Source organism: Micromonospora sp. NPDC000089 (assembly GCF_042899365.1).
In the GTDB taxonomy this organism is placed as follows: domain Bacteria; phylum Actinomycetota; class Actinomycetes; order Mycobacteriales; family Micromonosporaceae; genus Micromonospora.
In genome coordinates, this window is the sequence record NZ_JBIAZT010000020.1 from 1 (window position 1) to 56,919 (window position 56,919).

49 protein-coding genes, 1 tRNA gene and 1 pseudogene (1 of these 51 only partly in view) are annotated in these 56,919 nt (G+C 73.7%); 25 read left to right on the top strand and 26 right to left on the bottom strand.

What is annotated here, in order from left to right:
- Positions 1-123 precede the first annotated feature (123 nt).
- Positions 124-1,959 (bottom strand): hypothetical protein, encoded by a 1,836-nt coding sequence (locus ACFY3U_RS25600; protein WP_387206174.1) that lies wholly within the window; start codon positions 1,957-1,959, stop codon positions 124-126.
- Between the two features lie 103 nt (positions 1,960-2,062).
- Here ACFY3U_RS25600 and ACFY3U_RS25605 point away from each other — a divergent pair.
- The 3 genes from ACFY3U_RS25605 (at position 2,063) to ACFY3U_RS25615 (ending at position 3,512) form a co-directional block, all read left to right on the top strand.
- Positions 2,063-2,143, top strand: a tRNA-Leu gene (locus ACFY3U_RS25605).
- 107 nt (positions 2,144-2,250) lie between these two features.
- The gene (locus tag ACFY3U_RS25610; protein WP_387206176.1) at positions 2,251-3,069 is read left to right on the top strand and encodes a Bax inhibitor-1/YccA family protein; all 819 of its coding nucleotides are present in this window, start codon (positions 2,251-2,253) and stop codon (positions 3,067-3,069) included.
- A gap of 119 nt (positions 3,070-3,188) precedes the next feature.
- Complete coding sequence (locus ACFY3U_RS25615; protein ID WP_387206178.1) at positions 3,189-3,512, top strand: hypothetical protein; 324 nt, start codon at positions 3,189-3,191, stop codon at positions 3,510-3,512.
- Between the two features lie 4 nt (positions 3,513-3,516).
- Here ACFY3U_RS25615 and ACFY3U_RS25620 read toward each other — a convergent pair whose 3' ends face one another.
- The 4 genes from ACFY3U_RS25620 to ACFY3U_RS25635 all read right to left on the bottom strand — a co-directional run bounded on the left by ACFY3U_RS25620 (position 3,517) and on the right by ACFY3U_RS25635 (position 8,365).
- Positions 3,517-5,019, bottom strand: coding sequence for a CHAD domain-containing protein (locus ACFY3U_RS25620; RefSeq protein WP_387206180.1), 1,503 nt, complete (start codon positions 5,017-5,019; stop codon positions 3,517-3,519).
- A 39-nt stretch (positions 5,020-5,058) separates the two neighbouring features.
- Positions 5,059-6,321: an acetyl-CoA C-acetyltransferase gene (locus ACFY3U_RS25625; protein ID WP_387206182.1), complete on the bottom strand. Its 1,263-nt coding sequence runs from the start codon at positions 6,319-6,321 to the stop codon at positions 5,059-5,061.
- 111 nt (positions 6,322-6,432) lie between these two features.
- Positions 6,433-7,236: an SGNH/GDSL hydrolase family protein gene (locus ACFY3U_RS25630; RefSeq protein ID WP_387206184.1), complete on the bottom strand. Its 804-nt coding sequence runs from the start codon at positions 7,234-7,236 to the stop codon at positions 6,433-6,435.
- A 76-nt stretch (positions 7,237-7,312) separates the two neighbouring features.
- Positions 7,313-8,365 carry an SGNH/GDSL hydrolase family protein gene (locus ACFY3U_RS25635; RefSeq protein ID WP_387206186.1) on the bottom strand — a complete coding sequence of 351 codons (1,053 nt, stop codon included), beginning with the start codon at positions 8,363-8,365 and terminating at the stop codon, positions 7,313-7,315.
- Between the two features lie 181 nt (positions 8,366-8,546).
- On the opposite strand from ACFY3U_RS25635, the gene ACFY3U_RS25640 reads away from it, so the two are divergent.
- Complete coding sequence (locus ACFY3U_RS25640; protein WP_387206187.1) at positions 8,547-8,903, top strand: YkvA family protein; 357 nt, start codon at positions 8,547-8,549, stop codon at positions 8,901-8,903.
- Positions 8,904-8,978: 75 nt separating this feature from the next.
- Positions 8,979-10,349 carry a cystathionine beta-synthase gene (locus ACFY3U_RS25645; RefSeq protein WP_387206189.1) on the top strand — a complete coding sequence of 457 codons (1,371 nt, stop codon included), beginning with the start codon at positions 8,979-8,981 and terminating at the stop codon, positions 10,347-10,349.
- A gap of 83 nt (positions 10,350-10,432) precedes the next feature.
- Here the strand turns inward: ACFY3U_RS25645 and ACFY3U_RS25650 are convergent, their stop codons facing one another.
- The 5 genes from ACFY3U_RS25650 to ACFY3U_RS25670 form a co-directional block, all read right to left on the bottom strand.
- Positions 10,433-10,987: a GNAT family N-acetyltransferase gene (locus ACFY3U_RS25650; protein ID WP_387206191.1), complete on the bottom strand. Its 555-nt coding sequence runs from the start codon at positions 10,985-10,987 to the stop codon at positions 10,433-10,435.
- The gene (locus ACFY3U_RS25655) at positions 10,984-11,913 is read right to left on the bottom strand and encodes a ribonuclease Z (protein ID WP_387206193.1); all 930 of its coding nucleotides are present in this window, start codon (positions 11,911-11,913) and stop codon (positions 10,984-10,986) included. Before ACFY3U_RS25655 ends, ACFY3U_RS25650 begins: the two co-directional genes overlap by 4 nt.
- A gap of 326 nt (positions 11,914-12,239) precedes the next feature.
- A complete protein-coding gene (locus ACFY3U_RS25660; protein ID WP_387206195.1) occupies positions 12,240-13,424 on the bottom strand; it encodes an osmoprotectant NAGGN system M42 family peptidase in 1,185 nt (394 codons plus the stop codon).
- Positions 13,421-15,250, bottom strand: a complete 1,830-nt coding sequence (gene ngg / locus ACFY3U_RS25665) for an N-acetylglutaminylglutamine synthetase (protein WP_387206197.1) — start codon at positions 15,248-15,250, stop codon at positions 13,421-13,423. The genes ACFY3U_RS25660 and ngg overlap by 4 nt, the downstream gene beginning before the upstream one ends.
- Before the next feature lie 2 nt (positions 15,251-15,252).
- Positions 15,253-17,043, bottom strand: coding sequence for an N-acetylglutaminylglutamine amidotransferase (locus tag ACFY3U_RS25670; protein ID WP_387206199.1), 1,791 nt, complete (start codon positions 17,041-17,043; stop codon positions 15,253-15,255).
- A gap of 251 nt (positions 17,044-17,294) precedes the next feature.
- Between ACFY3U_RS25670 and ACFY3U_RS25675 the strand changes: the two genes are divergently transcribed.
- Complete coding sequence (locus tag ACFY3U_RS25675; protein WP_387206201.1) at positions 17,295-17,756, top strand: SRPBCC family protein; 462 nt, start codon at positions 17,295-17,297, stop codon at positions 17,754-17,756.
- 196 nt (positions 17,757-17,952) lie between these two features.
- Here the strand turns inward: ACFY3U_RS25675 and ACFY3U_RS25680 are convergent, their stop codons facing one another.
- From ACFY3U_RS25680 to msrA, 3 genes and pseudogenes are all read right to left on the bottom strand, one after another.
- A complete protein-coding gene (locus tag ACFY3U_RS25680) occupies positions 17,953-18,240 on the bottom strand; it encodes a type II toxin-antitoxin system RelE/ParE family toxin (RefSeq protein ID WP_387206203.1) in 288 nt (95 codons plus the stop codon).
- A pseudogene (locus ACFY3U_RS25685) lies at positions 18,237-18,458 on the bottom strand (type II toxin-antitoxin system Phd/YefM family antitoxin); the annotation flags it as partial. The gene ACFY3U_RS25680 and the pseudogene ACFY3U_RS25685, both read right to left, overlap by 4 nt.
- A 54-nt stretch (positions 18,459-18,512) precedes the next feature.
- A complete protein-coding gene (msrA, locus tag ACFY3U_RS25690) occupies positions 18,513-19,172 on the bottom strand; it encodes a peptide-methionine (S)-S-oxide reductase MsrA (RefSeq protein WP_387206205.1) in 660 nt (219 codons plus the stop codon).
- A 190-nt stretch (positions 19,173-19,362) separates the two neighbouring features.
- Here msrA and ACFY3U_RS25695 point away from each other — a divergent pair, with 190 nt between their 5' ends.
- Positions 19,363-20,163, top strand: a complete 801-nt coding sequence (locus tag ACFY3U_RS25695) for a Scr1 family TA system antitoxin-like transcriptional regulator (protein WP_387206207.1) — start codon at positions 19,363-19,365, stop codon at positions 20,161-20,163.
- Entirely contained in the window at positions 20,154-20,342 is a 189-nt protein-coding gene (locus tag ACFY3U_RS25700) for a DUF397 domain-containing protein (RefSeq protein WP_387206209.1), read from the top strand. Before ACFY3U_RS25695 ends, ACFY3U_RS25700 begins: the two co-directional genes overlap by 10 nt.
- 31 nt (positions 20,343-20,373) lie before the next feature.
- On the opposite strand, the gene ACFY3U_RS25705 is transcribed toward ACFY3U_RS25700, so the two are convergent.
- The 3 genes from ACFY3U_RS25705 to ACFY3U_RS25715 are packed head-to-tail and all read right to left on the bottom strand — an operon-like array spanning position 20,374 to position 21,843.
- A complete protein-coding gene (locus ACFY3U_RS25705) occupies positions 20,374-20,784 on the bottom strand; it encodes an HIT family protein (RefSeq protein ID WP_387206210.1) in 411 nt (136 codons plus the stop codon).
- A gap of 37 nt (positions 20,785-20,821) precedes the next feature.
- Entirely contained in the window at positions 20,822-21,514 is a 693-nt protein-coding gene (locus ACFY3U_RS25710) for a nucleotidyl transferase AbiEii/AbiGii toxin family protein (protein ID WP_387206212.1), read from the bottom strand.
- Entirely contained in the window at positions 21,514-21,843 is a 330-nt protein-coding gene (locus ACFY3U_RS25715) for a hypothetical protein (RefSeq protein WP_387206214.1), read from the bottom strand. The genes ACFY3U_RS25710 and ACFY3U_RS25715 overlap by 1 nt, the downstream gene beginning before the upstream one ends.
- A gap of 96 nt (positions 21,844-21,939) precedes the next feature.
- On the opposite strand from ACFY3U_RS25715, the gene ACFY3U_RS25720 reads away from it, so the two are divergent.
- From ACFY3U_RS25720 to ilvA, 3 genes are all read left to right on the top strand, one after another.
- Positions 21,940-23,082 carry a cystathionine gamma-synthase gene (locus tag ACFY3U_RS25720; protein WP_387206216.1) on the top strand — a complete coding sequence of 381 codons (1,143 nt, stop codon included), beginning with the start codon at positions 21,940-21,942 and terminating at the stop codon, positions 23,080-23,082.
- A gap of 11 nt (positions 23,083-23,093) precedes the next feature.
- Positions 23,094-24,491: an amidase gene (locus ACFY3U_RS25725; protein ID WP_387206218.1), complete on the top strand. Its 1,398-nt coding sequence runs from the start codon at positions 23,094-23,096 to the stop codon at positions 24,489-24,491.
- Between the two features lie 171 nt (positions 24,492-24,662).
- The gene (ilvA, locus tag ACFY3U_RS25730; protein ID WP_387206220.1) at positions 24,663-25,883 is read left to right on the top strand and encodes a threonine ammonia-lyase; all 1,221 of its coding nucleotides are present in this window, start codon (positions 24,663-24,665) and stop codon (positions 25,881-25,883) included.
- 71 nt (positions 25,884-25,954) lie between these two features.
- Here ilvA and greA read toward each other — a convergent pair whose 3' ends face one another.
- Entirely contained in the window at positions 25,955-26,455 is a 501-nt protein-coding gene (gene greA / locus ACFY3U_RS25735) for a transcription elongation factor GreA (RefSeq protein ID WP_387206221.1), read from the bottom strand.
- 132 nt (positions 26,456-26,587) lie between these two features.
- Positions 26,588-27,022 (bottom strand): DUF4307 domain-containing protein, encoded by a 435-nt coding sequence (locus ACFY3U_RS25740; RefSeq protein ID WP_387206223.1) that lies wholly within the window; start codon positions 27,020-27,022, stop codon positions 26,588-26,590.
- Between the two features lie 131 nt (positions 27,023-27,153).
- Here ACFY3U_RS25740 and mca point away from each other — a divergent pair, with 131 nt between their 5' ends.
- From mca to ACFY3U_RS25760, 4 genes are all read left to right on the top strand, one after another.
- Positions 27,154-28,035: a mycothiol conjugate amidase Mca gene (gene mca / locus ACFY3U_RS25745; RefSeq protein WP_387206225.1), complete on the top strand. Its 882-nt coding sequence runs from the start codon at positions 27,154-27,156 to the stop codon at positions 28,033-28,035.
- A 48-nt stretch (positions 28,036-28,083) separates the two neighbouring features.
- Positions 28,084-28,377 (top strand): hypothetical protein, encoded by a 294-nt coding sequence (locus tag ACFY3U_RS25750; protein WP_387206227.1) that lies wholly within the window; start codon positions 28,084-28,086, stop codon positions 28,375-28,377.
- Positions 28,378-28,680: 303 nt separating this feature from the next.
- On the top strand, positions 28,681-31,086 hold the full coding sequence (locus ACFY3U_RS25755; RefSeq protein WP_387206306.1) for a putative bifunctional diguanylate cyclase/phosphodiesterase: 2,406 nt from the start codon (positions 28,681-28,683) through the stop codon (positions 31,084-31,086).
- 55 nt (positions 31,087-31,141) lie between these two features.
- On the top strand, positions 31,142-33,184 hold the full coding sequence (locus ACFY3U_RS25760; RefSeq protein ID WP_387206229.1) for a thioredoxin domain-containing protein: 2,043 nt from the start codon (positions 31,142-31,144) through the stop codon (positions 33,182-33,184).
- On the opposite strand, the gene ACFY3U_RS25765 is transcribed toward ACFY3U_RS25760, so the two are convergent.
- Positions 33,171-33,758: a PadR family transcriptional regulator gene (locus ACFY3U_RS25765; RefSeq protein ID WP_387206231.1), complete on the bottom strand. Its 588-nt coding sequence runs from the start codon at positions 33,756-33,758 to the stop codon at positions 33,171-33,173. The genes ACFY3U_RS25760 and ACFY3U_RS25765 overlap by 14 nt on opposite strands.
- Before the next feature lie 98 nt (positions 33,759-33,856).
- Between ACFY3U_RS25765 and ACFY3U_RS25770 the strand changes: the two genes are divergently transcribed.
- From ACFY3U_RS25770 to purE, 3 genes are read left to right on the top strand one after another with little or no spacing between them, the layout of a single operon-like run.
- Positions 33,857-34,333 carry a hypothetical protein gene (locus ACFY3U_RS25770; RefSeq protein WP_387206233.1) on the top strand — a complete coding sequence of 159 codons (477 nt, stop codon included), beginning with the start codon at positions 33,857-33,859 and terminating at the stop codon, positions 34,331-34,333.
- A 45-nt stretch (positions 34,334-34,378) separates the two neighbouring features.
- Positions 34,379-35,554 carry a 5-(carboxyamino)imidazole ribonucleotide synthase gene (locus ACFY3U_RS25775; RefSeq protein ID WP_387206235.1) on the top strand — a complete coding sequence of 392 codons (1,176 nt, stop codon included), beginning with the start codon at positions 34,379-34,381 and terminating at the stop codon, positions 35,552-35,554.
- A gap of 29 nt (positions 35,555-35,583) precedes the next feature.
- On the top strand, positions 35,584-36,075 hold the full coding sequence (purE, locus tag ACFY3U_RS25780) for a 5-(carboxyamino)imidazole ribonucleotide mutase (RefSeq protein ID WP_387206237.1): 492 nt from the start codon (positions 35,584-35,586) through the stop codon (positions 36,073-36,075).
- 487 nt (positions 36,076-36,562) lie between these two features.
- On the opposite strand, the gene ACFY3U_RS25785 is transcribed toward purE, so the two are convergent.
- Both ACFY3U_RS25785 and ACFY3U_RS25790 read right to left on the bottom strand, forming a co-directional pair.
- Positions 36,563-41,476: an SCO7613 C-terminal domain-containing membrane protein gene (locus ACFY3U_RS25785; protein WP_387206239.1), complete on the bottom strand. Its 4,914-nt coding sequence runs from the start codon at positions 41,474-41,476 to the stop codon at positions 36,563-36,565.
- Positions 41,477-41,658: 182 nt separating this feature from the next.
- Positions 41,659-43,086, bottom strand: a complete 1,428-nt coding sequence (locus tag ACFY3U_RS25790) for a UDP-glucose dehydrogenase family protein (protein WP_387206241.1) — start codon at positions 43,084-43,086, stop codon at positions 41,659-41,661.
- 248 nt (positions 43,087-43,334) lie between these two features.
- Between ACFY3U_RS25790 and ACFY3U_RS25795 the strand changes: the two genes are divergently transcribed.
- The gene (locus tag ACFY3U_RS25795) at positions 43,335-44,498 is read left to right on the top strand and encodes an acyl-CoA dehydrogenase family protein (protein ID WP_387206242.1); all 1,164 of its coding nucleotides are present in this window, start codon (positions 43,335-43,337) and stop codon (positions 44,496-44,498) included.
- A 234-nt stretch (positions 44,499-44,732) separates the two neighbouring features.
- Here ACFY3U_RS25795 and ACFY3U_RS25800 read toward each other — a convergent pair whose 3' ends face one another.
- Both ACFY3U_RS25800 and ACFY3U_RS25805 read right to left on the bottom strand, forming a co-directional pair.
- Positions 44,733-46,454 (bottom strand): ATP-binding protein, encoded by a 1,722-nt coding sequence (locus ACFY3U_RS25800; RefSeq protein WP_387206244.1) that lies wholly within the window; start codon positions 46,452-46,454, stop codon positions 44,733-44,735.
- 187 nt (positions 46,455-46,641) lie between these two features.
- Complete coding sequence (locus tag ACFY3U_RS25805; protein ID WP_387206246.1) at positions 46,642-47,298, bottom strand: hypothetical protein; 657 nt, start codon at positions 47,296-47,298, stop codon at positions 46,642-46,644.
- Positions 47,299-47,321: 23 nt separating this feature from the next.
- Here ACFY3U_RS25805 and ACFY3U_RS25810 point away from each other — a divergent pair, with 23 nt between their 5' ends.
- Positions 47,322-47,837 carry an acyl-CoA thioesterase gene (locus ACFY3U_RS25810; protein WP_387206248.1) on the top strand — a complete coding sequence of 172 codons (516 nt, stop codon included), beginning with the start codon at positions 47,322-47,324 and terminating at the stop codon, positions 47,835-47,837.
- 142 nt (positions 47,838-47,979) lie between these two features.
- Entirely contained in the window at positions 47,980-49,968 is a 1,989-nt protein-coding gene (locus ACFY3U_RS25815) for an acetoacetate--CoA ligase (RefSeq protein WP_387206250.1), read from the top strand.
- A gap of 50 nt (positions 49,969-50,018) precedes the next feature.
- On the opposite strand, the gene ACFY3U_RS25820 is transcribed toward ACFY3U_RS25815, so the two are convergent.
- Positions 50,019-50,708 carry a TIGR03089 family protein gene (locus ACFY3U_RS25820; protein WP_387206252.1) on the bottom strand — a complete coding sequence of 230 codons (690 nt, stop codon included), beginning with the start codon at positions 50,706-50,708 and terminating at the stop codon, positions 50,019-50,021.
- Between the two features lie 148 nt (positions 50,709-50,856).
- Between ACFY3U_RS25820 and ACFY3U_RS25825 the strand changes: the two genes are divergently transcribed.
- Entirely contained in the window at positions 50,857-52,002 is a 1,146-nt protein-coding gene (locus tag ACFY3U_RS25825) for a glycosyltransferase family 4 protein (protein ID WP_387206254.1), read from the top strand.
- 63 nt (positions 52,003-52,065) lie between these two features.
- Positions 52,066-53,157, top strand: coding sequence for a mannose-1-phosphate guanylyltransferase (locus ACFY3U_RS25830; protein WP_387206256.1), 1,092 nt, complete (start codon positions 52,066-52,068; stop codon positions 53,155-53,157).
- Between the two features lie 24 nt (positions 53,158-53,181).
- Here the strand turns inward: ACFY3U_RS25830 and ACFY3U_RS25835 are convergent, their stop codons facing one another.
- Complete coding sequence (locus tag ACFY3U_RS25835; protein ID WP_387206308.1) at positions 53,182-53,760, bottom strand: NUDIX hydrolase; 579 nt, start codon at positions 53,758-53,760, stop codon at positions 53,182-53,184.
- A gap of 84 nt (positions 53,761-53,844) precedes the next feature.
- Between ACFY3U_RS25835 and ACFY3U_RS25840 the strand changes: the two genes are divergently transcribed.
- Both ACFY3U_RS25840 and ACFY3U_RS25845 read left to right on the top strand, forming a co-directional pair.
- A complete protein-coding gene (locus tag ACFY3U_RS25840) occupies positions 53,845-54,882 on the top strand; it encodes a hypothetical protein (RefSeq protein WP_387206258.1) in 1,038 nt (345 codons plus the stop codon).
- Between the two features lie 277 nt (positions 54,883-55,159).
- Positions 55,160-56,155: an ArsR/SmtB family transcription factor gene (locus tag ACFY3U_RS25845; protein ID WP_387206260.1), complete on the top strand. Its 996-nt coding sequence runs from the start codon at positions 55,160-55,162 to the stop codon at positions 56,153-56,155.
- A 63-nt stretch (positions 56,156-56,218) separates the two neighbouring features.
- Here ACFY3U_RS25845 and ACFY3U_RS25850 read toward each other — a convergent pair whose 3' ends face one another.
- Positions 56,219-56,919, bottom strand: the 3' portion of a protein-coding gene (locus ACFY3U_RS25850; RefSeq protein ID WP_387206262.1) for a coenzyme F420-0:L-glutamate ligase. 388 nt of this gene lie beyond the right edge of the window; 701 of the gene's 1,089 nt are visible here — the last part of the coding sequence; its start codon lies beyond the right edge, outside the window; it ends in the stop codon at positions 56,219-56,221.

The following is a 56,919-nucleotide window of genomic DNA, read 5'->3' on the forward strand; positions in this document are numbered from 1 at the left end:
GCCTCGAAGAACCTCACCTTCAAGCCCTCAAAACCCACGATCCCCGCAACTCCCTGAAATACAGGGTGTTGCGGGGATCGCTAGAACCCGCGGTCCGGGAGGGGCCCTTCCGCGTGTGGTGTCTCAGACCCGCCAGGTCCAGGCGTCGGCGATCCGGGTTCCCGGGCCGTAGAGCCGCACCAGCGTGCGGCGCAGGCTCTCCGCGTGCGGCGCGTCGTCGGTCAGCGCGACGCAGTCCGCGCCCCAGAATTCGGCGTCCCGGGCCGCCTGTCGGCGCTGCTCGGGGCCGATCGGCGGCTCCTCGCCTCGCTTGGCGACGTCCGCCAGCAGGGCCGAGGTGGGCTCCTTGTAGGTGCCCATCACGGGGGCGCCGTCCCGACCGTACGGCCCGATGAAGAAGCCCTCCGGGATGCCGAACGCCGCGTCGGCGCCGGTTGCCCAGCGCATCGGCCAGGGCTGCCTCGGGGTGGCCGCGGGCACCGGTACCAGCACCCCACCGGGCGGCACGCACTGTCTCCAGTGGCCACCGGTGATGAACTCGGGCAGCGCCGGGCGGTCGGTCGTCGGCAGTGGCGCGGGGAAGATCACCAGCAGCGCCGCGCCCGCGACGGCCGGCACCAGCCGGCGGGCCCGCCCGGTGTCCCGCAGCGCCCGGTCCACCGCCAGGGTCAGCAGGGTGGCGGCCAGCGGCAGCACGGCCAGACCGAAGCGCATCGGCAGCGCGCCGTCCACCACCGGCAACCCGGCCAGCAGCGCGTACGGCCCGGGCAGCGTGCTGCGCTGGCCGTGCAGCACCAGCTGCGGGCCGAGCGACAGCGCACCCATGATCAGCGCGGCGGCGCCGCAGGCCACCACCAGCGGCCGGCGGCCGAGCCAGGCCACGGCGGCGACGGTGACCAGCAGCAGCGGCCAGCCGAGGAAGGTGTTGTACTCGGCCGGGCCGGTGGTCAGCCGGGCCGCGGAGTCGCTGCCCACCACCGACAGCGGGGAGACCGTCCACCAGCTGGCCAGGTCGGCCGAGAAGTAGTGCGGGCTGAACATCCCCTCGGTGATGCCCTGCGGCCCGGCGAACTGCAACCACAGCGGGTAGCCGAGGACGAGCAGCGCCAGCCCGGCGGCGAGCAGCATCCCACCGGCGAAGCCCGGCCACGCCCGACGCGCCAGCTCCCGGTCGGCCAGCCCGTACGCGACCGCCATCACCAGCAGGGTGAGCGCGCAGAGGAAGAGCACCTCCTCGCCGATGAAGACCTGCACGGTGACCGCGGTCGCCAGGCCCACCGCCGAGGTGAGCAGCCGCCGCCGGTCCGGCGCGCCCCGCCCGTCCCGGGCCGGATCGGCGGCCCGCAGCAGCCGGATCACCAGCCAGACGATCACCGGCACCAGCCACTGGGCGGTCATGTGCAGGTGACTGTTGCTCTGCGACAGCATGCCCGGGCCGAAGCCGCAGAGCCCGGCGCCCAGCGCCGCGGCCAGCGGGCGGGCCCGCAGCGCCCGGGTGAACAGCAGGTACCAGGCGGTCGCGGTGCCGGCCAGGTTCGCCCCGGCCAGCAGGGCGAAGGTGACCGGCGCGCCGAACAGCCACGTGACCGGGGCGAACAGCACACCCAGCGCGATGACCGTGGTGTTGGCCATCAGGTTCACCCCGTCCGGGGCGTTGAGCCGGTCGGTGATCAGCCGGAAGTCGCCCAGCAGGGCCCGCGAGTCGACCGCCAGGAACCACTCGTAGAGGGTCTGGTCCTCCGGGTTGAGCGCCAGCACCCGACCGGTCGGGTCGGGCCAGAGCCCGTGCGTGAGCCAGCCCGCGAGCAGCACGACGAGCAGTCCGACGCAGAGGTCGACCCGGTGCCGGGCGGCCCGGGCCCGCCAGCGGGCGGACCGGGGTACGGGTGTGGCCTGCTCGGCGGGGCCGACCGCGAGGGCGGGGTCGGCGTCGGACGCCGTACGGGCTGCGCTGGTCACGGCTCGACCCTAGTGCGGCGGGGGTGACGGGGTACGCCGGGTCGCCGCGCAACGGTTACCGTGACAGGGCAACCGGCGCGGTCCGACCCGACCGCCCAGCCCGGCCCGGGTGGTGGAACGGCAGACACGGCCGCCTTAAAAGCGGCTGCCGCAAGGCGTGCGGGTTCGACCCCCGCCCCGGGCACTCTCAGCTTTCCCACAGCTTCCCGCGACGCGCCGGGGAGCGCCGGCCGTCTACCCTTGAAGGGCACGCTTCTGTGTGCGACGACCCCCTGAGGGAGGCCTGAGAAAGTGAAGACCACGAACCCGGTGCTGACCCGGCTCGGCCAGGCGGCCGAGCGGGAGCGCTCCGCCGGGTACGCCCAGCCCGGCTACGGTTACGGACAGCCCGGTATTCCCCAGCAGTACCCGGGCCAGCCCGGATACCCGGCCGCCCCCACGGTGTCCGGGACCATGTCGATCGACGACGTGGTGGTCAAGACCGTCGCCCTCCTGGGCATCCTCGGCGTCTCCGCCGCGGCCGCCTGGGTGCTGGTGCCGGCCTCGCTGGTCAGCGTCGCCTGGATCGGCGCCGCCGTGGTCGGCCTGGTGCTCGGCCTGATCATCTCGTTCTCCCGGATCGCCAACCCGGCCCTGGTCATCGCGTACGCGGTGGTCGAGGGCGCGTTCGTCGGCCTGGTCAGCAAGGCGTACGAGTCGTTGTACTCGGGCATCGTGCTGCAGGCCGTGGTGGCCACCTTCGGCGTGTTCTTCGTGATGGCGATGCTCTACAAGGCGCGCGTCATCCGGGCCACGCCGCGCTTCGTCAAGGGCATGATCGCGGTGATGGCCGGCCTGTTCGCGGTCATGCTGATCAACCTGGTGCTCGCGCTCTTCGGAGTGAACACCGGCCTACGCGACGGCAGCCCGCTGGCCATCGGCTTCAGCCTGGTCTGCGTCGTGGTCGCCTCGCTGAGCTTCGTGCTCAGCTTCGCCGAGGTCGAGGACGGCGTCCGGATGGGCCTGCCGCAGCGCTACTCCTGGACGGCCGCGTTCGGCATCGTGGTCAGCCTGGTCTGGCTCTACCTGGAGCTGCTGCGCCTGATCAGCTACTTCCAGGGCGACGACTGATCCGTCCCCGCGGCCCCGACGCCCGCCACCGCGTTCCGCGGCGGCGGGCGTCGCCGTATCCGGCGTCAGCGTCGCGGCGGGCCCGGGTGCGCCGCCGGGCCGGCCGTAGACTCGGCCCGGTGAGCGCAGCGGAGGAGCTGGACCGGGCGGTGCGGCGGCTGGTCGGTCAGGTCGGGCACTGGGAGCAGCCGCGCTGGGCGGCCAAGGCCGACGCCGGCAACGTGTCCCGCGCCGACCTGGTGCACAAGCTGGTGCAGGAGATCGCCAACCTGGCCGCCGACGCGGAGGGTGCCCCGCCTCGGGCCGTACCCCGGTTGGCCAACGACCGGGCGCTGCCCGACCAGCTGCGGGTGGTGGTGGCCGACCTGGTGGCGGCCGGCCCGCCGGAGGCGGAGCTGGCCCGGGCCACCGCCGCGGTGACGGCGACCCGGTCCGCGCTCTGACCGGTCAGTCCGCCAGCCAGCGCCGGACCTTCGGCCGGCGGGACCGGTCCCGGGCCACCGCCGCGTCGCGCACGTCCCGCTCCGCCTCGGCCGCCTGGCGGGCGTGCAGCAGCCCGTAGGTGAAGGTGTTCTCCCCGTCCGCGTACGCCCGCAGCGCCTGGGTCCGCAGCACGTCCCGGGTGATCACCGAATCCTGGTGGGCGCCGAGCACGTCCTGCAGCTCCTTGAGCCGCTTCACCAGCTGGGCGGCGGGCCGGCCGACGACGGGCTCGCGCACCTCCACGGCGTACCGGGCGGCCTTGTACGACTTGCGCGCCTCGTGCAGCGCGACGTCCTCCTCCTCGCCCGGGTGGGCCGGACGCCGGCCGGTGAGGGCGCGGTCCAGGCGGTCATCGGCGCGGGTCACCGCCCGGCGCACCCGCCGGTTCACCCAGCGGGCGTCGGCGGTGCCGGCGGTCGGCCCCTCCAGCAGGGCGTCCAGCCGGGTCAGCAGGCCGGTGTACCGGTCGGAGTCCAGCGCCCGGCCCAGCTCGTCCAGGGCGGCCGCCACGTCCACGGCGAACCGCTCGCCGATCCGGGCGACCACCGGCCCGAGCACCAGTTCGGCCGGCTCGGCGTGCACCGCCTGGGTGAGCCGGGCCGCCATCACCTGGGCGTCCCGGACCGGCCCGAGCTCGGCGCCGAGCCAGCGCAGCTCGGCCCGGACGGCCTCGCTCTCCCGCCGGTCCCACAGCCCCCGGAAAGTACGCAGGGTGGCCCGCAGCCGGCGGATCGCGACCCGCATGTCGTGCACCGCGTCCTCGTCACCGTGCCGGGCCGCCGGGTGGTTGCCGATCAGCACGTCCCGCTGGGCGCGCGCGTAGTCGAGCACCGGGGCCACCGCCGGCTCGGTGCGTACCTCGTTCGCGGCGGCCAGCCGGGCGCCCAGGGCGCGGTGCGACTTGGACACCGGCACCGGCCGGGCGCCCGCCTCGCGCAGCCGCGCCTCGACCGCGTCGAGCACCGCCTCGTCGCCGTCGACCAGCTCGACCTCGATCTCCCGCCAGGCCTGCCGCTCGCCGCTGACCAGGTCCTCCGACTCGACGGTGTCCTCGACCACCTCGGCCAGCACCCGGCCGCGCTTGTCCCGCAGGCGGCGTTCCAGCCGGTGGTTGACCACCCGCGCCGCCGGCGCCACCGCCGTGCCCCGGGCCGCGCCCCGAAAGAGGCCGACCAGCTCGGCCGGCGGGTCGCCGTCGTCCGGGCCGGCGGGGAACTGGTACTCCGTGCGGGGGCCGCCGGCCGCGCCCACCTTCAGGTGCCAGCCGGCGTCGTGACCGCCGGTGCGCCGGCGCAGCGCGTACCCGCTGCGGGCCAGCCGCAGGTCGGGGGTGTCCAGGTAGACCGCGTCCAGCTCGAGGGCGGTGGCGTCGGACACCGTCGCGACGCCACCGCACCCCGTCAGGTCCGGCAGGCGGAAGCCGTCGTCGGCCGAGTACTTGCGTTCCCGTTCCACGATCGTCGCCATCCCGGAACGCTACCCGGCCCGCCGGTCATCGAACCACCGTCAGCTCAGCCGCTCCAGCACCATCGCCATACCCTGGCCACCGCCGACGCACATGGTCTCCAGGCCGATCGTCCTGTCGTGCCACTCCAGGGCGTTGAGCAGGGTGCCGGTGATCCGGGCGCCGGTCATGCCGAACGGGTGGCCGACCGCGATCGCGCCGCCCATCACGTTCAGCTTCTCCTCCGGAATGCCCAACTGCCGGTACGACGGGATCACCTGGGCGGCGAACGCCTCGTTGATCTCCACCAGGTCGACGTCGTCGATGGTCATCCCGGCCCGCTTCAGCGCCTGCTTCGAGGCCTCCACCGGGCCGAGTCCCATGATCTCGGGGGAGAGCGCGGTGACGCCGGTGGAGACGATCCGGGCCAGCGGGGTGACCCCCAGCTCCTGGGCCCGCTGGGCGCTCATGATCACCACGGCGGCGGCGCCGTCGTTGAGCGGGCAGCAGTTGCCGGCGGTGATCCGGCCGTCCGGGCGGAAGACCGGCTTCAGCCCGGCCACCGCCTCCAGGGTCACCCCGGCGCGCGGGCCGTCGTCGGCGCTCACCACGGTGCCGTCCGGCGTGGTCACCGGGGTGATCTCACGGGCCCAGAAGCCGTCGGCGATCGCCTTCTCGGCAAGGTTCTGGCTGCGTACGCCGAACGCGTCCATGTCCTCGCGGGTCACGTCGTGCACCTGGGCCAGGTTCTCGGCGGTCTGCCCCATGCTCAGGTAGATGTCGGGCAGCTGGCCGGCGTCGCGCGGGTCGGTCCAGACCTCGGCGCCGCCCTCGGCCCGGCGCTTCGAGCGCTCGTGGGCCTCGGCGAAGCGCGGGTTCTCCCAGCCGCCGCCGACCAGCGCCTGCGCCTCCGGCGGCAGGCCGTCGGAGTTGCCCCGGGCGTACCGGGAGACCATCTCGACGCCGGCGGAGACGAAGACGTCCCCCTCGCCGGCCCGGATCGCGTGCATCGCCATCCGGGTCGTCTGCAGCGAGGACGCGCAGTACCGGGTGAGGGTCGCGCCGGGCAGGCCGTCCAGGCCCATCAGGGTGGCGACCACCCGGGCCATGTTGAAGCCCTGCTCGCCGCCGGGCAGGCCACAGCCCAGGTAGAGGTCGTCGATCTCGGTCGGGTCGAGCTGGGGGACCTTGCCCAGGGCGGCCTGGACGATGGTGGCGGCCAGGTCGTCCGGGCGCACCTCGCGCAGCGAACCCTTGTGCGCGCGACCGATGGGGGACCGGGCGGTGGCGACGATGACGGCGTCGCGGGGGGACTCAATCGGCATGAACCAACGTTAACTCGCCGGTAACTTGGCGCGGAAGCTGCCCGTGCGCCGGGAAATGTCACCCGCCGGCCGCCTGACCGCCCGGCCCGTCGCCGCGCCGTTGCCCCGGCGTCAGTGCCGGGTGGCCACCGCCGCGGCGACGACCGCCGGAAGCAGGGCATGCGCCCAGACCCGGTAACCGTCGGCCGACGGGTGGAAGCCGTCGTGGCAGAGCGTGCCGGCGTCCGCCCGGAACACCGGGCCCGTCTCGGTGCCGAGGTCGACCACGGTCCCGCCGGCGTCCAGCACCGCGGCGGTCTGCGCCCGGGCGATCCGCCGACCGGACCAGCCGATCACCTGACGCAGCGGCGGCGCGACCGCGCGGACCGCGCCGAGGTCGGGGCAGGTGCCGACCACGACCTCCACCCGGGCCTCCCGCAGCCGGCGGACAGCCGAGGAGAGGTACGCGGCGGCCTCCACCGGCCGCCGCATCGCGGTGGCGTCGTTGGCGCCGATCAGGATCACCGCCACGTCCGGATGCTCGCCCAGCAGCGCCCGCGCCACCTGGGTGGCCAGGTCCGTCGAGCGGGAACCGGAGACGCCGACGCTGGACAGGTGCACCCGGCGGCCACCCGGCCCCTCGGCCAGCAGGTGCGCCAGCTGACCACCCACGGTCTCCTCGAAGCGCTCCACGCCGACACCCAGCGCCGACGAGTCGCCGAGCAGCACCAGCCGCAGCGGCGGGGCGCCCGCCCGACCCACCGTGGCCCGCAGCGCCAGGCCGAGCTCCGGCTGGGCGTACGCGCGGTTGCGGGCCGCCACCGCCTGACCGGCCAGCACCGCCGCCCCGCCGAGCGTGCCGGCGACGAGGGAGACGGCCGCCGCCCGCCCCAACCGGAGCGCGAGTTCCGTACCGATGCCGATCCGCTCGCTCATGGCCGCTCTCCGCTTCGCTCCGACCGGCCATGAGACTCCATGGCGCTGTGCCGACCGATTCGCTCGCTGCGCTCGCTCATGGCAGTCCCTCCAGGGTGGGTGAGTCGGCCACGGCGCCGGTGGGTGACCCCGGCCCGACGCCGAAGAACGCCCTCCGCCGCAGCTGCGCCCAGCGGCCCGCCGGCCCGCGGTCGCGGCCCCGGACCTGGACGCCGCTGACCTCCGTGCCGGCGTGCCGGGCCGCCTCCTGCGCGGCCTGCGGCAGCGACCGTACGCCCTCGCCGGGGATCGGAACACCCCTGCGTTCGGCGCCCGCCCCCAGCGCGGAGAGCACGGTGGGCAGCAGCGCCGCGGCGGCCATCGCGTAGCCCTCGGCCGACGGGTGGAACCGGTCCCAGGCGAACATCCGGGTCGGCTCGGCCCTGAACCGTGGGCCGAGCATGTCCCCCAGCGAGACCGTCCGACCGCCCGCCTCGACCACCGCGACCGTCTGCGCGGCGGCCAGCTGGCGGCTCCACCGCCGGGCCAGCCAGCGCAGCGGCGGCTGGATCGGCTGGATCGCGCCGAGGTCCGGGCAGGTGCCGACGACCACCTCGCAGCCGGCGGCGCGCAGCGCCCGGACGGCGTCGACCAGATAGCGGACGGCCAGGGCGGGCGGCGTGCGGTTGGTGACGTCGTTGCCGCCGATCAGGATCACCGCCACGTCGGGATCCCGCTCCAACGCCGCCTCGACCTGCGGCTTCAGCCCCGCCGACAGGGAACCAACCACGGCGAAGCGGTGCAGCCGGACGGGTCGCCGCAGCCGTCGGGTCAGCCCGGTGGCGAGTAGCGAGCCCAGGGTCTCTCGTCGCCGGTGCACCCCGTAGCTGGCCGCGGAGGAGTCACCCAGGACGACCATGGTGAGCGGGGGGCCCGGCTGCTTGCCGCCGTACAGGCCGTCGCAGCGTGGCGGCGGCGCCTCGGCCACCGGGATGACCCGGCGGGCCTGGCGGGCCTGCCCGATCAGCACCCCGCCGGTCGCCACCACGGCCGCCGCGGTGGCGCCCGTGCCGATGGCCGTCACCCAGGCGATCTGCCGGGCTCGCTGCCAGCGCGGACCAACCGGTACGACGGATCCAGCCACCCCCATACCCCGACATTATCGCGCCTCCGCGACACGCCGCTGTCGTCACGACGGCCGGTGGAAGGCTGGGGAACGACGGTTCTGGGTACCTGATCCGACAGCGGCGCGGGACGATCGGCACCCGGCCGCAGGTGGCGGCGGATTTGCGCGCGCCCGTCACCCTGGTCGGCGGAGAGGGGCTGGACTGATGGGCAGGACATTGAAGCGGACCGCGGCGTTCACCGCGCTCGCTCGGGCGTTGGCGGCCGGGGCGCGGGGTGGGCCCTCGCTGGGCACTCGGCTGGCGGCGTTGCCGCGGATGGTCCGGGCCACCGCCAAGGGCGAGTACGACGGCGGCCTGCGGCTGGCGCTGATGACGGCCGCGGCGGCGTACGTGGTCTCCCCGATCGACGTGGTGCCGGAGCTGTTCCTCACCCTCCTCGGCCTGGTGGACGACGCGGTGATGGTCACCTGGCTGGCCGGCAGCGTGCTGTCGGAGACCGAGCGATTCCTGGAGTGGGAGGCACGTCGCAGCTCCGTCATCCCCGGGCATGCCCCGGCCTGACGGCACGTACCCTGGCGGACAACGGACCGTCTGCCAGGCCGCCGTCCCCGGCGCCGCAACGAAGGGCACAACGAGGTGCAGTACTACGACAACGTCGTCGACATGATCGGCAACACCCCGCTGGTACGCCTGCGCAACGTCACCGAGGGCATCCAGGCGACCGTGCTGGCGAAGGTGGAGTACCTCAACCCCGGCGGTTCGGTGAAGGACCGGATCGCGCTGCGGATGGTGGAGGACGCCGAGGCCGCCGGGATCCTCAAGCCCGGCGGCACCATCGTCGAGCCGACCAGCGGCAACACCGGGGTCGGGCTGGCCCTGGTGGCCCAGCTCAAGGGCTACAGGTGCGTGTTCGTCTGCCCCGACAAGGTCAGCCAGGACAAGCAGGACGTGCTGCGGGCGTACGGCGCCGAGGTGGTGGTCTGCCCGACCGCGGTCGCGCCGGAGGACCCGCGCTCCTACTACAACGTCTCCGACCGGCTGGCCCGGGAGATCCCCGGCGCCTGGAAGCCCGACCAGTACAGCAACCCGGCCAACCCGCGCTCGCACTACGAGACCACCGGCCCGGAGCTGTGGAAGCAGACCGAGGGTGGGATCACCCACTTCGTGGCGGGCGTCGGCACCGGCGGCACCATCTCCGGCATCGGGCGTTACCTGAAGGAGGCCTCCGACGGCCGGGTGAAGGTCGTCGGGGCGGACCCGGAGGGATCGGTCTACTCCGGCGGCACCGGCCGGCCGTACCTGGTCGAGGGCGTCGGCGAGGACTTCTGGCCGACGACGTACGACCGGGACATCGCCGACGACATCATCGAGGTCTCCGACAAGGCGTCCTTCGAGATGACCCGGCGGTTGGCCCGCGAGGAGGGCCTGCTGGTCGGCGGCTCCTGCGGGATGGCCGTGGTGGCCGCCCTGGAGGTGGCCCGCAAGGCCGGCCCGGACGACGTGGTCGTGGTGCTGCTGCCGGACAGCGGCAAGGGCTACCTGTCGAAGATCTTCAACGACAGGTGGATGGCCCGGTACGGCTTCCTGGACCACGCCGGCAGCGAGCCGACCGTGGCCGACGCGCTGGCCAGCAAGCCGGGCGGCCTGCCCGAGCTGGTGCACGTGCACCCGACCGAGACGGTCCGCGACGCGATCGACTACATGCGCGAGTACGGCGTCTCCCAGCTCCCGGTGCTCAAGGCCGAGCCGCCGGTGGTGACCGGCGAGGTGGCCGGTTCGATCGCCGAGCGGGACCTGCTCGACGCGCTCTTCACCGGCCAGGCCCACCTGCACGACACCATCGAGCGGCACATGGCCGAGCCGCTGCCGATGATCGGCGGCGGCCAGCCGGTCAGCGAGGCGGTCGCCATGCTGGAGAAGTCCGACGCCGCCCTGGTGCTGGTCGACGGCAAGCCCAAGGGCGTCCTCACCCGCCAGGACCTCCTCGCCCACCTCGGCGCCCACTGACCCCACCCGCCCCGCCCTCTTCCCGCGCCCCATCCCTCGTCGATCTAGGGATAGTTGCTGTCAGTTGATCTCCAACCACAGCATCAATCCCTAGATCGGCGAGGTGCTCGGCCGCGCAGGGGGAGAGGGGAGAGGGGGCGGGCGTAGCGGAGCTGGGGGACGAGGGCGGGGCCGATGTGGTCGTCGCGGCGGAGGCCGGTGGGCGACCAGCCGCCGCGCTCGTAGAAGCGTCGCGCGTCGGCGTTGCGTTCCAGCACCCAGAGCACCGCGCCGGTCCAACCGCGCTCCCGCATGGCGGCCAGCGCGTCGACCATCAGCTCCCGGCCGGTGCCCCGGCCCCGCTCGGCCGGCGCCAGGTGGATGGCGTTGAGCAGGCCAGTGGCCGGGTCGCCCTCGTCGTCCGGGCCGAGGTAGCTGAAGCCGACCAGCCGGCCGTCCCGCTCGGCGACGGTCATCCGGTGGTCGTCCCGCTCCCAGGCCCACCGCTCCACCCAGTACCGCCCCATCGCCTCCGGGCCCGGCTCGGCCAGCGCCTCCGCCGCCAGGAACGACGAGTACGCGGCCACCCGGGAGCGCTGATGCAGGGCGCCCACGGCCATCAGGTCCGCGTCGGTGGCGGGGCGCAGGACGACGGTCACCCGGCCGAGGCTACCCGTCGGGGCGGCACCGGCACGGTCATCAGGTCCTCGGCGATCACCAGGTCGCCGGCGAAGTGCGCGCGGGCCTCGTCGAGGAAGCGGCGCGGGTCGGCGTACCGCTGGGAGAAGTGGGTGAGCACCAGCGTGCGTACCCCCGACTCGGTGGCCACGCGGGCGGCCTGGGCCGCGGTCAGGTGGCCGACCTCGGCGGCCAACGCGGCCTCCGAGTCGAGGAACGTCGACTCGATGACCAGCAGGTCGGCGTGCTCGGCGAGGGCGTACACCCCGTCGCAGAGGCCGGTGTCCATCACGAAGGCGAACCGCTGGCCGGGCCGGGTCACGCTCACCTCGTCCCGGGTGACGCGGCGCCCGTCGACGTCCAGGTGGCCGACGCGCTGCAGCTCACCGACCGCCGGACCGGCGATGCCGTACGCGGCCAGCTTCTCCGGCAGCATCCGGCAGCCGTCCGGCTCCACCAGCCGGTAGCCGTACGTCTCGATGGGGTGTCGCAGCCGGCGGGCCTCCAGCGTGCCGACGCCCAGGGTGATGCTCTGCCCGTCCGCCTCGATCGGCTCGACGGCCAGCTCGGCCGTCTCGTGGAAGGAGCTGGCGTGCCGCAGTCGGGCGAAGTACTCGGCGCCGCCGGCCGGGAAGTGCACCGCCACCGGGTGCGGCACCCGGTCCAGGGAGAGCCGCTGGATGGTGCCGGGCAGGCCGAGGCAGTGGTCGCCGTGGAAGTGGGTGACGCAGATCCGGGTCAGATCGGTGGCGGTGATCCCGGTATGCAGGAGTTGCCGTTGGCTGCCCTCGCCCGGGTCGAAGAGGATCACCTCGTCGTCCCAGCGCAGCACGTACCCGTTGTGGTTGCGCAGCCGGGTCGGGGCCTGACTGGCCGTCCCGAGCACCACCAGCTCGCGCATCGACACGTGATCACCCCCGGACATAAGGCGACCCCCGGGGCGCTCCGCGCTGACGCACGGGCCGACTGGACTGGGTCGGCGCCCCGGGGGTCGGGTGGCTGCCTGGTATTCGCCGCACCGCTGCCACACGGTCTCGACGATGGTGCATTGCCCGCCTCGCGGCGGACGGTCTGTCACTGTCGAGGACAGCGGCTAGCGGACAGCCACCTCACGAGTCCGATTGCTATACAAGTCTGGACCACCTCCTTTCGCGTGTACCGCCACGCTATCCACTTCCCGGCGGCACCGGCAACGGATTTCGATCACAGACTCCACGGGAATGTGACGGCGGCTCAGAACGAGTCGGCGATGCCGATCGGCCCCTCGCGGGGCCCGTCCTCGGAGGCCGGCTGCACCGACAGGGACGGGAAGTCGGCCAGGTCGCCCTCCGGCTCGGCATCCCACTCGGGGAAGACCAGGTCGCTCTGCAGGTAGAGGCAGAGCAGCTGGGTGAGGTGCCGCAGCCCGTCCAGGTGGGTGCGCTCGTGGCCGTGGGTGGCGTCCACCCCGAAGCCGAGCAGCGCGACCCGGGCGTGCGCGCCCGCCTCGACCGCCGCCGCCACGTCCGAGCGGTAGAAGTCGAAGACGTCCCGGACCAGCTCGACGCCGTGCTCCCCGGCGATCGAGGCGAGGTTGCGGGTCAGGTGGTAGTCGAACGGCCCGACGCTGTCGCCCATCGCCACCGTGGCCGCGTCCTCCCGGGACTGCTGGCCGGGGGCGACCACCGCCGCGTCCACCGAGACGATCTCGGCGACGTCCGGGTCGAGGCCGTGGCTGGCCCCGTGACCGATCTCCTCGGTGACGGTGACCAGCAGGTGCGCGGTGACCGCCGGGGTGACCCCGGCGTCGACCATCGCCTTGAACGCGGTCAGCACCGCGGCCACGCCGGCCTTGTCGTCCAGGTGCCGGGACTTCACGTACCCGTTCGTGGTGACCGTCGGGTTGGGCAGGAACGCGACGAAGTCCCCGGCGTCGATGCCGAGCGCGCGCAGGCCGGCGATGTCCTCGACCGGCTCGTCGACCCGGACCTCGACGTGCTCCCAGCCGACGCCCTGCAGGTCGACGTCGTCGTTGTAGCGGTGACCGCTGGCCTTCAGCGGCAGCACCTGCCCGGTGATCACCCGGTCCAGCTCGTCGGTGAAGACCCGCACCTGGGCGCCCTCGGCGAACCGGGCGCTGTGCGTGCCGATGGAGGTCAGCTCCAGTCGGCCGTTCTCCTTCAGCCGCTTGACCATCCCGCCGATGGTGTCGGTGTGCACCACGATCGCCCGGTCGGCCCCGGTGGAGCGGGGGCCGGGCAGGCACGCGCTCAGCGCCCCGCGCCGGGTCAGCGTGGACGGGATGCCCAGCGCGGACAGCCGCTCGCCCACGTACTGCTGCACGTGGTCGGTACGCCCCGACGGGCTCGGGATCTCCAGCAGCTCCACCAGCACCTGGCGGAGGTACTCCAGGTCGATCTCCAGCGGCTTCGGGCTCACGCCGCCCCTCCCGGACCTGCCGGGCTCCACAGCCGCTGCGGTGCCCGGGTGCCGGGGAAGAGTAGGTCCACGAAGCGCTCGGCGGTCGGCTGCGGCTCGTGGTTGGCCAGCCCCGGGCGCTCGTTGGCCTCAATGAAGACGTGCTCGGGCCGGTCGGGGGCGGGAACCAGCAGGTCCAGCCCGGTGACCGGGATGTCCAGGGCCCGGCTGGCGGCCACGCAGGCCTCCGCGATCGTGGGGTGCAGTTCGGCCGTCACGTCGTGGATTGTGCCACCGGTGTGCAGGTTGGCCGTCCGCCGGACCGGCAGCACCTCGCCCTCGGGCAGCACGTCGTGCATCCGGTGCCCGGCGTCGGCCACCACCTCGCGGGTCATCTCGTCGATCGGGATCCGGGACTCGCCACCGGTGGCGGCCGCCCGGCGCCGGCTCTGCCGCTCGATCAGCTCGGTGATGTCGTGCACGCCGTCGCCGGTGACCTGCGCCGGCCGGCGGACCGCGGCGGCCACCACCTCGTGGTCGATCACGATCACCCGCAGGTCCTCGCCGGCGCGCAGCTCCTCGATCAGCACCTCCGGGCAGAACCGCCGGGCCAGCTCCACCGCCGCGGTCAGCGCCTCGGCGGTGCGTACGCCCACGGTGATGCCGTTGCCCTGCTCGCCGCGGGCCGGCTTGACCACCACCGGGCCGAACTCCTGGAGGAACGCGAGGTCGTCCGGCTCACCGGTGGCGGTGCGACCGCGCGGCACCGACAGGCCGGCCTCGGTGAGGATGCGTCGGGTGACCCGCTTGTCGTCGCAGCGGCTCATCGCCACCGCCGAGGTCAGCTCGGACAGCGACTCGCGGGTGTGGATGGTCCGGCCGCCGTTGGTCAGCCGCAGCTCACCCCACTGCGGGTCGGTGACCTCCACCCGGATGCCGCGGCGCATCGCCTCGTCCGCGACGATCTTCGCGTACGGGTTGAGCTCGTCGTACCCGTCCGGGGTGGCGGGCAGGAAGAGCCGCTCGTTGATCGGGTTCTTCCGCTTGACGCAGAGCGTGCCGGTGCGGTGGAAGCCCAGCCGCTCGTAGAGCCGGATCGCGCCGGAGTTCTCCGCCAGCACCGACAGGTCGACGAAGGCCCGCCCGCGCTCGTCCAGCCGGTCGGCCAGCCCGGTGAGCAGGGCCTGCCCGGTGCCCGGCGGCGCGTGGTTGAAGTCGACGGTCAGGCACCAGAGGCTGGCGCCGCCCTCCGGGTCGTCGAAGACGGCCACGTGGTCGACGCCGGTGATGGTGCCGACGATCTCGCCGGTGGACGCCTCGGCGACCAGGTGCAGGAACTCGTCCGTGCCGGCGTTGTCGACCAGCACGTCGACCGGTGCGGTGACCATGCCGTTGCGGGCGTAGATCCGGTTCACCGCGTCCGCGTCCTCGGCGTCGCGCAGCGGGCGGATCACCAGGCCGGGGATCTCGTCCCCGCCGTCGGTGGCGGCCGGGCGGTGCTCGCCCAGCGGCAGCCGGTAGGTCAGCGACGGGTCGATGAACAGCTCGTCGTGCAGCCGGGAGACCAGCACGTGCGGGTCGCGCAGGTAGATGCAGATGTCCCGGGCGCCGGCGGCCTCGGAGCGCAGTACGTCGGCCACCGCCTCCGGGTCGGCGAAGGTCTGACCGAAGACCAGCCGACCCCAGCCGCAGTCCAGCACCACGCCGTCGGCGCCCTCCGACGCCGGGCGCGGTTCGGGCGTACCGGGGGCGACCGGGTCGCCGCCGGGGCCGATGTGTTCCCGGCGGCGGCCGAGCACCCGCTCCCGGTCGGTGCGGGCCGTGCCGGTGGCGAGGGTGTCGGTCACGGTCAGTCGATTCCGTGGCTCTGGAGCCACATTTCCAGGAGTCCCAGTTGCCACAGCTTGTTTCCGTTCAACGGGGTCAGTTCGGCGTTCGGGTCGGCGAGCAGCGCGTCGACGTAGTCGGCGCGGAACAGGTCGCGGCGCCGGGCGGCGGGCGCGGAGAGCGCGTCGCGTACCCGGTCCAGGAGCTTGCCCTCCAGGTGGGTGAGGCCCGGCACCGGGAAGTAACCCTTGGGGCGGTCGATCACCTCGTGCGGCAGCACCCGGCGGCCGATCTCCTTGAGCACGCCCTTGCCGCCCTGGGCCAGCTTCAGCTCCGGCGGGCAGCTCGCCGCCAGCTCGACGAACTCGTGGTCGAGGAACGGCACCCGGGCCTCCAACCCGTGCGCCATGGTCATGTTGTCCACCCGCTTGACCGGGTCGTCGGTCAGCATGACCTGGGTGTCGATCCGCAGGCCGGCGTCGACCGCGGTCTGCGCGCCGGGGCGGCCCAGGTGCGCGGCCACGAACTCCCGCGCCGGGTCGCCCCCGGCCAGCCAGTCCGGGTTGAGCACCCGGGCCAGTCCGGCCGCGTCCCGGTCGAAGAACGCCTTCGCGTACGTCTCGAGCGCCTGCTCCCGGTCCACCCCGGAAAGCGGTGGGTACCAGTGGTAGCCGCCGAGGATCTCGTCCGCGCCCTGCCCGGACTGGACCACCTTGACGTGCTTGGCCACCTCCTGGCTGAGCAGGTAGAACGCGACGCAGTCGTGGCTGACCATCGGCTCGCTCATCGCGGCGACGGCGGCCTCCAGCGGGGGCACCAGGTCCTGTGCGGCCACCCGGATCTGGTGGTGGTCGGTGCCGAAGGTCTTGGCCACCAGGTCGGAGTAGACGAACTCGTCGCCTTCCCGGCCGCCGACGGCGTCGAAGCCGATGGAGAAGGTGGACAGCCCGGAGCGGGTCTGCCCCTCCCCGGCCAGCAGTGCGACCACCAGGCTGGAGTCCAGCCCGCCGGAGAGCAGCACGCCGACCGGCACGTCCGCGACCATCCGGCGGCGCACCGCGGTGGTCAGCGACTCCAGCAGGGCGTCCTGCCAGTCCCGCTCGGACCAGCCGGCCCGCTCGGCGTTCCGGGTGAAGGACGGGTCCCAGTAGACCCGCTCGGAGGTGCGGCCGTCCGCCTCGTACACCCGGACGGTCGCCGGGGGCAGCTTGGTGACACCGCGCAGGATGGTCCGCGGCGGCGGCACGATGCTGTGGAAGCTGAGGTAGTGGGCCAGCGCCACCGGGTCGATCGAGGTGTCGATGCCGCCGCCGGCCAGCAGCGCCGGCAGGGTGCTGGCGAAGCGCACCACGCCGGGCGTCTCGGCCAGGTAGAGCGGCTTGATGCCGAGCCGGTCCCGGGCCAGCACCAGCCGGCCGGTGTCCCGCTCGCTGATCGCCACGGCGAACATGCCGATCAGGTGGTCGACGAAGTCGAGCCCCCACTCGGCGTACGCCTTGATGACCACCTCGCTGTCGCCGGAGGAGAAGAAGCGGTGCCCCTTGGCCTGCAGCTCCTCGCGCAGCTCGCGGTAGTTGTAGATGCAGCCGTTGAAGACCCCGCTCAGCCCGGCGCCCGGGTCGACCAGCGGCTGGCCGCTGGCGGCGGAGAGGTCGATGATCTTCAGGCGTCGGTGCCCGAGGGCCGTCGGCCCCTGGGACCAGACCCCGCTGTCGTCGGGCCCCCGGTCACTCATCGTGGCCGCCATGCGCTCCACCGCCGACACGTCGGCGCGCGAGCCGTCACGGCGGAACTCTCCCGCAAGTCCGCACATGGCAGGCAATGCTGCCAGAGGTTGGTGCACTTCGCCTGTTGAGTTGATGTCGACGGTGTTACGTACTTGCTAGTATGCGCACCACTCCGCGTAATGGTGTCCCACGGCCGCCGCTTCCTGCCGGGGGCCGCGCGGTGCCCGGTTCGACCGGGGCCGACGGTGTGACAAACACCGCAGGCCCGGCACGGCGGCGCGGCGGCCCCCGGCGTACGGGCGGGGGTGGGATGCCGTTTCGGCAGTAAAGTGCAGCGATGTCACGAACGGACACCGCAACCCGGATGATCGCCGCTCCGCCCGGACGGGTCTACCAGGCCCTGGTCGATCCGGATGCGCTCGCGGTGTGGTTGCCGCCGGACGGCATGAGCGGCAGGTTCGAGCGATTCGATCCGCGACCCGGTGGGACGTACCGGATGATCCTGACCTACGCGGACGCCTCGGCGGCGCCGGGCAAGGCGACCGCGGACTCCGACATCGTCGAGGCGCGGTTCGTCGAACTCGTCCCCGGCGTGCGGGTCGTGCAGGCGGTGGACTTCGTCTCCGACGATCCGTCGTACGCCGGCACGATGACCATGACCTGGGAGGTCGCCGCCGCTGGTCACGGGGCCGAGGTCACCTTCCGGGCCGACGACGTCCCCGCCGGCATCTCCGCCGAGGACCACGCGGCCGGCCTCGCGTCCTCGCTGGCGAATCTCGCCGCTCACCTGGAGTCGTAGCCGCAGCGGCGCGGAGGGGCCGGCGACCCCTGGACGCGGCCCGGCGCGGGTCCGGTGGACGCGCCGGAGCGACCGCGAGGGTAGGCCGTCCCGGCCACCCCGACCGGGCGGCTCAGCCCGTTCGGCCCGTGGTTGCCGTAGCCGTTCGGGCTCTTCGACCCTGGCGAACAGTGATGTACTGATTCGCCCCTTGGAATCAACGTGACCGGTATGCGTCGGCGCGGTGTTCGATTGCCGTCACGGTCACGACGCGGTCGTCGTCGATCTCGTAGAGGACGCGATACGTGCCCCGTCTGGCCGACCAGGTCCCCTCGAACGCCGGCAGAAGCAGTCGTTTGCCGACGCGATGGGGGTTGTCGAGGAGGACGGTGGTGACGAACTCGTAGACGGCTGCGGCGATCTTTTCTGGTAGCCGTCCGGCCAAGGCGCGTGCGGCCGGGCCGGCGACCTGAAGTCGGTAGCGGTCGAGGGCTGGGCCAGTCACCGTGCCTGCTTCGACCGCTTCGCCATCAACGCCGCGAGTTCGTCGGCGTCGAGGATGTCACCGGCCTCGACGGCTGCCTTGGACTCGGCAAGTTGCCGCCTGGCCACCGCGCTGGACAGAACCTCCAGCGTCTCTTCCAGCGCCGCGAGATCGTCGGCAGAGATGAGCACCGCGGCGGCGTGACCGTGTCTGGTGATCTCTATCCGCGAAGTCTGTACAGATTTTCGGAGCTGGCCCGCGGCTCACGCGTCCGCGGGCCAGCTAAGCGGGGGTCAGCCGGTCTTGGCCACGCCCACCGGGCACGTCAGCCCGTTCGGGCCGTGGTTGCAGTAGCCGTTCGGGTTCTTGGTCGGCGCCAGGTACTGCTGGTGGTAGTCCTCGGCGAAGTAGTAGTCGCCCAGCGGGGCGATCTCCGTGGTGATCTCACCCTTGCCGGCCCGCGCCACGATCGGCGCGAACGCGTCGCGGGACGCCCGGGCGACGGCCGCCTGGTCGTCCGTGGTGGTGTAGATCGCCGAGCGGTACTGGCTGCCCACGTCGTTGCCCTGGCGCATGCCCTGGGTCGGGTCGTGGTTCTCCCAGAAGACCTTGAGCAGGTCCTCGTAGCTGATCGTCGACGGGTCGTAGACCACCTGGACCACCTCGGCGTGCCCGGTCATCCCCGAGCAGACCTCCTCGTACGTCGGGTTGGCGGTGAAGCCACCCGCGTAGCCGGCCGACGTGGTGAGCACGCCCGGCAGGGTCCAGAACAGCCGCTCGGCACCCCAGAAACAACCCATTCCGAAGACGGCGACCTGGGAACCCTCCGGGAACGGGCCCTTCAGGGACGACCCCAGCACCTCGTGCCGGTCACCGATCGGCATCGCGATCGAACGGCCCTTCAGGGCCTGGTCGGGGCTGATCATCTCGGCCTTCATGCGGCGAAGGAACACGGTGGGTCTCCTCTCGTACCTCTTCCCCGCGTGCAACGCCGCCGGGCCCCAGTTCCTTACCCGCCCGCCGCGAGCCCAGGCACACACATCCTTCTGTGCAGGGCGGCGGGCTCCCCGTAGGGTCACGCCGCCGTTACCGTGTGCAGTTCCGGCGCGTCTGCCCGGTTCGGTCGGTGGTGGAGGTGAGCGGGTGGCGGGTTCGGCACTGGTGGAGCTGTTCGCCGGGGAACTGCGTCGGGCGCGCTGCGCGGCCGGGCTGTCCCAGGAGTCGTTGGGGCAGCAGATCAGCTATTCGGGGTCGCTCATCGCGGCGGTGGAGCAGGGGCGGCGACTGCCCCGACCGGACTTCACCGCCCGCTGCGACGAGGCGCTGCGCACCGACGGGCTGCTCGGCCGCATCCGGGAGCAGTTGGGCCGCGAGGTGCTGCTGCCCTGGTTCCGCGAGTGGGCAAAGATCGAGCAGGAGGCAGCCACCCTGCGGTCGTACGAACCGCTTGTCGTGCCGGGCCTGCTCCAGACCGAGGAGTACGCGCGGGCGCTGCTCACCGGTGCCGGCCGGTTCAGCGACGAGCAGGTCGAGCACCTGGTGGCCGCCCGACTGGAACGCCAGGTGGTGCTGGCCCGGCCGACGCCGCCGCAACTCGTCGTGGTGCTCGACGAACTCGTGCTGCGCCGGCCGGTCGGCGGGCCGGCGGTGATGGCCGCCCAGCTCGCCCACCTGGTCGAGGTCGGCCGCAGGTACCACGTACACCTGCATGTCGTGCCGGTCGCCGCCGGCGCCTATCCGGGCCTGAACGGGGCGTTCGTGGTCGCCACCACCGTCGACGGCGACGACGTGGCCTACCTGGACAACCAACTCCAGGGGCACGTGGTGTCGCGTGGCGCGGACGTACTATCGCTGCTGCGGACCTGGGAGTCGGTGCGCGCCGAGGCGCTGCCCGCCCGGGCGAGCGCCGGACTGATCGAGGAGGCGGCACGGGCATGGAGCTGACCGGAGCGCGGTGGCGCACCAGCACCCGCAGCAGCGGCAACGGCGGCAACTGCGTCGAGGTGGCCGACAACCTGCCGGGCGTCGTGGCCGTCCGCGACAGCAAGGACCGGTCGGGGCCGGCGCTGGCCTTCCCGCCGGCCGCCTGGCGGGCCTTCGTCGCCGGCCCACCCACCCGCTGACAGTCCCGATCCTCCGCCGGAGGTCGTGCAGTCAGAGGGCGGCGGCGACCCGGTCGGCGTACGTCTGCGCCTCGGCGTCGTCGGCGTACCGGTGGCGGGGCCAGAAGAAGCCGCGCAGCCCGTCGCCCTTCGTCCGGGGCACCACGTGGGTGTGCAGGTGCGGGACGGACTGGGACACCTTGTTGTTCTGCGCCACGAACGTCCCGCCGGACCCCAGACCGGACTCCACGGCCGCCGCGACCCGCTGGACCAGGCCGAAGTAGCCGGCCAGGTCGTCGGTCGGCAGGTCGGTGAGGGTGACCAGGTGGGTGCGGGGCACCACCAGCACGTGCCCCTTGAAGACCGGTCGGGTGTCCAGGAAGGCGACACCGTCCGGCTCGTCGGCCACCCGGAAAGCCGGCACCTCGCCGGCCACGATCCCGCAGAACACGCACCCGCTCATCGGGCCAGGTTAGGCGTTCGCCGGGACGGTCGCCGGATCAGACCTCGTCGAGGTAGGCGTCCCACTCGCTCTCGACGACGCCGGTCGGGCCCGTCTCGCCACCGGCCAGCCGATCCCGGATGTCGGCCTCCCATCGTCTCGCCCAGACGCGGAGGGCATCGATGTCGGCCTCGACAAGGCCATAGGAGAGAAACCCCCTAGCGTCCCGCTCGTCGATCGCCCCGAGCCGGTCCGCCAACTCGTCGAGAGAGAAGCCTGCGGTGTGACGTGCGCCGAGACGCTCCAACTCGACCCAGCCGAGCAGCCGGTTGGCCGCCTGAATATCGATGAAGTCCCGGTGCGCAGCGCGGTCGTGCAGGGCACGCATCTTGAGGCCGACCGCGTCGTCAAACGCGAGGACCGGGCCGATGCTGAGCCGAGCCGGTGGTCCGATCGCCTCCTTGAGCAGATCCACCTCACAGGCGAACGTGTCGTTCCGGACGAGCATCCGCGCCATCCGAGGCGTGGCCTCGATGACCTGCGCGGAGAACCCGGCCCGGTGGTACGCCTCGACGAGCCGTTCCACCACGGTAGCCATCGGCAGCGCGGTAGAGGTGGCGAAGTCGATGTCCCGCGACGGGCGGTCGAGCAGGTCGTGCGCACATATCGCGTATCCACCGGCCAGCACGAGGCCGAGATCGTCTCCGGCCGCGAAACCGACCGCCAGCAAGCGCCGGTGCAGGTCATCCATCAGATTCCGACGAGCTCCGGTAGGCGTCGCTCCCACAACGAGATGAGCCGCCGGGCGGTCAACCGGCGGATCCGGGGCCAGTCGCGCCGGAGGAGGCCCCCGTCCACGAACCGGACGATGTCGTCATGTTGCCCGCAGTCCAACAGCAGGCAGTAGAGCGTGAGACGCTCCCGCGGATCATCGATGTCGAAGTCGGTCGGACCCGACCAGGCGAGCCGCAGTGGCAGGCTCACCCGGCCCCGGTCGGGGCCGCGCAGGGCCGAGAGCGACTCCGGGATGCGGTCGGCCACCCCGATCAGGCGGGACGGCAGCGGGGCTGGCGAGGTCACCCGACAAGTATGGCCGAGCGGTCCGACAGCGTGAGCGACCCGACCCGCGGGCGGGTTCCCCGGCCGGCCGCGACCGGGCGGACTAACCTCTGCGGGATGAGTCACGGCTTCGAGACGCTCGCGATCCACGCCGGTCAGGACCCGGAGGCCCGCACCGGCGCGGTTATCCCACCGATCTACCAGACCAGCACGTACGCCCAGGACGCGGTCGGCGCGCCCCGGCTGGGCTACGAGTACAGCCGCTCCGGCAACCCGACCCGGGACGCGCTGCAGGAGTGCCTCGCCACGATCGAGGGCGGCACGGTCGGGCTCGCCTTCGCCAGCGGGCTGGCGGCCGAGGACACCCTGCTGCGGACGGTCTGCAAGCCGGGCGACCACGTGGTGATCCCGGACGACGCGTACGGCGGCACGTACCGGCTCTTCGCCCGGGTGGCCGAGCGCTGGGGGCTGACGTACACCCCGGCGAAGGTCTCCGACGTGGACGCCGTGCGGGCCGCGATCCGCCCCGGCGAGACGAAGATCGTCTGGGTGGAGACGCCGACCAACCCGCTGCTCGGCATCGCCGACATCGCCGCGATGGCGGCCGTCGCGCACGACGCCGGGGCGCTGCTCGCGGTGGACAACACCTTCGCCTCGCCGTACCTGCAGCAGCCGCTGGCGCACGGCGCCGACGTGGTGGTGCACTCCACCACCAAGTACGTCGGCGGGCACTCCGACGTGGTCGGTGGCGCGCTGATCGTGGCGGACAAGGGTCTCGGCGACGAGCTGCGCTACCACCAGAACGCGATGGGCGCGATCAACGGCCCGTTCGACGCCTGGCTCACCCTGCGCGGCATCAAGACCCTCGGGGTACGGATGGACCGGCACTGCGACAACGCCGAGCGGATCGCCGCCTACCTGGAGGGGCACGCCAAGGTGGCCCAGGTGTTCTACCCGGGGCTGCCGTCGCACCCCGGGCACGAGATCGCCGCGAAGCAGATGCGCCGGTTCGGCGGGATGATCTCGTTCCGCGCGGCGGGCGGCGAGGAGCAGGCCGTCGAGGTCTGCAACCGCACCAAGCTGTTCGTGCTCGCCGAGTCGCTCGGCGGGGTGGAATCCCTGATCGAGCACCCGGGCCGGATGACACACGCGAGTGCTGCCGGCTCGCCGCTTGAAGTTCCCGGCGATCTCGTGCGACTGTCTGTCGGCATCGAGACGGTCGACGACCTGCTCGCCGATCTGGAGCAGGCGCTGGGCTGACCGCGGGGAGGGTGGCCGTGCAGGACATCATGCCGACCTGGGTGGGGGCGACCGCCAAGCAGATCGCCCGGGGCGTACGCCGGGGCGACGTCTCCGCCACCCAGGTCGTCGCCGACCACCTGGACCACGTCGCCCGGGTCGACGCCGACCTCGCCGCGTTCCGCACGGTGCGCGGCGGGGAGGCGATCACCGAGGCGGAGAAGGTCGACGAGCAGGAGGAGCTGGCCAACCTGCCATTGGCCGGCGTCCCCGTCGCGGTCAAGGAGAACACCGCGGTCGCCGGCCTGCCCACCTGGAACGGGTCGGCGGCGGTGCGGACCGGGGTGGCCGAGGCCGACCACGAGGTGGTCCGGCGGCTGCGCGGCGCGGGCGCGGTGATCCTCGGCACCACCCGGATGCCCGAGCTGGGGCTGTGGGCGCTCACCGACGACGACACCGGCGTCACCCGTAACCCGTGGGACCTCCGGCGTACCCCCGGTGGGTCGTCGGGTGGCGCGGCCGCCGCGGTGGCCGCCGGCCTGGTGCCGATCGCGCACGGCAACGACGGCCTCGGCTCGATCCGCATCCCGGCGGCCTGCTGCGGCCTGGTCGGGCTGAAGCCGGGCCGGGGCGTGGTGCCCTGCCAGCTGGGCGCGGAGGACTGGTTCGGCCTGACCGAGCACGGCATGCTGACCACCACGGTCGCCGACGCGGCGGTCGGCTTCCAGGTGCTGGCCGGCCGCCGGCAGGAGAAGCTGGTCCCGCCGCCCCGGCTGCGGGTGGGCGTGTCGCTGCGCTCCCCGGTGCGCGGCGTCTCCCCGGACGCGCCGAACCGGGACGCGGTGGCCGCCGCCGGCCGGCTGCTCGCCGCCGCCGGCCACGACACCGTCCCGGCCGACCCCGTCTACCCGACGGCGCTCGGCCTGCAGGGCATCGCCACCTGGTTCGCCGCGGCCGCCGCCGACGTCCGGGCCGCGGGGGTGGCGCCGCGGCAGCTCCAACGGCGCAGCCGCCGGCACGTCGCGCTCGGCGAGTGGGCGCAGAAGCGTGGGTACGTCAAGGAGGCCGACCGGGCCGCCTGGCGGGAGCGGTCGATCGGCTTCTTCACCGACCACTCGATCGACCTGCTGCTCACCCCGGCGCTGGCCGGCCCGCCGCCGGAGGCCGCCGCCTGGTCCGGCCGCTCCTGGCTGGCGAACATGCGGGCCAACATCCGGTACGCCCCGTACGCCGCCCCGTGGAACATCGCCGGCCTGCCGGCCATCGTGGTGCCGGTCGGCCGCCGCCCCGACGGCCTCCCGGTCGCCGCCCAACTCATCGGCCCCCCCGGCACAGAACTCCTCCTCCTCGCCGTAGCAGGCCAGTTCGAGATGCAATCCCCCTGGCCCCGCCACGCCCCCACCTACCCCCACCTCCCCCTCCCCGCTTGACGAAACCCATAGGGACACCCCCCCCGCGCCCCCACCCTTCCCGCGCGATCTTGCACTCTGTGCCCCGGCGAAAGCCCCGAACCGCCTCATTTCGCGGGCACAAAGTGCAAGATCGCGGGTGTTGGGGCGGGGTGGGGGAGGGCGCGGGGTGGGGGTGGCACGATCGGGGGCATGACGGAACTGGTTGGGCTCGCCGATGTGCAGGCCGCGCGGGAGCTACTCGCGGGGGTCACCCGTACCACGCCGCTGGAGCCCTCCCGGCCGTTGAGCGCGACGCTGGGCGGGCCGGCCTGGCTCAAGTGCGAGAACCTGCAGCGCGCGGGGTCGTACAAGGTGCGCGGCGCGTACGTGCGGATCTCCCGGCTGTCGGCCGACGAGCGGGCCCGTGGCGTGGTCGCGGCCAGCGCCGGCAACCACGCCCAGGGCGTGGCGCTCGCCGCCGGCCTGGTCGGCACCCGGGCCACGGTCTTCATGCCGGTGAACGCGCCGCTGCCGAAGGTGGCGGCCACCAAGGGGTACGGCGCCCAGATCGAGATGGTCGGCAACACCGTGGACGAGGCACTGATCGCGGCTCAGACGTACGCCGAGCGGACCGGGGCGGTGCTGATCCACCCGTTCGACCACCCGGACGTGATCGCCGGTCAGGGCACGGTGGCGTTGGAGATCCTGGAACAGTGCCCGGACGTGCGCACCATCATCACCGGCGTGGGTGGCGGCGGGCTGATCTCCGGCATGGCGGTGGCGGCCAAGGCGCTGCGCCCGGACGTCCGGGTGATCGGGGTGCAGGCGGCCAGCGCGGCGGCCTTCCCGCCCTCACTGGTCGCCGGCGAACCGGTCCGGCTGCCCGCCTTCTCCACCATCGCCGACGGCATCGCGGTCGGCCGGCCCGGCGAGATCACCTTCACCCACGTCCGGAAGCTGGTCGACGAGATCGTCACCGTCTCCGAGGAGGACATCTCCCGGGCGCTGCTGATGCTGCTGGAGCGCGGCAAGCAGGTGGTGGAGCCGGCCGGCGCGGTCGGCGTGGCGGCGCTGCTGGCCGGCGCGGTGGAGGTGGCGGCGCCGGTCGTCGCGGTGCTCTCCGGCGGCAACATCGACCCGCTGCTGATGCTGCGGGTGATCGAGCACGGCCTGGCGGCGGCCGGCCGCTACCTGCGGGTCACCGTGCGCTGCACCGACCGGCCCGGCCAGCTCGCGTCGCTGCTCAGCGAGATCGCCGAGCACCGGGCCAACGTGGTGGACGTCGAGCACCAGCGGGCCAACCCGCACCTGCGCCTGGGCGAGGTGGAGGTGGCGCTGTCGGTGGAGACCCGTGGGGTGGAGCACTCCGACACGCTGATCAGCGCGCTGCGGGCCAGCGGCTACCAGGTGGTCTTCGCGGGCGAGGCGTGACACCCCGGGGGTGCCACGCCTCGCTTACCCGATGAAGGGCCGCCGGGTCGCGCGGACCCGGCGGCGGCGCCTCAGCCGGCGAACGGCTCGAAGCTGACCACCGTCACCTTGATCTCCGCGCCGCTGGGCGCGGTGTAGGTGCAGGTCTGCCCCGCCCGGCCGCCCAGGATCGCCTTGCCCAGCGCGGACTCGGGGCTGTAGACGGTCAGCTCGGTGGTGGAGGAGATCTCTCGCGAGCCGAGCAGGAACGTCTCGGTGTCGTCCTTGTCGTCGTCGAAGTAGATCGTCACCACCATGCCGGGCGACACCGCGTCCGCCGTCGGCGCCTCGCCGACCTGCGCGGTCCGCAGCAGCTCCTTGAGGTAAAGGATCCGGCCCTCGGCCTTGCCCTGCTCCTCGCGGGCGGCGTGGTAGCCACCGTTCTCCCGCAGGTCGCCCTCCTCGCGCCGAGCGTTGATCTCGGCGGCGATGACCGGCCGGTTGGCGATCAGCTCGTCGAGCTCACCCTGCAGGCGGTCGTACGCGTCCTGGGACAGCCAGGTGGCGGGCGCCTCGTTGTCATTGGTGGACACCGGCGAACTCCTCGATCGTGCGGAAACTGGCTGACAGGTGAACTACCAAGTTACCAGCGCGCCACACCCCGCAGCGGCGTCGGTCACGGCTGGCACCGCCGCGGTGACCGTTGGTGCTGGTCAGCGGCGCGTTCAGCCGGGCGCCCGGCAGCGGGTCACCTCGCCGACGAAGGGGCGCGCGGTGGTGTCGATCCGCTCCGAGGCGGTCAGGTGTCGCTGGCCGGGCGCGGCGGCCACGGTCACCTGCCGCCGGCCCACCTCGGCGCCCTCGCGGGAGCGGGCGCGCAGCTGGCACACCGCCGAGCCGCCCGCCGGCACGGTGACCCGGAAGTCGACCCGTACCCCGGTGTCTGTGACGTCCGTGTAGGTGATCACCTCGGGCCGGTAGGTCGGGTCGCCGTACCGGCCGTAGAGCTGCACCGCGGCCAGGGTCAGGCCGGCGGCCAGGGCGGCGACCAGCAGCCAGGACAGCAACGGGCCGCGGCGTGCGGGTTCCCGGCGGCGGCCGTACCGACCGGGCGGGAACACCGGCGCGCCGGGCGGAACTGTGGCGTGCGTCTCGGTCACCGGTGGGTATCTCCTGGCGTCGTTGTCGGGGGCATCGGCAAGAATGGCAGAGTCCATCTTCCCAGCCCGGAGCTGAGCCGGTCATGGCAGGTCAGTTCCGCTGTGGCGGGCACAGACGAGGAGCGCCCACGTTGGCAGAGCAGTTGCGTCTCATGGCGGTGCACGCGCACCCCGACGACGAGTCGAGCAAGGGTGCCGCGACCACCGCGAAATACGTCGCCGAGGGCGTGGACGTCCTGGTCGTGACGTGCACCGGCGGGGAACGCGGCAGCGTGCTCAACCCCAAGCTCGACCGGCCCGACGTGTGGGCCAACATCGGCGAGATCCGCCGCGCCGAGATGGACGCCGCCCGGGCGATCCTCGGCATCGAGCAGGCCTGGCTCGGCTTCGTCGACTCGGGCCTGCCCGAGGGCGACCCGCTGCCCCCGCTGCCCGAGGGCTGCTTCGCCCTGCAAGACGTCGAGGTGGCCGCGGGGCCGCTGGTGAAGCTGATGCGCCAGTTCCGTCCGCACGTGGTCACCACGTACGACGAGGAGGGCGGCTACCCGCACCCCGACCACATCATGTGCCACAAGGTCAGCGTGGCCGCCTTCGAGGCGGCCGGCGACCCGGAGCGCTACCCCGAGCTGGGCGCGCCCTGGCAGCCGCTGAAGCTCTACTACGACATCGGCTTCTCCCGGGGCAAGGTCATGGCGCTGCACGAGGGCATGCTCGCGGCCGGGCTGGAGTCGCCGTACCAGGAGTGGCTCAAGCGCTGGGAGGACCGGCCCGACAAGGGCCCGCGGATCACCACCCGGGTCGAGTGCGCGGAGTACTTCCCGGTCCGCGACGACGCCCTGCGGGCGCACGCCACCCAGGTCGACCCGGACGGCTTCTGGTTCCACGTCCCGATGGAGCTGCAGCAGCGGGCCTGGCCGACCGAGGACTTCCAGCTGGCCCGCTCGGTGGTGGACAGCCCGCTGCCCGAGTCCGACCTGTTCGCCGGGGTGCGCGAGACCGCCCATGCCCGCTGACCGGCCACGGGGCTACGCTGAAACCCCACCGCACATCGGAGAACCACCATGCTGACCGCCGCCCAGGTGCTCGCGGAGAACAACTTCGGTGACACCCGCTCGGGTGGTCTGGCCGGGCCGATGGGCCTGTTCCTCATCGTCGTCCTGGCCATCGCCACCGTCCTGCTGATCCGCAACATGAACGCCCGGCTCCGCCGGCTGCCCGACCGGTTCCCCGCGCCCGAGCGGCCGGTCGACCCGACCCGGGCCGACTCGTCGGCCGTCGATCCGTCGGACGCGGCACCGGCGCAGGAATCACACCCGAACACCCCCAATGGGCACCAGCAGCGCCGGAACGGGTAGTCGGGGCGTGATTCACGCCGATCCGGGTCGTCGCCCCCTGTTGCGTCCACCCGGATTGGCTTAGCCTTCCGCCGGGGGGACCGAAAGTCCCTGAGCCGTGCGCGGAAGGGGGGGCGCCATGACCGTCGCAGCTGCGTCCGTCCACCGCGCCGTCCGGGCGTCGGCGGACGGAGGGGATCGGTGACCTCCGGCGGCGCCGTTGAGCCCGACGGCGGCCCCGGGGCCGGCACGCCACCGCGGGTCCTCCTGCTCACCGCCGCCGTCACCGTCACCGCGCTGGCGGCGGTGCTGCTCGGGGCGACCATGCCGGCACAGCTGCCGCCCGACGACCCGCTGCCCGGGCCGGCCCGGTTCGGCATCGCGGTCACCGCGTTCGCCGTGGCCCAGCTCGCCCGGCTGCGCTTCCGCGCCGCCACCGGCATGGTCAGCCTCACCTGGGGCGAGGCGGCCCTGATCGTCTGCCTCTACCTGGTGCCCGCCGGTTGGTTGCCGGCCGCCGCGTTGCTCGGCGTGGGGGCCGCGTGGACGGCCATGTCGCTGGCCGCCGACGGGCGACCCGTGTCCGAGGTGGTGCGGATCGCGGCGTCGCTGACCGCCGCCGTCGCCCTCGCGGTGGCCGTCGCCACCGGCCTCGGCGACCCGCTGCTGGCCGCGCCCACCCCGGCGCTGGCCGTCGCCCTGATCGCCGGCTCGGTCGCCTACCTGCTGGCCACCGCCTTCCTGGGCGGCGCCACCCTCGCGCTGCGGCACGCCGTGGCGATCGGCCCGCCGGTGTTCACCGCGCTGCGCGGCAAGCTGCTGATGTTCGTCGGCAATGTCGCGGTCGGCTTGGTCGTGGTCGCGCTGATGGAGATCGACCCCCGCTGGCTGCTGCTGCTCCCGCCGCTGCTCTGGCTGCTGCAGCAGACCTACCGGCACCGGCTGCGGGCCGATCAGGAGCGGCGCACCTGGCGGGCCTTCGCCGAGGCCACCGCGGCGCTCAACCAGCTCGACGAGCGCGGGGTGGCGACGGCCGCCGTGGCCGGCGGGCTCGCCCTGTTCGGCGCGGAGCTGGTCGAGGTGGACGTGGCGCGCGCCGACGGTCGCTGGCACCGGTACCGCGGCGACGCCTCCGGCCAGGTCCGCGACCGGGACGTCGACCCGCCCGGCCGGCCGGCGACCGGTGAGCACGAGCTGACCCGGCCGCTGAGCGTCGGCGACGTCCGGGTCGGCGAGCTGCGGGTCCGGTTCCCCGCGTCCGCGCCGCCCAGCCCCCGGGAACGGGACGCCGTCGCGGCTTTCTCCGACGCGCTGGCCGCCGCGCTGCACGACGCGGCCACCCACCGGGAGCTGCGGCTGGTCAGCGCCCGGTCGTCGTACGAGGCGGTGCACGACGCGCTGACCGGGCTGGCGAACCGGGCCGCCATGCTCAGCAAGGGCGACCAGGCGTTGCGGCAGCTCGCCCACGACCACCCGGTCGCCCTGCTGCTGCTCGACATCGACCAGTTCAAAGAGGTCAACGACACCCTCGGGCACGCCGCTGGCGACCAGTTGCTGCGGCTCACCGGCACCCGGCTGGGCGCGCTGGCCCGCCCCGGTGACCTGCTCGGCCGGCTCGGCGGCGACGAGTTCGCCCTGCTGTTGACGTCGGTCCCGGTGGTCGGGGACCGCACCGCTCCGATGGCGTACGCGCTGCGCCAGGCCCGGGAGATCGCCGAGCGGCTCGCCGCGCCGACCGAGGTGGCCGGGGTGCGGATGTCGGTCGAGGTGTCGGTGGGCGTGGTGGTGGCCGGCGCGGGCACCGCCGACCTGACCGAGCTGCTGCGCCGGGCCGACATCGCGATGTACCAGGCCAAGGAGGGCGGCGGCAGCGTCGCCGCGTACGACAGCTCCCGGGACGCGGCGAGCACCGACCAGCTGGCGCTGCTGGCGGAGCTGCGCGAGGCGCTGGCCGCCGACGACCAGCTGGTGCTGGCGTTGCAGCCGGCGGTGGACCTGGCCACCGGCGCGCCCACCGGCGTGGAGGCGCTGATCCGCTGGCGGCACCCGCGGCGCGGCCTGCTGGGCCCGGCGGACTTCATCCGCCCGGTGGAGCACAGCGATCAGCTGGGCACCTTCACCCGGTACGTGCTGGACAAGGCGCTCGGGGTGGCCGCCGACTGGGCGCGCGACGGCCTGAACGTGCCGATCTCGGTGAACCTGTCGGCGCGCAGCCTGCTCGACCCGCGCCTGCCGGCGGAGATCGCCGACGCGCTGCGCCGGCACCAGGTGCCGCCGCACCGGCTGGTCCTGGAGATCACCGAGACGGTGGTGATGAGCGAGCTGGAGGTGATCGACGAGGTGCTGGCCACCCTGCGGTCGATGGGTGTCCAGCTGGCCGTGGACGACTTCGGCACCGGCTTCTCGTCGCTGTCCTTCGTCACTCGGATCGCGGTGGACGAGCTGAAGGTGGACCGGTCGTTCGTGATCCGGATGGCCGACTCGCCGGAGGCCGCGGCGATCGTCCGGGCCACCGTCGGGCTCGCCCACGAGCTGGGCCTGCGGGTGGTGGCCGAGGGGGTGGAGACCGCCGAGCAGCGGATCGCCCTGGCCGAGCTGGGCTGTACCGCCGCCCAGGGCTACCACTTCTTCAAGCCGATGCCGGCCGACAAGATCGGCGCCGTCCTCGGCACCCTGCGCGACTCCGCGGAGTCCAACGTCTTCCCCCTCCGCGCCGACGGCGCCTCCTGACACCCTGTCCCGGCTCGCTCCGGCGGGGTCGGCCGGGGGTGGATATGGTCGTCGGGTGAACCGACTCGCCGACGCCACCTCGCCGTACCTGCTCCAGCACGCGGACAACCCGGTCGACTGGTGGCCCTGGTGCGACGAGGCGTTCGCCGAGGCGAAACGGCGGGACGTGCCGGTGCTGATCTCGGTCGGCTACGCCGCCTGCCACTGGTGCCACGTGATGGCCCACGAGTCGTTCGAGGACGAGGCGGTCGGCAGGCTGGTCAACGACGGCTTCGTGGCGATCAAGGTGGACCGCGAGGAGCGGCCGGACGTCGACGCCGTCTACATGACCGCCACCCAGGCGATGACCGGGCAGGGCGGCTGGCCGATGACGGTCTTCGCCACCCCGGACGGCACCCCGTTCTTCTGCGGCACCTACTTCCCGAAGCCCAACTTCGTCCGGCTGCTGCAGTCCGTCGCCGCGGCCTGGCGCGACCAGCGCGACGCCGTGGTCAAGCAGGGCGCCGCGGTGGTCGAGGCGATCGGCGGCGCCCAGGCCGTCGGCGGCCCCACCGCCCCGCTCACCGCCGAGCTGCTCGACGCCGCCGCCGCGCAGCTCGCCAGTGAGTACGACGAGACGAACGGCGGTTTCGGTGGGGCGCCCAAGTTCCCGCCGCACATGAACCTGCTGTTCCTGCTGCGCCACCACCAGCGTACCGGCTCGGCCCGCAGCCTGGAGATCGTCCGGCACACCTGCGAGGCGATGGCCCGCGGCGGCATCCACGACCAGCTCGCCGGCGGCTTCGCCCGCTACTCGGTGGACGGCCACTGGACCGTCCCGCACTTCGAGAAGATGCTCTACGACAACGCGCTGCTGCTGCGGGTCTACACCCAGCTGTGGCGGCTGACCGGTGACCGGCTGGCCCGCCGGGTGGCCCGGGACACCGCCCGGTTCCTCGCCGACGAGCTGCACCGGCCCGGTGACGGCTTCGCCTCCGCGCTGGACGCCGACACCGACGGCGTCGAGGGGCTCACCTACGCGTGGACGCCGGCCCAGCTGGTCGAGGCGTTGGGCGAGGACGACGGCCGATGGGCCGCCGACCTGTTCCAGGTCACCGATGGTGGCACCTTTGAGCACGGCACGAGCGTGCTGCGGCTGGCCCGGGACGTGGACGACGCCGACCCGGAGATCCGGCAGCGCTGGCGGGACGTCGTCGGCCGCCTGCTGGCCGCCCGGGACACCCGCCCGCAGCCGGCCCGCGACGACAAGGTGGTGGCCGCCTGGAACGGCCTCGCGATCACCGCGATCGCCGAGTTCCTCCAGGTCGCCGCCCTGCACGTGGACCCGGCCGACGAGGACGCCAACCTGATGGACGGGGTCGCCATCGTCGCCGACGGGGCGATGCGCGACGCGGCCGAGCTGCTGGCAGGCGTACACATCGTGGACGGTCGGCTGCGGCGCGCCTCCCGGGACAAGGTCGTCGGCGAGCCGGCCGGCGTGCTGGAGGACTACGGCTGTGTCGCCGAGGCGTTCTGCGCGCTGCACCAGCTCACCGGCGAGGGGCGCTGGCTGGAGCTGGCCGGGCAGCTGCTCGACGTGGCGCTGGCCCGGTTCGCCGCGCCGGACGGCGGGTTCTATGACACCGCGGACGACGCCGAGCGGCTGGTCACCCGGCCGGCCGATCCGACCGACAACGCCACGCCGTCCGGGCGCTCGGCGATCGTCGCGGCGCTCACCGCATACGCGGCGCTGACCGGGGAGACCCGCTACCGGGAGGCCGCCGAGGCGGCGCTGTCGACCATCGCGCCGATCGTCGGCCGGCACGCCCGCTTCACCGGGTACGCGGCCACCGCCGGCGAGGCGCTGCTGTCCGGGCCGTACGAGATCGCGGTGGTCACCGACGACCCGGAGACCGACCCGCTGGTCGCCGCTGCGCACCGGTACGCCCCGCCCGGCGCGGTGGTGGTCGCCGGTCGGCCGGACCAGCCCGGGGTGCCGCTGCTCGCCGACCGTCCCCGGGTCGACGGGCGGCCCACCGCGTACGTCTGCCGGGGTTTCGTCTGCCAGCGGCCGGTGACCTCGGTCGACGACCTGGTGGCCCAGCTCAGCCCCCGCTGACCTCCCCGGTGACCCCGTCGTTCGGCTCGCCGCCCGACGGCGGACCGGCGATCGACGTCGGCAGCTCGTCGAACCACTCCAGCACCGCGCGCTCGTAGCGCAGCCCGAACCGCAGGGTGGCCGTCGAGTACGGGTCGGTCGCCGCGGCCTCGGCCGGGAGCTCGGCGGCGGCGCGTTCGTAGTCGGCCAGCCGGGCGGCGTGGGTGGCCCGGTGCGCGGCGACGTACCCGGCCAGCCGCTCCGCGGGCAGGTGCCCGCCGAAGAGCACGCTCAGCAGCAGCGGGAAGCGGATGCTCTCCGGCCCGGGCGCCTTCTCCGCCCAGGCCGTGAACGCGGCGCGGCCGGCGTCGGTGATCTCGTACGGCTTGCGGTCCCGGCGCCCGCGTTCGCCGGCTCGGACCAGGCCGGCGGCGGCCATCGCGGTGAGTTCCCGGTACACCTGGCTCTGGGTGAGCGACCAGAAGGCGCCGATCCGGCGCTGCGCGTACTCGACGAGGTCCCAGCCGGTCATCGGGCCGTCGTGCAGGAAGCCCAGCAGCGAGGCGGCGGTGGCGTTGAGCGGCCGGTCGGTCATTCGGTGTGCTCCTTCGAATCGCTTGACATGCCATTTTGTCAGGTCGCAAGATGGAGGTGCGACCTCCCACAATGGGAGGTCGACGGGGGAGGGGTGTCATGCACACAGTTCTCGTCGTGATCCACGCCGTCAGCGGCGCCACCGGGCTGCTGCTCGCCCTGCCCGTGGTCCTCGCGCCCAAGCGGCGCGGCCGGCACACCCTGCTCGGCCGGGTCTACGCCGGCGCCGCCGTCACCCTCAGCCTCAGCGCCTTCGGTCTCTTCGCGTACGACCCGGCCGGGCTGTGGGGCCTCGCGCTGCTCGGCGCGCTGACCCTGAGCTGGCTGGTCGGCGGCCTGTGGTTCGCCCGCCGCCGCCCCGCCGGCCTGGGCCGCCGGGGCTGGCGGGTGTGGCACCTCAACCTGATGGGCAGCACGATCATCGCCTTCGTGACCGGCTTCGCCGTCCAGACCACCCACGGAAACCTGGTGGCCTGGCTGGCCCCGACCGTCGTCGGGTCGGCGCTGATCGCCCGGGCCACCGCCCGCGAGGTGACCGCCGGGCCCCGGCACGTCCTGGTCAACTCCGCGGGCTGACCTCCCGGCCGTCGGCGCCCGTGGGCCGGATAGGCTGACCGCGCTATGGATTCCCGTACCGGTCTGCCCGTCGTCGGCATGGTGGGCGGTGGCCAGCTGGCCCGGATGACCCACCAGGCCGCCATCGCCCTCGGCCAGTCGCTGCGCGTGCTGGCGCTCACCCCCGACGACGGCGCTGCCCTGGTCGCGGCCGACGTCCAGTACGGCGACCACACCGACCTGGCCGCCCTGCGTACCTTCGCGAAGAACTGCGACGTGGTCACCTTCGACCACGAGCACGTGCCCAACGAGCACGTCCGGGCGCTGGCCGCCGAGGGGGCGAAGGTGTTCCCCGGCGCGGACGCGCTGCGGCACGCGCAGGACAAGCGGGTGATGCGCGAGCGGCTGACCGCGCTGGGGGCGCCCGGCCCGGCCTGGCGCCCGGTCGAGACGCCCGCCGACCTGATCGCCTTCGGTGACCAGCGCGGCTGGCCGGTGGTGCTCAAGGCGGCCCGGGGCGGCTACGACGGTCGGGGCGTGTGGCCGGTCGACGACGCCGGGCAGGCCGAGGAGCTGGTCGCCACGCTGCTCGCCGGCGGCACCCCGCTGATCGTGGAGGAGCGGGTCCCGCTGCGGCGGGAGCTGGCCGTCCAGGTGGCCCGCTCGCCGTTCGGGCAGGTCGCCGCGTACCCGGTGGTCGAGACCGTGCAGCGGGACGGGATCAACGTCGAGGTCCTCGCCCCCGCCCCCGGGCTCTCCGAGGAGCTGGCGCTGGCCGCCCAGCAGCTCGCCATCGACCTGGCCACCGCGCTCGACGTGGTCGGCCTGCTGGCGGTGGAGCTGTTCGAGGTGGCCGACGCCGCCGGCCGGCCGGTGATCCTGGTCAACGAGCTGGCGATGCGCCCGCACAACTCAGGCCACTGGACCATCGAGGGCGCCCGGACGTCGCAGTTCGAGCAGCACCTGCGGGCGGTGCTCGACTACCCGATGGGCGACACCTCGCTGACCGCCCCCGTGGTGGTGTCGGCGAACGTGCTCGGTGGCGAGCCGGGCGGGATCTCGATCGACGAGCGGCTGCACCACCTGTTCGCCGCCGAGCCCGGTGCCAAGGTCCACCTGTACGGCAAGCAGGTGCGTCCCGGCCGCAAGATCGGGCACGTCACCGTGCTCGGCGACGACCTGGACGACGTACGGGCCCGGGCCGCGCGGGCGGCCCGCTGGCTGCGCGACGGCCGCGAGTGACCGCACCCTTCGACGAGAGGCAGCACGACGTGAGCACCGTCGGTGTGATCATGGGCAGCGACTCCGACTGGCCGGTGATGCGGGCCGCCGCCGAGGCGCTCGACGAGTTCGGGGTCGGCTACGAGGTCGCGGTCGTCTCGGCCCACCGCACGCCGGTCAAGATGATCGAGTACGGCCGGTCCGCCGCCGACCGGGGCCTCCAGGTGGTCATCGCCGGGGCCGGCGGCGCCGCCCACCTGCCCGGCATGATCGCCTCGGTGACGCCGCTGCCGGTGATCGGCGTGCCGGTGCCGCTGAAGTACCTGGACGGGATGGACTCGCTGCTGTCCATCGTGCAGATGCCGGCCGGCGTGCCGGTGGCCACGGTGTCGATCGGCAACGCCCGCAACGCCGGCCTGCTCGCCGTCCGCATCCTGGCCGCCGGCGACCCCGTGCTGCGCGAGCGGATGATGCAGTTCCAGGCCGCCCTGGAGACCCTGGTCGAGGAGAAGGACGCGGCCTTGCGGGCCTCGCTGGCCTGACCGCGGGGCCGGGGTCCGGGGTCCGGGGTCAGCCGCGTAGCGGCGCGTAACTGCCACAGTGGCGTTGCTCTTCGTAGTCTTCCGGAGGTCGTGCCATTCACCGGCTTGGCCCCTTTGCTCTGCTGCCATCCACGCATCACCGCGATGAGCTGGGCAAACGTGTGCGCTGGCCTGCGCCGCACTTACGTACTGCCATGACCGAGAGTGTCTGTCGCGTCGATGGCAGCAGAGCAAAGCGCGCGAGCGGATGTGGTCAGGGGTCCGGCCTTGCTTACTCTCGGTAGCTGACGGTGCATCCGCTCCAGCTCATCGAACCGCTCCAGCTCGTCGAACCGCGCAGGCTCGTCGAAGCGGCTCGACTCGGTTCGTCAGGCCGGGCGAGGCTCGTCGGGCCGGGCGAGGCTCGTCGGGCCGGGCGAGGTTCGTCGCTGGCAGACCGCGGCGCCGTCGACCAGTTCCGGCCACTCCGCCTCCGTGGCCGCGTAGCTCACCGCATGGCGCGCAGGGCGTTCTGCAGCCGGTCCTGGGCCCGGCGGCGGCGCTCGTTGCTCGCCCCCAGCACCAGCAGCACCAGCCCGACCGGGATCAGCACCAGCCACGGTCCGAGGCTGAACAGAGCGTGCACGGCGGCGATCGCGGTGACCGACGCGCCGACGATCACCGGCGCCTGCTGGCGGCTGCTCGACCCGAAGATCAGCACCGCCACGGCGCCGAGCAGCAGCAGCACCTGACGCAGCATGCTGGAGTCAGTGGCCAGCACGATCGCCAGCGTCGGCACGAAGGCGGTGATCAGCGCCGGGCCGTACGCCACCCAGCTGGACAGGTCCGGTCGGTGCCGCAGCTCGATCAGCCCGACCAGCAGGACGAGCGCCGCGAACGGCAGCGTGTACGCCTCGGGCAGCGCCACCTCCGCCACCCGGATGGTGATCCACCAGGCGGTGATCTCGCACCCCACCACCGCCCAGAACAGGATCTGCCGCTCCACCGGTCGGCGCCCCGGCCGGCTCGCCGCCAGCCCGAGGACGGCGCCCCAGGCCGCCAGCAGCGCGGCGATGTGCCGGGGCGAGTCGTACGCCAGCGCCAGCGCGATCAGCGCGGCGGCGTACCCGCTCCACTCCACGGTGGCCGCCTCGCGCTGCGCCTCGGGGTGCCGCAGCCGCGGCAGGGTGGCCGCGAAGACCTGCAGCACCGCCCCCACGGCCAGCACCCCGAACGCCGACCAGACCGCGGCGAGGCCGACGACCAGACCGAGGGTGAGCGCGAAGAGTTGCGCCATCAGCGAGGCGAAGAGCCAGCCCAGGATCCGTGCCCGTTGGGTGGTGCCGACGAGCGCGGCGACCACGCCCACCGCCACCGCGCCGCCGAGCGTGATCAGGGTCAGCCGCCGGTCCGGCAGGCCACCGGCCAGCCCGGCGCCGCCGGCGGCCAGCCCGATCGCGAAGACCAGCACCCGGGCCACCCGCAGCGAGCGGGCCCGCTCGACCAGCGCCGGCGGCGGGGTCAGCGCCAGACCCAGCATCGACACCGTGAAGACCGCCAGCGCGGCCAGCGTGTTCTCCGGCCAGGCCCGGCCGAGGGCGACCGGGGTGATCAGCATGGTCACCGCCAGCCCGGGCAGCACCACCGGCACCGCGCGGGACCGCCGCCCGCCGCTGAACCCGGTGGCGGCCAGCGCCGCGGTCGCGGTGAGCAGCAGCGCGGTCAGCACGTGCGTCGGGTCCACCGCCTCGGGCGGCGGGCCGAGCAGTTCCGGCGGTGGCCCCTGCCAGACGTGGTCGAGCATCCGGTACGGCTCGACCAGCGCCACGTAGAGCAGCGGGGCGAGCGACGCCAGCGCCAGCAGGGTCGGCAGCGCCGCCGCGCCGAGCGCCCCGGTGGCCGGGTTCAGTCGCCAGCGGCGCGGACCGGTGCCGTCGTCCGGCAGCCGGCTGAGCGCCCCGTCCAGCAGCACCGCCCACCGGCGGACCGGTTGCGCCGAGCCGATCGGCGGGACGGTGGCCGCCCGGACCAGCTCGGCGAGCACCCCGAGCAGCGCCGCCGCGGCGGCGAACACCCCGGACGGCAGGCCGGCGAAGATCGCCGCCAGCGCGCTGACCGTGGCGCCACCGACGATCGCGGCGCTCGCGTACGGCAGGTACTGCGGCACCTGCCGGCGTACGGCGGCCACCCCGGCCAGCCCGAAGCTGGACGCCGCCAGCGCACCGGTCAGCACCACCTGGGCCGGGTTGCCGAGCTCGGCGGCCAGCGCGGCGACCGCCCCGGGCAGCGCCAACAGCGCCGCGCCGCCGGCCAGGCCGCCGATCTGCACCAGGTGCGGCGGCATGCCCTCGGTCTCGACGTTCTCCACCAGCGACGGGGCGTACACCCGGGCCAGCGCGGCCACGGTCAGGCCGATCAGCGCGATGCCGCCCAGCGCCAGCGCGGTGGTCCACGGGCGGACCAGCCCGGCACCCGCGGCGTGCAGCGCGATCACCCCGGCGACCGTGGCCCGGGACACGGCGGCCCGCGGGTCGATCGAGGCCACCGCGGCCATCCCGACGATGGTGGCCACGGTCAGCCCCACCAGCACCGGCGACCACCACGGCAGGTCGAAGGCGGCGGGCACCCCGATCGTGGCGAGCACCACCGCCGCGCCGGCCACGTCGTACCGCCAGGGCGGCGGGAGCAGGATCCCGGCGGCGACCGCGAGCAGCAGCAGCGCGACCGGGGCCTGCCAGGTGGAGCCGCCGGTCGGCGCGGCCGGCCAGCCGGTCAGGTCGCCGGACCAGATGGCCCCCGGGGTGGCCAGCACGCCGACCCCACCGCGCAGGGCGGACCAACCGGCCAGCGCGCCGATCAGCGCGCCGCCGGCGGCGATGCCCAGCACCGGCCCGCGTCGCCACTCCGGCGGCATGGCCCGGGCGGCCACCGCCACCAGCAGCACCAGCCCGGCGGCCACCGCGAGCTGCCCGCCGGGCGAGATCACCGCGGCGATCCGGGCCAGCGTGGCGATCAGCGCGACGGTGGCCGCCCCGGCGGCCAGGTCGGCGCCGTCCACGGTGAGGTCGGACCGTCGACCCGCGTCCACCTGGCCGGCGAAGAGCACCAGCAGCGTGGCGACCAGCACCAACCCGGCGACCCAGGCGTCGGCCGCGGTCCGCCCGGGAGCGAAGAAGGCGGCGCCGACGACCGCGAGCGCGCCCAGCCCGGTGCCGACGGCGTGCGGCAGGCTGATGTGCCGCTGCGCGACCCGCACCATGGCGGCGTACCCGAGGGTCACGCAGACCGCGAGGAAACTGGCCGCCAGGATCGGGACCGTCAGCTCGCGCAGCACCGCCGGAGTGGGCGCCGGGCCGGCCGGCTCGGTGGCGGCGACGAAGGCGGCCACCGCGCCGGGCAGCGCGAAGGCGGCCCCACCCGCCGCCCAGCCGGACAGCGTGTCGGCCGCGACCGGGGCGAGCCGTACCCGGGGCGCCAGCGCCACCAGCACCCCGGCCAGCATCAGGGTGGCCAGCGCGGCGGCGGTCAGCGCCGGCCGGCTCAGCGCCGCGGCGGCGCCGATCACGCCGACCACGGTGGCCGTGCCGGCGTGCGCCAGGGCGGCCCGGGTGGTGCCGGCGGTGAGCCCCAACACGCCGACGGCGACCGCGGTCAGCACCATCGGCCACGGTGCGGCCGCCCAGCCGAGCGCGAACGACGCCGGCACGGCCAGCGCGGTCAGCCCCGCGCCGACCACCGCGAACTCGCGCCGGATCTCTGCCGGCAGGGCCAGCACCGCGGCGACGGTCAGCAGCAGCGCCGCGCCGGCGAGCTGCCGGTCGGCGCCCCCGAGGGACTCGACCAGGGTGCCGCGGAACCGGTCCAGGTCCGCCGACCAGACCGGCAGCGCGGCCTGCGCCGGCGCCAGCCCGGCGCGCAGCGCGCCGCCGGCCACCACCAGGCCGCTGACCGTGAGCGCCGCCGCCGACGCGAGCTGCGGACCGCGCCGGGCCGTCGCCGGTACGGCCCGGACGGCCAGCCCGGTCAGGGTGATCACCGCGGCGATCAGCAGGAGGGCCTGACCGGGTACGGCGACCGAGGCGATCCGCCCGAACGCGCCGATCACGGCGAGGGTCATGATGCCGGCGCCCAGGTCGGGCAGGGGTGGACGGCCGAGCACCAGGGTGCCGGCGAGGGCCACCCCCGCGGCCAGCAGCAGGGTCAGCCCGGCCCCGGTGGCGGCCGGCACGGTGGCCGCGCGCAGCAGCGCGGAGACCGCGTACGCCAGGGCGAGCGACCCGGCCACCCCGTGCAGCCCCCAGGCCAGCTGGGGCAGCCACGGCACCGGGCGGGCCGTGCCGCCCGGGGTGGCCGGCTCGGCGCCGAGCACCTCGCCGGCCTCCTCGGGCGCGCCCTCGGGCCGACCGTCGGCGGCGGCGCGCTGCCGGGGGGCCTTCGACCGGCCGGTCCGGCCGACCCGGTCGGAGCCGGTGGCCGGGGCGGGCGGTCGCTCCAGCAGTACGCCGGAGTTGGCCAGCCAGAGGTCGAGCAGGGCGACCACCGTCAGCGCCACCGCCCAGCCCTGCGCGCTGGTCAGCCGCTCGAACGCCAGCAGCGGCACCACCGGCTGGGCGGCGACCACGGCGGCGAACCGGGGCGCGCGCAGCCCGGTGCCGGCGGCGTAGCCGAGCGCCACGGCGGCGGTGACCGCGAAGATCAGGCCGGAGAAGACCGCCCCGGAGGGGCCGCCGCCGATCCGGTTCACCGCCCAGAGCGCGTACCCGGCCAGCGGCACCAGCAGCAGGCCGACGGTGGCGATGGTCTCGGCGGTGGAGCTGAGCCCCCGCTTGACCAGCACCGGTGGGGCGAGCAGCAGCAGCACGGTGGCCAGCAGCAGGATTCCGAGCCGGGCCAGCGCGTCCATCGAGCTGGTGGCCACGGCGGCGAAGACCACCGCGGCGACGGCCAGCAGCAGCGCGCCCAGGCCGAGCGGGATGTTCTGCACCTCGCGCGAGGACGCCTCCGGCGGGTGCGCCGGGTCGTCGTCCAGCCAGGCGGCGACCCGGGGCCGGGACGGCGGCGGCTCGTCCGCGCCGGGCGGGACGCTGCCCTGGCGGGGCACCCGGGGCGGCGCTCCGGTGGCCGCCGTGGGCGGCCGACGGTCGGCCTTGCGGCGCAGCACCCGGCGCGGGCGGGTGGTCTGCCGGGTGCGTTCCTCACCGGCGTGGGCGAGGATGTCCCGCTGGAAGAGGGCGGCCTGCATCTTCGCGGCGATCTGCCGCTGCTCGCGGGCGATCTCGGCGTCGCGCGCCTTCATCTCCGCGATGGACCGCTCGATCTCCGCCAGGTGGTCGTGCCACTGCGGCTGCTCGGCGCCGCAGTGCGGGCAGCGGACGGCGGGCGTTATCTCCCGACCGCACGAGGAGCACCGAAAGCTCTCCACGACACCCCTCCACCCGGCTGGCCCGCACTGTGGACTCCCACTGTCGAAGCATGCCCTGCCCCGGCGAGGATTTCGACACCTGGCGCGTCCGGGTCGGCAAACTTCCGGCGGTACGACGAGACGCGCCGGCTCAGGAGGCGTACTCCCGGCCGGCGCGTCAGGTGACGAGGGTCACTGCCCGGTCAGGGGCGGCCCATCCCGCGGTACTCCCAGCCGGCCTGGGTCCACAGTGCCGAGTCCAGGCAGTTGCGACCGTCGACCACCTTGCGGCCGGCGGCCAGCTCGCCCAGGGCGATCGGGTCGGCGTTGCGGAAGTCCGCCCACTCGGTGAGCACGCAGACCAGGTCGGCGCCGGTGACGGCGTCGTTCATGCTGGCCTCGTAGGTCAGCTCCGGGGCGACCCGGCGGGCGTTCTCGGTGCCCTGCGGGTCGTACACGTGCACGTCGGCGCCGGCCTTCGCGAGCAGTGCGGCGACGGCGAGCGCCGGAGCGTCGCGGACGTCGTCGGTGTTGGGCTTGAAGGTGGCGCCGAGCACCGCGATCCGGGTGCCGGAGAAGTCCGGCCCGGCCGGGCCGGACCGGCGGCCGAGCAGCTCGGCGGCGAGCTGCAGCACCCGGGTACGCCGACGCAGGTTGATCAGGTCGACCTCGTGCAGGAAGCGCAGCGCCTCGCCGGCGCCCAGCTCCTGGGCCCGGGCCTGGAACGCGCGGATGTCCTTGGGCAGGCAGGCGCCGCCGAAGCCGAGGCCGGCCTGGAGGAACCGGTTGCCGATCCGGGGGTCGTACCCGATGGCCCGGGCCAGCTGGGTGACGTCGCCGCCGGAGGCCTCGCAGACCTCGGCCATCGCGTTGATGAACGAGATCTTGGTGGCCAGGAAGGCGTTCGCGGCGACCTTGACCAGCTCCGCGGTGGCGAAGTCGGTGACCACCATGGGGACCTCCCGGTCCTCGGTGGCGGCCAGGTCGAAGACGCCCTTGTGGGCGGCGTAGAGCATGCTGTTCGCCCACTCGCTCTTGACGCCGACCACGATCCGGTTGGGGCGCAGCACGTCGTCGACGGCGAAGCCCTCCTGGAGGAACTCGGGGCTCCACGCCACCTCGACGCCCAGGTCGGCGGGGGTGTGCTTGCCGACCAACTGCTCCACCCACTCGGCGGTGCCGACCGGCACGGTGGACTTGCCGACGATCAGCGCCTTGCGGGTCAGCTGCTGGGCCAGCGCGGTCACCGACGCCTCGACGTACGACAGGTCGGCGCCCATCCCGTCGGCCCGCTGCGGGGTGCCGACGCAGATGAAGTGCACGTCGCCGAACTCGGCGGTCTCCGCCATGTCGGTCGAGAACCGCAGCCGGCCGGCGGCCAGGTTGCGCCGCAGCAGCTCGTCCAGGCCGGGCTCGTGGATCGGCACCTCGCCGGCGTTCAGCTTGGCGATCTTGTCGGCGTCCACGTCGAAGCCGAGGACCTCGTAGCCCAGCTCGGCGTAGCAGATGGCGTACGTCGCGCCGAGATAGCCGGTGCCCAGGAAGGTGACCCGGGGACGGGCGGCACCCGACGGGGGCGTCACCGGGGCGATGACCGGCGCCGGCTGAATGTTCGGGTACGGGATCGTCACGCCTGTCTTCTCCGCTCGCACTGGCGGCGCTTCCTTGCGTCGCGTTCGGCTGCGGCGCCGTGGCCGGGCACCGATGGGGAAACCTGTCTCTGCTGAGGGTAGTTCTGCCGGGTGGCCGCCCGTCGGGCGTGGGCCTACCCGCCGGTAACGTAGGGGGTAATCGTGGTGGCTATCCTTCAGTCTGCGGCAGTCGGCGACCTCCGGTCGCCACAGACTGCGCATGATAGCGGTGAAAGGGGAGGGCCGACATGGCCGCAGAGCAGTCGTTCGACGTCTACCGGTTGCCCGAGGAGCACGAGGCGATCCGCGAGGCGGTCCGTGAGGTCTGTGCCGCGAAGGTGGCCCCCAACGCCGCCGAGGCGGACGAGACCAGCGAGTTCCCCAAGGCGTCGTACGACGCCCTGCGGGCCGCGGACTTCCACGCCCCGCACATCCCCGTCGAGTACGGCGGTGCGGGCGCGGACGCGCTGGCCACGGCCATCGTGATCGAGGAGGTGGCGCGCGCCTGCGCGTCGTCCTCGCTGATCCCGGCGGTCAACAAGCTCGGCACCATGCCGCTGATCCTGGCCGGCTCCGAGGAGCTGAAGCGGACGTACCTGACGAAGGTGGCCGCCGGTGACGCGATGTTCTCGTACTGCCTCTCCGAGCCCGAGGCGGGCAGCGACGCCGCGTCGATGACCACCCGGGCGGTCCGCGACGGCGACCACTGGGTGCTCAACGGCGTGAAGCGGTGGATCACCAACGCCGGCGTCTCGGAGTACTACACGGTCTTCGCGGTGACGGATCCCACAGCCCGCTCGCGCGGCATCTCCGCCTTCGTGGTCGAGAAGTCCGACGCCGGGGTCAGCTTCGGCGCCCCGGAGAAGAAGCTCGGCATCAAGGGCTCGCCGACCCGCGAGGTCTACCTCGACAACGTCCGGATCCCGGCGAGCCGGATGATCGGCGCCGAGGGCACCGGCTTCGCGACCGCGATGAAGACCCTGGACCACACCCGGGTCACCATCGCCGCCCAGGCGATCGGCATAGCCCAGGGCGCGCTCGACTACGCCAAGGGCTACGTCCAGGAGCGCAAGCAGTTCGGCAAGGCGATCGCCGAGTTCCAGGGCGTCCAGTTCATGCTCGCCGACATGGGCATGAAGCTGGAGGCGGCCCGGCAGCTCACCTACGCGGCGGCCGGCAAGTCCGAGCGCGGCGACGCCGACCTGACCTACTTCGGCGCGGCGGCCAAGTGCTTCGCCTCGGACGCAGCCATGGAGATCACCACCGACGCGGTGCAGCTGCTCGGCGGCTACGGATACACCCGTGACTACCCGGTCGAGCGGATGATGCGGGACGCCAAGATCACCCAGATCTACGAGGGCACCAACCAGGTGCAGCGCATCGTGATGGCCCGGCAGCTGTTGAAGGACTGAAACCGCCCTGTTTTCGCAGCTCAAAGCGCTGATGATGACGTGTCTCTATCCGGCGGAGTGGTTGGTTCGGCGCCGAGATGTCAGTAATCTACGGATGCGCTCCGGCGATGCCCGGGCCGGAGCGTTTCCGCAGGTAGAGACCTATCGGCCCGGTCGCCGGTTGTCGTTCGACCGCACGGCGGCCGAAGGCATCCTGGGCACATCCTGGGGTTGGGATCCTCTGTGGACATCCGCTCAGTGAGTGGGGAGGGATCCGACCCATCGGTATCGTCGTTTGGGGCTTCGTGCTGCTCCGACGGCGATGACGGTGTCAGCCCTGACCAGCGCGCGTAGATGGTTGAGGACGGCGGTGCGTGACAGTCCGGTGAGTTCGACGAGCTCTCCTGCTGTCGCTTCTCCCTGGCTCCTGAGCGCCTCGCTGACGTCAGGCAGGAGGTTGGTGAAGAGGTCAGGCTCCTTTGCCCGACCGGCTGCTGTGGGATCGATTACGTACTGTGCGTAGCGCCGTCCGCCCTCCTTTACGGCCAGTCCTTGGTCAACGAGATCCCTCAGGACCTGACCGGCAGCGATGCGGTCTACGCCCCATTGCCGCAGCATCTCGTTCGTGAGGTAGTTCTCGCGCAGCATCGCGAGAGCGATCTCATGCGCGGGTGTGGGCAAGTGTGCGTGCAGACCGGCGATCCAGCGGCGAACTTCGGGATTGAGGAGTTCGGAGCGGGCCATGGTGACCACGAAGCTGGAGATGGAACTCCTGAAGTTCGGCCGTGGCAGGCCCCGGCGTCGCGCTACAGCGAGCATCGCGGGGATGCCTGAAGACCGGTTCTCGGCGACGAGTTCGTTCGACGACGGGAGGTAGGTGTCTGCGAGGAGGCTCGCCAAGACGGCATTGCGCGACGACGAGATGCCTTCCTCGCCGAGTTCGTCGACGACGACGCCCCCGTAGAGGCCACCTGGACTGCGGACGACAAGGCGGTCGGGGAACAGCTCAACCTGCACCTGGGTGCCTCTCGTCACGGGGCTGTAGTCGCGGTGCAGCAGGGCGTTGACGACCGCCTCGCGGACGGCTTCGAGCGGGTACTCGACCTCATCCATGCGTCCACCGTGATCGCTGATGACTGCGCGGACTGCGAGGCTGCGGCGGAGTACCAAAAGGGTGGTCTCGACCATTTCAGGGATAGAGCCCCGGACTGTCTGGTTGTCGAGGAACCTTACGCCGGAGGCCGGATCCGGGCCGTGCACGACCACCGAGACCATCAGCTGAGGGAAGTGCTGTTGCGGAAATTGCCCGTAGGCCAGGAGCCCGGCGAGCGTCAACGACGATTCGGTTGCGGGCCCCGCCGTTATGCCAAGCCGGTAGAGGACGGTGGCGTCGTCGGACTGCGCGAGCTTCGGGTATCCAGTCCGCATCCTCCGCAGCGTGCGGCGCACGGCCTCGTCGTCCAGGTCGTCCGCAGAGGTCCCGTCAACGGGTTCGCGGTCGTACATCGGTTGAGTCCGGGCGGCTGTGACCATCGCGATCTCTGCCTGGGTCATGTGGCGGTCGCCGTCGCCCCCGCGAAGGTATGACCCGCTGGAGATGCCTTGCGCGGTAACGTAGACCGGACGCTGGTCCGCCGGGGTGGGCGGCACCTCCGCGACCACCAAGCGGTGCCCGTCGACCTCGACTATCTCGGTGCTGATGCGCAGTGGGGGTGTGAGGTCGTCTCGTGACATCTGCACCAGAGCGTTCCGGAGTCCGGCGGGATCGGTCAGCTCGACGAGGGTGAACCCACTCTGCTCGTCGACGCCGAGCAGGAGCGTCCCGCCGTCGGTGTTCGCGAAGGCGGAGAGCGTCTCGCGAACGGACTTCGGCAGCCCTTCGGCGGCCCGCTTCGCTTCGACACCCGAAGGCTCACCGCCCATCCGACGCAGAGTGGCGAGCATCTCGATCACGTCGTCAGCAATCACAGAACCCATGACATCACCGAACTTCGCACTTGGCAAGCGGTGTGTGAAGTAGGTGTTAAGCTTGCCAAGGTTCAGGCCAGGGTTACGGCGTGATCAACGCTTGACTCCAGGTCCCAGGGGTGCGGGTATGGCCACGCCCCCCGCCTTCGACGGGTCAGGCGGGCGGGCCGGTGGGGCCGGCCCGCCCGTTGTCGTCTCAGCGTTGGTCGGTCGGGTGGTCGGGCTGGCTGCCGTACCGCGGCGGGGCGGACCACGGCGACTCGCCGCCGCTGCGCCGGGGCAGCGGCTCGGTCGGGGTCTCCGGGTAGCCGAGGCTGAGCGGGGCGGTGTCCGGCTCGGCGCGGCTGGGCGGCGGGGGCCAGTCGGTGTAGGTGGGGGTGTCGTCGGTGGGCGTACCGGCCGGGGTCAGCTCCGCCCCGGCCGAGGGTCGCGGCCAGCGCCGCCAGCGCTGCCCGCTGAACACCGCCACCAACAGCAGCAGGCCGATCAGGAACAGGGTGCCGTCCTGCACCGGTTCGCGCAGCGGCAGCGGGTCACCGAGCAGCTTGTGTCCCTCCGGGATCTTGTCGAGCACGGTGAACGGGGCGACGAACATTCCGACGTACGGGGTGATCAGTAGCAGCCCGGCGACCAGCGGGCCGAGCGGTGAGACACGTAGCGTGCCGAGCAGGCCGAGCAGGATGCCGGCGACGCCCAGGTAGACGGCCGGCTCGATCAGGTTGGGCGTGCTGTACGTGCCGATCTCCACCCAGCGGTGCACGGTCCGGCCCGACCCGTCCTGCCCGAGGGTGACCAGCACCCAGGTGATGGGCGCCACCACCAACCCGGCGAGGAAGCTCCAGAGATGTCGCATCCGCGCACCGTACCGTTTCGGTCATGAACGAGCACCCCTCCACCCTGCCGGGTAAGCCGACCTCGTACTCCCGCGTCACGCTGAGTCGCATCATGACCGCCGTCGATGTCAATCTGTACGGGTCCGTGCACGGTGGGGTACTGATGAAGTTCGTCGACGACGTGGCCGGCGCGGCGGCGGCCCGGCACAGCGGCGGCACCGCGGTCACCGCGTCCATCGACGAGATCGTGTTCGCCGAGCCGGTCCGGGTGGGCGATCTGGTGCACGCGCACGCCCAGGTGAACTGGACGGGCAACACCTCCATGGAGGTCGGGGTGCGGGTGGTCGCCGAGCGGTGGGACTCGGCCGAGGACGAGCCGGTCGGGGTGGCCACCGCGTACCTGGTCTTCGTCGGGGTGGACGTGGGCGGCGCGCCCCGCGCGGTCCGGCCGGTGCTGCCGGAGACCGCCGAGGACGAGCGCCGGTTCAAGGAGGCGGAGATCCGCCGGGCGCACCGGCTGGCCCGGCGCCGGGCGATCCAGGAGCACCGGGCGGGCTGAGCCACACCGTCGGCCGCCGGGAGGTGTGGCCCGGCCACGCCCCCCGGCCGCCCCCCGGTGCGGAGAATGGCGCTGCGCGGTAGGGCAAGATGGCGCCACGGCCCACACAGTGTCGTGACCGGGCCCGAGGGAGGGTGGAGCAGTGGCTGACGTGCTGTGGACGCCGCCGGCGGACGTACGCGAGCGGTCCCGGATCGGGGCGTACCTGCGCTGGCTGGCCGAGCACCGGGGGCTTGAGTTCGCCGACTACGACGCGTTGTGGCAGTGGTCGGTGACCGACCTGGACTCCTTCTGGCGCTCGATCTGGGACCACTTCGAGGTGGTCGCGCACACCCCGCCGACGGCGACCCTCGCCGACCGGACCATGCCGGGCGCCCGGTGGTTCCCGGGCGCCACCCTCAACTACGCCGAGAACGTGCTGCGGATGCCCGGCCGGGCGGACGACGAACCGGTGGTGATCGCGCACGGGCAGACCCGCGCGCCGGTCACGCTGACCGCCGGGCAGCTGCGCGAGCAGGTCCGCCGGGTGGCGGCCGGGCTTCGCCGGCTCGGCGTGGGCGCCGGGGACCGGGTGGCCGCGTACGCGCCGAACATCCCCGAGACGTACGTGCTGCTGCTGGCCACCGCCAGCCTGGGCGCGATCTTCTCGTCCTGCGCGCCGGAGTTCGGCACCCGCAGCGTCACCGACCGCTGGCAGCAGATCGAGCCCACCGTGCTGGTCGCGGTGGACGGCTACCGGTACGGCGACAAGCCGGTCGACCGGCGCGCCGAGGTGGCGGCGATCCGGGCCGCGCTGCCGTCGCTGCGGCACACCGTCGGCATCGGCTACCTCGACCCGGCCGGCCCGCCACCGCAGGGCGCGCTCGACTGGGCCGAGCTGGCCGCCGACACCGACGAGCCGCTGACCTTCTCCCCGGTGCCGTTCGGCCACCCGCTCTACGTGCTCTACTCCTCCGGCACCACCGGGCTGCCGAAGCCGATCGTGCACGGCCACGGCGGGATCCTGCTGGAGCACCTGAAGATGCTCGCCCTGCACCACGACCTGGGCCCGGCCGACCGGTTCTTCTGGTTCACCACCACCGGCTGGATGATGTGGAACTTCCTGGTCTCCGGGCCGGCGGTGGGCGCGACGATCGTGCTCTTCGACGGCAATCCAGGCCACCCTGATCTGGGCGGCCTGTGGCGGCTGGCCGAGGAGACCGGCACCACGTACTTCGGCACCTCCGCGCCGTACCTGCTGGCCTGCCGCAAGGCGGGCCTGGTGCCGCGGGAGGTCGCCGACCTGTCCGCGCTGCGCGGGGTCGGCTCGACCGGTGCGCCGCTGCCCGCCGAGGGCTTCACCTGGGTGTACGAGAACGTCGGCGACACCCTGCAGCTCCAGTCGCTCTCCGGCGGCACGGACGTCTGCACCGGCTTCGTCGGTGGGGTGCCGCTGCTGCCGGTGTACGCCGGTGAGATCGCCTGCCGGGCGCTCGGCGCGAAGGTGGAGGCCCGCTCGGCCGACGGCACCCCGGTCATCGGCGAGCTGGGCGAGCTGGTGATCACCGCGCCGATGCCGAGCATGCCGGTGGGCTTCTGGAACGACCCGGACGGCGCGCGCTACCGCGAGGCGTACTTCTCGGTCTATCCCGGGGTGTGGCGGCACGGTGACTGGATCACCATCAACGACCGGGGCGGCTGCGTGATCACCGGCCGCTCCGACGCCACCCTGAACCGCGGCGGCGTCCGGCTCGGCACCGCCGAGTTCTACTCGGTGGTGGAGGGCCTGGACGAGGTCGTCGACTCGGTGGTGGTGCACCTGGAGGACGACGAGGGCGGCGCCGGCGAGCTGCTGCTCTTCGTGGTGCTCGCCGAGGGCCTGGAGCTCGACGACGACCTGCGGAAGAAGATCTGCCGCGAGCTGCGCACCGCGCTGTCCCCCCGGCACGTGCCCGACGAGATCCACCAGGTCCGCGCCGTCCCGCGCACCCTGAGCGCGAAGAAGCTCGAGGTCCCGGTCAAGAAGATCCTCACCGGCACCCCGGTGGACAGCGCGGCTGCCAAGGGCGCCCTGGCCAACCCGGAGTCCCTCACGGCCTTCGCCACCTTCGCCCAACGCCGCGCCGAGTCCGACACCCCCACCCCCGCGTAACCCGTCACGCCCGCGCGCCCCACGCCCCGGCGGCGGGCGCGCGGCGCGGGTCAGGGGAGGGTGTGGGTGGTCTTCTCGGTGGTGGCGCGGGTGGGGAGGCGGGCGGGGTCGGGGTTCGCGCAGGCGACCACGCTCGCTCGGGCGAGCAGGGGAGTGAGCAGCCAGTCGACCGGGTCGGGGTGGGCGGTCGCGTCGACCAGGAGCCGGTCGCCGGGGGCCAGCCCCAGGTCCGCCGCGCGCCGGGCCGCGCGGGCCAGCAGGTCCGCGTCCGCCTCGCCGCCCTGGGGGTACGGGGTGAAGTGGTCACCCTGGGTGCGGACCTCCGACACGAAGTCGGCGAACCCGTCCGGCACCTGACGCATCGGCAGCGCGAACGGGTCGAGCGCCAGCGCGTACGAGTCGCCGGCCGACCAGCGCGCCGCCTGGGCGACCCGGTCGACGGCGGCGAAGAGCACGTCCACGTCGCCCGCGAGGTCGACCACGGTCAGCTTCGCCGACCAGCAGCCCAGCAGCACGGCGGCGGTCTGCCAGTGCGGCGGCAGCAACACGCCCGCGGTGTCGCCGGGGGCGAGGGCCAGCTCGTCGACGAGCAGGTTGGCCGTCTTGGCCGCCCAGTTCGCCAGGGTGGCGCCGGAGAGCTCGGTGCGCTCGCCGGTGGCGTCGTCGTACCAGGTCAGCAGCGGTCGGGTCGGGTCGGGCGCGATCGCGTCGGCGAACACCCGGGCAATGTTGTCGGCCATCGACGCGAACGATACGCCGCCGCGCCGCGTACCCGATGACGACAAGTCGGCGTACGGTCGGGTCGCAGTCAGCGACCGGCCCGGGCTCCGGCGTAGGCTTGCCCGCAGTGTCGTTGCCCACAGGTTCGCCAGTGCAAGGAGTCGCCCCGTGACCGCCGGTCGCCCGCCCCGCGTGCTCATCGACGCCACGAGTGTCCCCGCCGACCGCGGCGGTGTCGGTCGATACGTCGACGGCCTGCTCGGTGCCCTCGGCGCCGTCTGCGGTCAGGCGATCGACCTGGTCGTGGTGAGCCTCCGCACCGACCTGGAGCGTTACACCCGGATGCTGCCCGGGGCGGAGGTGGTGCCGGCGCCGGCCGCGGTCGCGCACCGGCCCGCCCGGCTCGCCTGGGAGCAGACCGGCCTGCCGCTGCTGGCCCAGCAGGTCGGCGCCGAGGTGCTGCACTCGCCGTTCTACACCTGCCCGCTGCGGGCCGGCTGCCCGGTCACGGTGACCGTGCACGACGCGACCTTCTTCACCGAGCCGGAGCACTACGACAAGTCCCGCCGGACGTTCTTCCGCAGCGCCATCAAGACCTCGCTGCGCCGCGCCGACCGGGTGATCGTGCCGAGCAAGGCCACCCGCGACGAGCTGATCCGGCTGCTGGACGCCGACCCCACCCGGATCGACGTCGCCTACCACGGCGTGGACCAGTCGGCCTTCCACGCGCCGAGCGAGGAGGAGAAGGCCCGGGTCCGGGCCCGCCTCGGGCTGGGCGGCAGCAGCTACATCGCCTTCCTCGGCGCCAAGGAGCCGCGCAAGAACGTGCCCAACCTGATCCGCGGCTGGGCCCGGGCGGTGGCCGACCGGGAGAACCCGCCGGCCCTGGTGGTGGCCGGTGGTCAGGGGCACGACGACGACATCGACCGGGCGGTCGCCGAGGTCCCCTCGCACCTGCGCCTGCTGCGCCCCGGCTACCTGCGCTACGCCGACCTGCCCGGCTTCCTCGGCGGTGCCCTGGTCGCCGCCTATCCGTCCTACGGCGAGGGTTTCGGCCTGCCCATCCTCGAGGCGATGGCGTGCGCCGCGCCGGTGCTGACCACCCCCCGGCTGTCGCTGCCCGAGGTCGGCGGCGACGCGGTGGCGTACACCAGCGAGGATCCGGAGCAGATCGGCGCCGACCTGGCCGCCCTGCTCGACGACGAGCAGCGCCGGTTGGCGCTGGCGAAGGCCGGTTTCGACCGGGCCAAGGAGTTCACCTGGGAGTCCAGCGCCGAGGTGCACATCGCGGCCTGGAGTCGGGCGCGTTCCTGAATGTCCGCTGCGGGTAGCGCGGACCCGACGGCCGTCCCCCACCCGGTCGGGCATGATGTGCGGGTGATCTACGCCGTCATTCCGGCGGGTGGCAGCGGCACCAGGTTGTGGCCGCTGTCCCGCGCCGGGCACCCGAAGTTTCTCCATCCGCTCACCGGCACCGCCGCCTCGCTGCTGCAGGCGACGGTCGACCGGCTGGCGCCGCTGGCCACCCCGGAGTGCACCCTGGTCGTCACCGGGGCGGCGCACGCGGCGGCGGTGGCCCGCCAGCTGACCGGGGTGCCGGAGGAGAACATCCTGGTGGAGCCGTCGCCGCGGGATTCCTGCGCGGCCATCGCGCTGGCCGCCGCGGTGATCGCGACCCGCAACCCGGAGGCGGTGATGGGGTCCTTCGCGGCCGACCACCTGATCCGGGACACCGGCGTCTGGGCGGAGACGGTGCGCGCCGCGGTGCGCGGTGCCGAGCAGGGGCTGCTGATGACGGTGGGGATCACCCCGACCCGCGCCGAGACCGGGTACGGCTACCTGGAGACCGGCGAGCCGACCGGCGACGGTCCGCTGCGCCCGGTGCTCGAGTTCAAGGAGAAGCCGGCCGCGCCGGTCGCCGAGTCGTACCTGCGCTCGGGGCGGCACCTGTGGAACGCCAGCATGTTCGTCTGGCGGGTGGACGTCTTCCTCGCCGAGCTGGCCCGCCAGCAGCCGGCCCTGCACGCCGGGGTCACCGCCATCGCCGCCGCCTGGGGCACTCCCGAGCAGGACGAGGTGCTCGGCACCGTCTGGCCGACCCTGCCGAAGATCTCGGTCGACTACGCGGTGATGGAGGGCGCGGCGACCGTCGGTCGGGTGGCCACCGTGCCGGGCGACTTCGGCTGGAACGACGTCGGCGACTTCCACACCCTCGGCGAGGTGCTGCCGGCCGACGGGGCGGGCAACGTGGTGCTCGGCACCGACGCCAAGCCGGGCGTGCTGCTGCACGACTGCGCCGACCTGGTCGTGGTGCCGCAGTCCGGGAGACTGGTGGCCGCCCTCGGCCTGCGGGACCTGATCGTGGTGGACACCCCGGACGCCCTGCTGGTCTGCCCTCGTGACCGGGCTCAGGAGGTCAAGACCCTGGTCGACGAGCTGAAGGGCCGCGGCGAGGAGGGCCTGATCTGAGCCCGCGGCCCGGCCCCGCCCGCCTCAGCGGCGGCGCAGGGCGGCCAGCGCCGGGGCGACCAGCTGGGTGGTGCCGCCCGCCAGCGGCTCGGGCAGCCGGTCCGGCGGGAACCAGCCCAGCGCCTCGGACTCGTCGCTGACCCGCTCCACCGCGCCGGCCGGTGCGAAGACGGCGAACCGCACGTCGTAGTGCAGCGAGCCGCCCTGGCAGGCCACCGGGTGGACGTCCACGTCGATCGGCAGCGGGTCCACCACCAGTCCCGGGATGCCCGACTCCTCGGTCGCCTCCCGCAGGGCGGCGCCGGCGAGGGTCCGGTCGCCCGGCTCGCAGTGCCCACCGAGCTGCACCCATCGGCGCAGCTTGCCGTGCAGGCAGAGCAGCACCCGGGAACCGGTGGGGTCGAGCACCAGCGCGCTGGCCGTGACGTGCCCGGAGCGATGACCCCGGCCCAGCGCCGCCGGCCCGGCGGCCAGCAGCTCCAGGGTGCGGTCGCGGGCCGCGGCGGCGGCCGGCGAGGTCGGTGTCCAGGCGCTCAGCACCGCCGTCGCGTCGCCGTGCAGCCCGGCGTACGCGTCGGCGCCGCCCGGGCGGGAGGCGGTCAGGTCGGTGGTCGCGGGCAGGCCGGCGGGCAAAGGGCTGTCAGGCACCCCGCCACTGTACGAGCGTCGGCTTCGTACCCTGGCCCGGTGACCCTGCGACTGCTCGAGTTCGTGGTGGCCGGCAACGAGGCCAGTGACCTGCTGCCGGTCCGTTCCGTCGCGCTGCTGCGCGCGCACCGGGCCCGCCGTGGCTTCTGGACGGTGCTCGACGAGGGGCCGGTGGAGGCGTGCCTGGCCCTGCTGCTGGAGCGCGAGGACGGCGAGTGGGTGGCGCACCACGTGCCGGCCGACGCGGGCGCGGAGAACGGCCGCACCGAGGACGGCGAGGCGCTGGCCCACCACGACGGCTGGGTCTACGTCTTCGGCTCGCACTTCGGCTCGAAGGCCGGCCCGCTGCGCCCCCGCCGGGCGTTCGTGGCCCGGTTCCGCGAGGACGACGCGGCGGGCGGCACGCTGCCGGTGCAGGTGGTGCGCAACCGGTTCCGGCTGCACCGGGCGGTGAACGACGCCCTGCTGGCGGCCCCGTTCACCCCGCTGCCGCCCGGTGACCGGGTGCGGGAGCGGTTCATCGTCGAGACGCTGGCCCGGGGCACCGCCCGGACGAAGAGCTGGGTGACCCGGCTCGCCCCGGACGACCTGCCGCTCAACGTGGAGGCGGCCGCGTTCGACCCGGACGGCACCGTGCTGCTGGGGCTGCGGTTCCCGGTGACCGCCGACGGTGAGCCCGTCCTGGTCGAGCTGGCCGGGGTGCCGGAGATGTTCACCGCGCCGGGCAGTTGGCCGCGGGCCGGCCGGGCGTACGCGCTGACCGGGGTGACCCCGCCCGGTGCGCTGGTCGGCTTCCGGGCGATCACCCCGACCGCCGACGGCGGGTACGCGGCGGTCATCGGCTCGATCGACGCGCTGGGCAAGGGTTCGGTGCTGCTCGACGACCATCCGGCCGGCGGCGAGGTGACCTCCCGGCACGTACGGTTCGACCGGCCGGGCGCGACCGGCTGGCGGGTGCCGGCCGAGCTGGTGGCCGATCTGGCGCCGTTCCACCACGTGGAGGGGCTGGCCGAGCTGGACGGGCGGTGTTGCTACGTCACCGACGAGGACCACCGGGTGGCGCTGTGGATGAGCTGACCGGACGGGCGGACGCCCGGGTGGCACCTCTGCGGAACGTCGGCCGCAAACCCTCGTGGTGCCGCCCGGGCGTCATTTCCCCTGACCCCCCAGGGCGCCCGGGGTGCGTGACGGTCGAGACCCCTTCGCACGCCGCACCGGGCAGGGAGAGCATGCCAAGCGGGGCGCGGGGCGGTCGAGGTCTTTCAGTCCTCGCTTAAAGTTGGAGATTAGTACCGCCGGGTACAGTGCGAGGGTCGGCGGCCACCCCTCGGCCCGCCCCAGGAGAGCGCTCCCAATGTTGACCATCCACTTCTCCCGGGAGGACGTGCTCCGGACCCGGGTCGCGCCCAACGCGGACCCGCTCTGGGAGCTCGTCCTCAGCCTGCACCGGCTGCAGGCACGCGTGCGTGACCCGTTGCTGTCCGGCTGGCGCCGGGGGGTGGGCCGGGAGCTGCGCCGGGACGACGCCGTCGACCAGCTCCGGCTGCTGCTCGCGCTGACCCCGCCGCGCGGCTACTTCCCGGACTTCCTCACCCCGTACGCCGGGGTGCAGGGCTTCGCGGCGGGGCTGGAGGCGGTCCGCGCCACCCCGACCAGCCTGCTGCAGCGGGACCTGACCGTGCTCTCCGGCCGCCGGCCGCTGCCCTCGGTGGCCGCCCGGCTGGCCCGCGGCGAGCCGGCGGTGCTGCGCGAACTGACCGACTCCATGGTCCGGTACCGGTCGCTGGCGATCGAGCCGTACTGGGGGCGGATCCAGGCGGCGGTGGACGCCGACCGGACCCGCCGGGCCCGGGCCATGCTCGAAGGTGGCGCGGAGGGCCTGCTGGCCAGCCTGCGGCCCACCGTGCGGTGGGAGTCCGGCGTGCTGGAGGTGCGGGACTATCCACACAGCAGGGAGCTGCACCTGGACGGTCGCGGGCTGCTGCTGGTCCCGTCGTTCTTCTGCGCGGGCACCCCGGTGGCGCTGCTCGACCCCGCCTTGCCGCCGGTGCTCGTCTATCCGGTCGACCGACTCGGCGGCCTGGCGCCCAAACCCGGCGCGGCGTCGGTGGACGGCTCCGGGCGGGAGGCGTTGGCCGCGCTGCTCGGCCGCACCCGGGCCGCGGTGCTGGAGGCCACCGACGACGGGTGCACCACCGGCGATCTGGCCCGCCGGCTGCAGATTTCCCCGGCGGCGGCCAGCCAGCACACCGCCGTCCTGCGCAACGCCGGGCTGCTGGTCAGCCGGCGGGACCGCAACCGGGTGCTGCACACGCTCACCCCGCTCGGCCGCGCCATGCTCGACTCCTGACCGGCCACCCTCGCGTACGGGAACGAGCCGCGGCCTGCCCCGCCCGCGGGGGACGGCCGGGGGTCAGATCGCCAGGCAGGCGCTGGCGGTGCTGCCGGTGGGCGGCGCCAGCAGCGCCGAGCCGATCCCCTCGGCGGCCAGCGCGGTGCGCAGCCGCTGCAGGTCCGCCCCGAACCGGACCAGGTCCGGCCGGTCCACCGGGGTGGGCGCGGCGCCGAGCACCAGGCCGGTGGCGTACGCCGGCCAGCCCGGCACCTTCGCGGTCAGGCCGGCGCGTACCTCGTCGTCGGTGACGTGGGTGAAGGCGGTGCCGGGGGCGACCACGTCGGCCACCGCGTCGATCGCCCGCCGCACCGCGGCCGGGTCGACCGGCGCGTGGCCCGGCCCGTCGTCCACGGTCGCGGCGGTACGCAGCCCCTCGGCGCGCGCCTCCGCGGTGCCGAGCGAGAACAGGTCCAGCGCGCTCTCCCGGACCAGCGCCGAGGCCCCGTCCGGGTCGTCGGAGCGCGGTACGCCCAGGTACCCCCGGATCACCGCGACCGGCACCTGGTCGCGCTTGCCCTTGATCAGCTCACCGGCGCCGGCCAGCTCGTCGACCACCGCCATCTGGGTCAGCTGCAGCTCGTTGCCGTACGGGTCGACCTCGCCCCGGTGGTCGCGGATCGCCGGCATCCCGGCCACCCCGAGCGCCACGTCGGTCAGCCCGTTGCGCCAGGGCCGGCCCATCGTGTCGCTGATGATCACCGCCACGTCGACCCGGTAGC

Excerpts from the sequence above, each read along its gene's own strand:
- ACFY3U_RS25775 (WP_387206235.1), top strand. The coding sequence starts at position 34,379 with ATGGATTCCCGTACCGGTCTGCCCGTCGTCGGCATGGTGGGCGGTGGC.
- ACFY3U_RS25765 (WP_387206231.1), bottom strand. The coding sequence starts at position 33,758 with ATGACCGACCGGCCGCTCAACGCCACCGCCGCCTCGCTGCTGGGCTTC.
- ACFY3U_RS25795 (WP_387206242.1), top strand. The coding sequence starts at position 43,335 with ATGGCCGCAGAGCAGTCGTTCGACGTCTACCGGTTGCCCGAGGAGCAC.
- ilvA (WP_387206220.1), top strand. The coding sequence starts at position 24,663 with ATGACGGAACTGGTTGGGCTCGCCGATGTGCAGGCCGCGCGGGAGCTA.
- ACFY3U_RS25630 (WP_387206184.1), bottom strand. The coding sequence starts at position 7,236 with ATGAGCGAGCGGATCGGCATCGGTACGGAACTCGCGCTCCGGTTGGGG.
- ACFY3U_RS25800 (WP_387206244.1), bottom strand. The coding sequence starts at position 46,454 with ATGGGTTCTGTGATTGCTGACGACGTGATCGAGATGCTCGCCACTCTG.
- ACFY3U_RS25705 (WP_387206210.1), bottom strand. The coding sequence starts at position 20,784 with ATGAGCGGGTGCGTGTTCTGCGGGATCGTGGCCGGCGAGGTGCCGGCT.
- ACFY3U_RS25770 (WP_387206233.1), top strand. The coding sequence starts at position 33,857 with ATGCACACAGTTCTCGTCGTGATCCACGCCGTCAGCGGCGCCACCGGG.
- ACFY3U_RS25755 (WP_387206306.1), top strand. The coding sequence starts at position 28,681 with ATGCCGGCACAGCTGCCGCCCGACGACCCGCTGCCCGGGCCGGCCCGG.
- ACFY3U_RS25625 (WP_387206182.1), bottom strand. The coding sequence starts at position 6,321 with ATGCCGATTGAGTCCCCCCGCGACGCCGTCATCGTCGCCACCGCCCGG.
- ACFY3U_RS25805 (WP_387206246.1), bottom strand. The coding sequence starts at position 47,298 with ATGCGACATCTCTGGAGCTTCCTCGCCGGGTTGGTGGTGGCGCCCATC.
- ACFY3U_RS25750 (WP_387206227.1), top strand. The coding sequence starts at position 28,084 with ATGCTGACCGCCGCCCAGGTGCTCGCGGAGAACAACTTCGGTGACACC.
- ACFY3U_RS25640 (WP_387206187.1), top strand. The coding sequence starts at position 8,547 with ATGGGCAGGACATTGAAGCGGACCGCGGCGTTCACCGCGCTCGCTCGG.
- ACFY3U_RS25845 (WP_387206260.1), top strand. The coding sequence starts at position 55,160 with ATGTTGACCATCCACTTCTCCCGGGAGGACGTGCTCCGGACCCGGGTC.
- ACFY3U_RS25670 (WP_387206199.1), bottom strand. The coding sequence starts at position 17,043 with ATGTGCGGACTTGCGGGAGAGTTCCGCCGTGACGGCTCGCGCGCCGAC.
- ACFY3U_RS25675 (WP_387206201.1), top strand. The coding sequence starts at position 17,295 with ATGTCACGAACGGACACCGCAACCCGGATGATCGCCGCTCCGCCCGGA.
- ACFY3U_RS25820 (WP_387206252.1), bottom strand. The coding sequence starts at position 50,708 with ATGGCCGACAACATTGCCCGGGTGTTCGCCGACGCGATCGCGCCCGAC.
- ACFY3U_RS25620 (WP_387206180.1), bottom strand. The coding sequence starts at position 5,019 with ATGGCGACGATCGTGGAACGGGAACGCAAGTACTCGGCCGACGACGGC.
- ACFY3U_RS25635 (WP_387206186.1), bottom strand. The coding sequence starts at position 8,365 with ATGGGGGTGGCTGGATCCGTCGTACCGGTTGGTCCGCGCTGGCAGCGA.
- ACFY3U_RS25810 (WP_387206248.1), top strand. The coding sequence starts at position 47,322 with ATGAACGAGCACCCCTCCACCCTGCCGGGTAAGCCGACCTCGTACTCC.
- ACFY3U_RS25700 (WP_387206209.1), top strand. The coding sequence starts at position 20,154 with ATGGAGCTGACCGGAGCGCGGTGGCGCACCAGCACCCGCAGCAGCGGC.
- ACFY3U_RS25720 (WP_387206216.1), top strand. The coding sequence starts at position 21,940 with ATGAGTCACGGCTTCGAGACGCTCGCGATCCACGCCGGTCAGGACCCG.
- ACFY3U_RS25710 (WP_387206212.1), bottom strand. The coding sequence starts at position 21,514 with ATGGATGACCTGCACCGGCGCTTGCTGGCGGTCGGTTTCGCGGCCGGA.